52 protein-coding genes and 1 pseudogene (1 of these 53 running past the window's edge) are annotated in these 57,671 nt (G+C 42.0%); 6 read left to right on the top strand and 47 right to left on the bottom strand.

What is annotated here, in order from left to right; translation table 11 throughout:
* The 27 genes from AN389_RS10705 to AN389_RS10575 all read right to left on the bottom strand — a co-directional run.
* Positions 1 to 787, bottom strand: partial view of a flagellar motor protein MotB gene (locus AN389_RS10705; protein WP_055018070.1) — the 5' portion only. It extends 176 nt beyond the left edge of the window; only the first 787 of its 963 coding nucleotides appear in the window; the start codon lies at positions 785 to 787; its stop codon lies off the left edge, out of view.
* A gap of 5 nt (positions 788 to 792) precedes the next feature.
* Complete coding sequence (locus tag AN389_RS10700) at positions 793 to 1,557, bottom strand: flagellar motor protein (protein WP_055018069.1); 765 nt, start codon at positions 1,555 to 1,557, stop codon at positions 793 to 795.
* Positions 1,550 to 2,695 (bottom strand): chemotaxis response regulator protein-glutamate methylesterase, encoded by a 1,146-nt coding sequence (locus AN389_RS10695; RefSeq protein WP_055018068.1) that lies wholly within the window; start codon positions 2,693 to 2,695, stop codon positions 1,550 to 1,552. The genes AN389_RS10700 and AN389_RS10695 overlap by 8 nt, the downstream gene beginning before the upstream one ends.
* A 50-nt stretch (positions 2,696 to 2,745) precedes the next feature.
* Complete coding sequence (locus AN389_RS10690; RefSeq protein WP_055018067.1) at positions 2,746 to 4,959, bottom strand: chemotaxis protein CheA; 2,214 nt, start codon at positions 4,957 to 4,959, stop codon at positions 2,746 to 2,748.
* 15 nt (positions 4,960 to 4,974) lie between these two features.
* A complete protein-coding gene (locus AN389_RS10685; protein WP_055018066.1) occupies positions 4,975 to 5,742 on the bottom strand; it encodes a protein phosphatase CheZ in 768 nt (255 codons plus the stop codon).
* A gap of 15 nt (positions 5,743 to 5,757) precedes the next feature.
* Positions 5,758 to 6,141, bottom strand: coding sequence for a chemotaxis response regulator CheY (gene cheY, locus AN389_RS10680; RefSeq protein WP_008132609.1), 384 nt, complete (start codon positions 6,139 to 6,141; stop codon positions 5,758 to 5,760).
* Positions 6,142 to 6,182: 41 nt separating this feature from the next.
* The gene (locus AN389_RS10675) at positions 6,183 to 6,893 is read right to left on the bottom strand and encodes an RNA polymerase sigma factor FliA (RefSeq protein WP_055018085.1); all 711 of its coding nucleotides are present in this window, start codon (positions 6,891 to 6,893) and stop codon (positions 6,183 to 6,185) included.
* 26 nt (positions 6,894 to 6,919) lie between these two features.
* On the bottom strand, positions 6,920 to 7,780 hold the full coding sequence (locus tag AN389_RS10670; RefSeq protein ID WP_054983003.1) for a MinD/ParA family protein: 861 nt from the start codon (positions 7,778 to 7,780) through the stop codon (positions 6,920 to 6,922).
* Complete coding sequence (gene flhF / locus AN389_RS10665) at positions 7,773 to 9,248, bottom strand: flagellar biosynthesis protein FlhF (protein WP_055018065.1); 1,476 nt, start codon at positions 9,246 to 9,248, stop codon at positions 7,773 to 7,775. Before flhF ends, AN389_RS10670 begins: the two co-directional genes overlap by 8 nt.
* A 22-nt stretch (positions 9,249 to 9,270) precedes the next feature.
* A complete protein-coding gene (flhA, locus tag AN389_RS10660) occupies positions 9,271 to 11,382 on the bottom strand; it encodes a flagellar biosynthesis protein FlhA (RefSeq protein WP_055015932.1) in 2,112 nt (703 codons plus the stop codon).
* A gap of 204 nt (positions 11,383 to 11,586) precedes the next feature.
* Complete coding sequence (gene flhB, locus AN389_RS10655; protein WP_055018063.1) at positions 11,587 to 12,720, bottom strand: flagellar biosynthesis protein FlhB; 1,134 nt, start codon at positions 12,718 to 12,720, stop codon at positions 11,587 to 11,589.
* A gap of 8 nt (positions 12,721 to 12,728) precedes the next feature.
* The gene (gene fliR, locus AN389_RS10650) at positions 12,729 to 13,508 is read right to left on the bottom strand and encodes a flagellar biosynthetic protein FliR (RefSeq protein ID WP_055015930.1); all 780 of its coding nucleotides are present in this window, start codon (positions 13,506 to 13,508) and stop codon (positions 12,729 to 12,731) included.
* Positions 13,509 to 13,510: 2 nt separating this feature from the next.
* Positions 13,511 to 13,780 carry a flagellar biosynthesis protein FliQ gene (gene fliQ, locus AN389_RS10645; protein ID WP_055015929.1) on the bottom strand — a complete coding sequence of 90 codons (270 nt, stop codon included), beginning with the start codon at positions 13,778 to 13,780 and terminating at the stop codon, positions 13,511 to 13,513.
* A gap of 42 nt (positions 13,781 to 13,822) precedes the next feature.
* Positions 13,823 to 14,566: a flagellar type III secretion system pore protein FliP gene (fliP, locus tag AN389_RS10640; protein WP_055019774.1), complete on the bottom strand. Its 744-nt coding sequence runs from the start codon at positions 14,564 to 14,566 to the stop codon at positions 13,823 to 13,825.
* 4 nt (positions 14,567 to 14,570) lie between these two features.
* A complete protein-coding gene (gene fliO / locus AN389_RS10635) occupies positions 14,571 to 14,954 on the bottom strand; it encodes a flagellar biosynthetic protein FliO (protein WP_055019773.1) in 384 nt (127 codons plus the stop codon).
* The gene (gene fliN, locus AN389_RS10630) at positions 14,951 to 15,349 is read right to left on the bottom strand and encodes a flagellar motor switch protein FliN (RefSeq protein ID WP_055015926.1); all 399 of its coding nucleotides are present in this window, start codon (positions 15,347 to 15,349) and stop codon (positions 14,951 to 14,953) included. The genes fliO and fliN overlap by 4 nt, the downstream gene beginning before the upstream one ends.
* 20 nt (positions 15,350 to 15,369) lie before the next feature.
* Positions 15,370 to 16,461: a flagellar motor switch protein FliM gene (gene fliM / locus AN389_RS10625; RefSeq protein WP_055015925.1), complete on the bottom strand. Its 1,092-nt coding sequence runs from the start codon at positions 16,459 to 16,461 to the stop codon at positions 15,370 to 15,372.
* A 9-nt stretch (positions 16,462 to 16,470) separates the two neighbouring features.
* A complete protein-coding gene (fliL, locus tag AN389_RS10620; protein WP_055015924.1) occupies positions 16,471 to 17,004 on the bottom strand; it encodes a flagellar basal body-associated protein FliL in 534 nt (177 codons plus the stop codon).
* A 57-nt stretch (positions 17,005 to 17,061) separates the two neighbouring features.
* Complete coding sequence (locus AN389_RS10615; protein ID WP_055019772.1) at positions 17,062 to 19,047, bottom strand: flagellar hook-length control protein FliK; 1,986 nt, start codon at positions 19,045 to 19,047, stop codon at positions 17,062 to 17,064.
* 89 nt (positions 19,048 to 19,136) lie between these two features.
* Positions 19,137 to 19,583: a flagellar export protein FliJ gene (gene fliJ, locus AN389_RS10610; RefSeq protein WP_055019771.1), complete on the bottom strand. Its 447-nt coding sequence runs from the start codon at positions 19,581 to 19,583 to the stop codon at positions 19,137 to 19,139.
* Positions 19,583 to 20,917, bottom strand: coding sequence for a flagellar protein export ATPase FliI (fliI, locus tag AN389_RS10605; protein ID WP_054982998.1), 1,335 nt, complete (start codon positions 20,915 to 20,917; stop codon positions 19,583 to 19,585). Before fliI ends, fliJ begins: the two co-directional genes overlap by 1 nt.
* Positions 20,918 to 20,935: 18 nt before the next feature.
* Positions 20,936 to 21,745: a flagellar assembly protein FliH gene (fliH, locus tag AN389_RS10600; RefSeq protein WP_055019770.1), complete on the bottom strand. Its 810-nt coding sequence runs from the start codon at positions 21,743 to 21,745 to the stop codon at positions 20,936 to 20,938.
* Between the two features lie 3 nt (positions 21,746 to 21,748).
* The gene (gene fliG / locus AN389_RS10595) at positions 21,749 to 22,789 is read right to left on the bottom strand and encodes a flagellar motor switch protein FliG (RefSeq protein ID WP_004588291.1); all 1,041 of its coding nucleotides are present in this window, start codon (positions 22,787 to 22,789) and stop codon (positions 21,749 to 21,751) included.
* On the bottom strand, positions 22,782 to 24,497 hold the full coding sequence (gene fliF / locus AN389_RS10590; protein ID WP_055015919.1) for a flagellar basal-body MS-ring/collar protein FliF: 1,716 nt from the start codon (positions 24,495 to 24,497) through the stop codon (positions 22,782 to 22,784). The genes fliG and fliF overlap by 8 nt, the downstream gene beginning before the upstream one ends.
* 20 nt (positions 24,498 to 24,517) lie before the next feature.
* Positions 24,518 to 24,850, bottom strand: coding sequence for a flagellar hook-basal body complex protein FliE (gene fliE / locus AN389_RS10585; protein WP_004588289.1), 333 nt, complete (start codon positions 24,848 to 24,850; stop codon positions 24,518 to 24,520).
* 173 nt (positions 24,851 to 25,023) lie between these two features.
* On the bottom strand, positions 25,024 to 26,448 hold the full coding sequence (locus AN389_RS10580; protein WP_055019769.1) for a sigma-54 dependent transcriptional regulator: 1,425 nt from the start codon (positions 26,446 to 26,448) through the stop codon (positions 25,024 to 25,026).
* Positions 26,445 to 27,557 carry a PAS domain-containing sensor histidine kinase gene (locus AN389_RS10575; RefSeq protein ID WP_055019768.1) on the bottom strand — a complete coding sequence of 371 codons (1,113 nt, stop codon included), beginning with the start codon at positions 27,555 to 27,557 and terminating at the stop codon, positions 26,445 to 26,447. The genes AN389_RS10580 and AN389_RS10575 overlap by 4 nt, the downstream gene beginning before the upstream one ends.
* A gap of 132 nt (positions 27,558 to 27,689) precedes the next feature.
* Between AN389_RS10575 and AN389_RS10570 the strand changes: the two genes are divergently transcribed.
* Positions 27,690 to 28,280 carry a DNA-3-methyladenine glycosylase I gene (locus tag AN389_RS10570; RefSeq protein ID WP_055019767.1) on the top strand — a complete coding sequence of 197 codons (591 nt, stop codon included), beginning with the start codon at positions 27,690 to 27,692 and terminating at the stop codon, positions 28,278 to 28,280.
* 293 nt (positions 28,281 to 28,573) lie between these two features.
* Here the strand turns inward: AN389_RS10570 and AN389_RS10565 are convergent, their stop codons facing one another.
* Positions 28,574 to 30,010 (bottom strand): sigma-54-dependent Fis family transcriptional regulator, encoded by a 1,437-nt coding sequence (locus AN389_RS10565; RefSeq protein ID WP_055015915.1) that lies wholly within the window; start codon positions 30,008 to 30,010, stop codon positions 28,574 to 28,576.
* A gap of 355 nt (positions 30,011 to 30,365) precedes the next feature.
* Between AN389_RS10565 and fliS the strand changes: the two genes are divergently transcribed.
* Both fliS and AN389_RS10555 read left to right on the top strand, forming a co-directional pair.
* Positions 30,366 to 30,767, top strand: a complete 402-nt coding sequence (gene fliS, locus AN389_RS10560; RefSeq protein ID WP_055015914.1) for a flagellar export chaperone FliS — start codon at positions 30,366 to 30,368, stop codon at positions 30,765 to 30,767.
* Positions 30,768 to 30,771: 4 nt separating this feature from the next.
* On the top strand, positions 30,772 to 31,068 hold the full coding sequence (locus AN389_RS10555) for a hypothetical protein (RefSeq protein ID WP_055018056.1): 297 nt from the start codon (positions 30,772 to 30,774) through the stop codon (positions 31,066 to 31,068).
* A gap of 106 nt (positions 31,069 to 31,174) precedes the next feature.
* Here AN389_RS10555 and fliD read toward each other — a convergent pair whose 3' ends face one another.
* The 18 genes and pseudogenes from fliD to AN389_RS10470 form a co-directional block, all read right to left on the bottom strand.
* Positions 31,175 to 32,581: a flagellar filament capping protein FliD gene (gene fliD, locus AN389_RS10550; protein WP_055019766.1), complete on the bottom strand. Its 1,407-nt coding sequence runs from the start codon at positions 32,579 to 32,581 to the stop codon at positions 31,175 to 31,177.
* A 56-nt stretch (positions 32,582 to 32,637) separates the two neighbouring features.
* The gene (locus AN389_RS10545; protein ID WP_055018054.1) at positions 32,638 to 33,072 is read right to left on the bottom strand and encodes a flagellar protein FlaG; all 435 of its coding nucleotides are present in this window, start codon (positions 33,070 to 33,072) and stop codon (positions 32,638 to 32,640) included.
* Between the two features lie 165 nt (positions 33,073 to 33,237).
* Positions 33,238 to 33,819: a flagellin gene (locus AN389_RS20820; RefSeq protein ID WP_408003055.1), complete on the bottom strand. Its 582-nt coding sequence runs from the start codon at positions 33,817 to 33,819 to the stop codon at positions 33,238 to 33,240.
* Positions 33,799 to 34,719: pseudogene (locus AN389_RS20815) on the bottom strand (flagellin hook IN motif-containing protein); the annotation flags it as partial. The gene AN389_RS20820 and the pseudogene AN389_RS20815, both read right to left, overlap by 21 nt.
* A gap of 310 nt (positions 34,720 to 35,029) precedes the next feature.
* Positions 35,030 to 36,535, bottom strand: coding sequence for a flagellin (locus tag AN389_RS10535; protein WP_055018052.1), 1,506 nt, complete (start codon positions 36,533 to 36,535; stop codon positions 35,030 to 35,032).
* A 275-nt stretch (positions 36,536 to 36,810) separates the two neighbouring features.
* Positions 36,811 to 38,079, bottom strand: a complete 1,269-nt coding sequence (gene flgL / locus AN389_RS10530; RefSeq protein ID WP_055016793.1) for a flagellar hook-associated protein FlgL — start codon at positions 38,077 to 38,079, stop codon at positions 36,811 to 36,813.
* Between the two features lie 2 nt (positions 38,080 to 38,081).
* Positions 38,082 to 40,088: a flagellar hook-associated protein FlgK gene (gene flgK / locus AN389_RS10525; RefSeq protein WP_055016792.1), complete on the bottom strand. Its 2,007-nt coding sequence runs from the start codon at positions 40,086 to 40,088 to the stop codon at positions 38,082 to 38,084.
* A gap of 1 nt (position 40,089) precedes the next feature.
* Positions 40,090 to 41,106, bottom strand: coding sequence for a flagellar assembly peptidoglycan hydrolase FlgJ (flgJ, locus tag AN389_RS10520; RefSeq protein ID WP_055016791.1), 1,017 nt, complete (start codon positions 41,104 to 41,106; stop codon positions 40,090 to 40,092).
* A 135-nt stretch (positions 41,107 to 41,241) separates the two neighbouring features.
* Positions 41,242 to 42,336: a flagellar basal body P-ring protein FlgI gene (locus tag AN389_RS10515; RefSeq protein ID WP_055019765.1), complete on the bottom strand. Its 1,095-nt coding sequence runs from the start codon at positions 42,334 to 42,336 to the stop codon at positions 41,242 to 41,244.
* Positions 42,337 to 42,347: 11 nt separating this feature from the next.
* Complete coding sequence (gene flgH, locus AN389_RS10510; RefSeq protein WP_055016789.1) at positions 42,348 to 43,031, bottom strand: flagellar basal body L-ring protein FlgH; 684 nt, start codon at positions 43,029 to 43,031, stop codon at positions 42,348 to 42,350.
* Between the two features lie 20 nt (positions 43,032 to 43,051).
* Complete coding sequence (gene flgG, locus AN389_RS10505; protein ID WP_004588020.1) at positions 43,052 to 43,840, bottom strand: flagellar basal-body rod protein FlgG; 789 nt, start codon at positions 43,838 to 43,840, stop codon at positions 43,052 to 43,054.
* Between the two features lie 21 nt (positions 43,841 to 43,861).
* Positions 43,862 to 44,605 (bottom strand): flagellar basal body rod protein FlgF, encoded by a 744-nt coding sequence (locus AN389_RS10500; RefSeq protein WP_055019764.1) that lies wholly within the window; start codon positions 44,603 to 44,605, stop codon positions 43,862 to 43,864.
* Positions 44,606 to 44,781: 176 nt separating this feature from the next.
* Entirely contained in the window at positions 44,782 to 46,152 is a 1,371-nt protein-coding gene (gene flgE / locus AN389_RS10495; protein ID WP_055016787.1) for a flagellar hook protein FlgE, read from the bottom strand.
* Between the two features lie 58 nt (positions 46,153 to 46,210).
* Entirely contained in the window at positions 46,211 to 46,891 is a 681-nt protein-coding gene (locus AN389_RS10490) for a flagellar hook assembly protein FlgD (RefSeq protein ID WP_055016786.1), read from the bottom strand.
* A gap of 13 nt (positions 46,892 to 46,904) precedes the next feature.
* Positions 46,905 to 47,336, bottom strand: a complete 432-nt coding sequence (flgC, locus tag AN389_RS10485; protein WP_004588016.1) for a flagellar basal body rod protein FlgC — start codon at positions 47,334 to 47,336, stop codon at positions 46,905 to 46,907.
* A gap of 5 nt (positions 47,337 to 47,341) precedes the next feature.
* The gene (flgB, locus tag AN389_RS10480) at positions 47,342 to 47,749 is read right to left on the bottom strand and encodes a flagellar basal body rod protein FlgB (RefSeq protein ID WP_029773927.1); all 408 of its coding nucleotides are present in this window, start codon (positions 47,747 to 47,749) and stop codon (positions 47,342 to 47,344) included.
* A 143-nt stretch (positions 47,750 to 47,892) separates the two neighbouring features.
* On the bottom strand, positions 47,893 to 48,723 hold the full coding sequence (locus tag AN389_RS10475; protein WP_055016785.1) for a protein-glutamate O-methyltransferase CheR: 831 nt from the start codon (positions 48,721 to 48,723) through the stop codon (positions 47,893 to 47,895).
* Positions 48,724 to 48,744: 21 nt separating this feature from the next.
* Positions 48,745 to 49,677 carry a chemotaxis protein CheV gene (locus tag AN389_RS10470; protein WP_004588013.1) on the bottom strand — a complete coding sequence of 311 codons (933 nt, stop codon included), beginning with the start codon at positions 49,675 to 49,677 and terminating at the stop codon, positions 48,745 to 48,747.
* A 140-nt stretch (positions 49,678 to 49,817) separates the two neighbouring features.
* Here AN389_RS10470 and flgA point away from each other — a divergent pair, with 140 nt between their 5' ends.
* From flgA to flgN, 3 genes are all read left to right on the top strand, one after another.
* The gene (gene flgA, locus AN389_RS10465) at positions 49,818 to 50,525 is read left to right on the top strand and encodes a flagellar basal body P-ring formation chaperone FlgA (RefSeq protein WP_055019763.1); all 708 of its coding nucleotides are present in this window, start codon (positions 49,818 to 49,820) and stop codon (positions 50,523 to 50,525) included.
* A gap of 76 nt (positions 50,526 to 50,601) precedes the next feature.
* Positions 50,602 to 50,925 (top strand): flagellar biosynthesis anti-sigma factor FlgM, encoded by a 324-nt coding sequence (gene flgM / locus AN389_RS10460; protein ID WP_055016783.1) that lies wholly within the window; start codon positions 50,602 to 50,604, stop codon positions 50,923 to 50,925.
* Complete coding sequence (gene flgN / locus AN389_RS10455) at positions 50,918 to 51,349, top strand: flagellar protein FlgN (protein WP_055016782.1); 432 nt, start codon at positions 50,918 to 50,920, stop codon at positions 51,347 to 51,349. Before flgM ends, flgN begins: the two co-directional genes overlap by 8 nt.
* Before the next feature lie 397 nt (positions 51,350 to 51,746).
* Here flgN and AN389_RS10450 read toward each other — a convergent pair.
* A partial coding sequence (locus AN389_RS10450) for an Ig-like domain-containing protein (protein WP_200911304.1) occupies positions 51,747 to 57,671 on the bottom strand: 5,925 nt, incomplete at its 5' end.

Raw genomic sequence — 57,671 nt, 5'->3', positions numbered from 1 at the left:
TAACAACTTTTCGATTCTCTGCACGACCCGCTGCAGTGTCGTTATCGGCAAAAGGTGAATATTGGCCATACCCTTCTATTGCCATTCTCGCTGGGTTAATTCCTAACGTTTCTAATTCAACTAAAATAGAGGTCGCACGTGCAACAGACAACTCCCAGTTAGAGCGAAACATTTCATTACGAATACTTTCGTTATCTGTGTAGCCTCTTACTCTTATGTAGTTATCTACTGGGGCAATAATATCTTTTACAATTTTTACGACTTGTTTAGCGCGCGCGTGGGCTACGGAACTGCCACTTGAGAACAACATTCCTGAGCTTAGTTCAATAATAAGCCAATCTTGGTTGAGCTCTAAACTTGCTTCTCCATCACGAATCTCATCTATAAGTGCTGAATGTAATTTAGTTAATAAGCTATCTAGCGGCTTACCTAAATGTTTTTGTTTTATATTACTGGTATCACTTTGTCCATCGAGCAACTCTGGGCCAGACTCCTGTTTTTGAATGCTCTCGCCATATAATAATTCGTGCTCCGGGGTGACACGGTCTGTAAGTAACCCTTCACCCGTAACACCCTCGCCTTGTTGCGATTGCTGCCTTGCTGATTTGTCAAAAACCTGTTCTAAAGAGTCGGAGAGGATTTGAAAACTTTCTTCTTTATTTATGGCAATGGCATACATAACCACAAAAAAAGCAAACATAATGGTCATGTAATCGGCATAAGAGACCAACCAACGTTCTGTATGTTGATTTTTTTCTGCTGATTGACGTAGGCGCCGGCGTAACATAAAAGTTACTCTACCACGACATTAGGGCGCTCTGTGCGATAAGCTTCAAGCTTTAATTCTATGTTAATAGGACTTTCGCCAAGGCTTATCGCTATTACCCCTTCGGCCATCATTTCATGGTAAAGCATTTTTTGCTCTACGCGCTGTTTAAGTTTATTGGCCATAGGTAAAAATAATAAGTTAGCTAACCCCACCCCATATATTGTTGCAATAAAAGCGGTCGCAACCCCTGCACCTAGCTTTTGAGGGTCGGTAATAAATGACATAGCTTGAATAAGACCTAGTACGGCCCCTAAAATACCTATTGTTGGGCTATAACCCCCCATAGCTTCATACACTCTACTTGCTTCAAGTAAGCGGTCACGTTCAAGCATTAAATCTATTTCTAAGGTGTCGCGAAGCTTTTGCTCCGAACACCCATCGACAAGTAAACTAAGCCCTTTAGCTGCATAAGGATCTGGATGACTAAGTGCCTCTTTTTCTAGTGCTAAGTAGCCTTCTTGGCGAGCTTTGTGCGACCACGTTTTAATTTGTTCTATGGCTTGTTCAATATTGTCTTGTGGTGAAAAAAACACCCAATGGCTTATACTTAGCGTTTTTTTAAAGGTGCTTGTAGCCGTTTGTAACATAACGGCGCCTAAGGTGCCGCCAAGCACAATAATAAGTGCAGGGCCGTTAAATAACGCAGTGACAACGCCCCCCTCTAAAGCATAACCAATCGCTATGGCGCCCAGCGCGATGACTAATCCTAAAACAGAAAGCTTATCCACAGCCTATCTCTCTTTTGATTCTTGCTGCTACATCGCTAAGGGCTAAATGTTCTGAGGCAAGCCCTGCGTTTGCAATAGCTTGCGGCATACCGTATACAACACAGCTTTTTTCATCTTGCGCCCAAATTGTTGCGCCAGCTTGCTTAAGCATTCGAGCGCCATCGCGCCCATCGGCTCCCATGCCTGTTAAAACAATAGCAAGTGCATCGCCTTGATAGCTTTTAGCAACACTTGCAAACGTCACATCAACACTAGGTTTGTAACTTATACGCTCACTGTTATCTTCAAACACACGCAGTGTTTTATTACCACTTCGCCCCTCAACCATCATTTGCTGCCCGCCTGGTGCTAAATAAGCTGTGCCAGCTTCTAGTCTGTCACCTTGTTGTGCTTCTTTTACACGTATTTTGCAAAGGCTATTTAATCGTGCCGCAAACGCAGGCGTAAAGGCTGCAGGCATGTGTTGAATTAACAAAATAGGGTGGGCAAAATTAGCAGGTAGCTGGGTTAATATAGTTTGTAAAGCAACAGGCCCCCCGGTTGAGGTGCCAATAGCTACTATTTGATAATGTTTACCACTAGCACGCGAGGGCATACTGGCTGTAGCTGTTGCTGGCACTGGGGCCGCTCGTTGAAAGCTTCTATCGGGTTGTTTTACTGAGGAACTAGTTGTCGCTAGTTTGCTCGTTGGTGAAGCAGCAGACTTACTTGATGTTAACGGCCTTATTGGACGAGGTGCACGCCTACGACCAATTTCCTTCACTTTAGTTTGCAATAGCTTGATTGCATCTTCGTTATTTCTTGCAATGTCCTCAAACTTTTTCGGTAAAAAATCCATTGCGCCGGCATCAAGTGCATCTAACGTTGCTGTAGCACCATCGCGAGTTAAGGAAGAAAACATAAGTATTGGCGTAGGATTGCTTGCCATAATTTCTTTCACAGCGCTAATACCGTCAAGCACAGGCATCTCTACATCCATGGTGATCATATCCGGACGTAACTGTGCTGTTTTGTCTACGGCTTCTCTACCATTAACAGCAAAGCCTATCACTTCAATACCGCTATCTTGTTCAAGAATTTCGCTTACACGGCGGCGAAAAAAACTGGAATCGTCAACAACTAAAACTTTTACGGCCATTGCGCTCTCTTATTAATTTATGTGTAGGCATAAACACGTATGCCTACATTTTATCCTGCGTAATGCTTAAGCATGTTAGGTACATCTAAAATCAGTGCAATACCACCGTCAGATGTAATTGTTGCACCAGCCATTCCAGGCGTACCTTGTAATAACGCATCAAGAGGCTTGATAACAACTTCTTCTTGGCCAATTAATGAATCAACCACAAAGCCAACCTGCTGTGTACCTATTTGTACAATCACCACATGACCTTGTGCTTTTCGCTGAGAACAATCAGCACCTTTAACTAGCCAATGCTCTAAATAGAAAAGGGGTATCGCTTTTTTACGAACAATAATTGTAAGCTGACCGTCTACCACATTGGTTTTTGTTAGATCTAAGTGGAATATTTCACTCACGCCAGCAAGCGGTAACGCAAATGTTTGCTCACCAACAATTACCATAAGTGTAGGCAAAATAGCTAACGTTAAGGGGACTTTTATCTCTAAAATTGTACCTACGCCCAATTCAGACTGGATATTAACAGAGCCATTAAGCTGGGTGATTTTAGTTTTTACTACATCCATGCCTACGCCACGACCAGAAATATCAGATATTTCTTCTTTGGTCGAAAAACCAGGCGCAAAAATTAGGTTATATGCTTCAGTGTCTGATAAACGACTTGCCTGATCATGGTCAATAACGCCTTTACTAATCGCTATTTTTTTCAGCTTTTCAGCGTCCATCCCTGCACCATCATCTTTAATGGTTAACAAAATATGGTCGCCTTCTTGAGATGCAGATAAAGTAACATTACCTGTTCTAGGTTTACCCGCGGCCTCACGCGCTGCAGGCATTTCAATACCATGATCTACCGAGTTGCGCACTAAATGCACTAACGGATCGGCTAATGCCTCAACTAAGTTTTTATCTAAGTCGGTTTCTTCACCTACAAGCTGTAAGTTAATTTCTTTATTTAAGCTGCGTGCTAAATCACGCACAACGCGAGGAAAACGGCCAAATACCTTTTTGATGGGCTGCATTCGCGTTTGCATTACTGCACCTTGAATATCAGCGGTGACTACATCAAGATTTGATATCGCCTTGCCCATCGCTTCACTGTCTGTATTGGTCGCTAAACTGACTAGCCTATTTCGTACTAATACCAGCTCGCCAACCATATTCATTATTTGATCTAAACGCTTAGTATCAACACGTACCGTGGTTTCAGCAGGCGGAGGCGTCGCTTTTTTAGGAGTTGCGCTGCTTGCTGGCTTATCAACCGTTTTAGGGGCCGGTGCTGCTTTTGCCGCAGGTGCTTGCTTAGCAACTTGTGCTGGCTCTGGTTTTGCTGGCGTTTGTGCGACAGGTGCTGCCTTAGGTGGCTGCGGTGCAGGTGTCTCAGCTTCTTTTGATTCTGGTGCTCCGCCTTTGCCATGCAGTTCATCAAGCAATGCTTCAAATTCGTCATCACTGATTTCATCATCGCCAGTATCATTTGTAACAGACACTGGAGGTGGTGTAGTATCTTTAACTTCTGGCTCTTTGCTTGAAGTATTGCCAGCAACAGGGCCAAAACTACCCACACCGTGTAATTCATCCAACAGACTGTCAAACTCATCATCAGTAATGTCTGAACTTGAGTCTGGCTCTGCACTTGCACTTGGTTGCGATACCGGGCTTTGGCCTTTACCATGAAGCTCATCTAATAAGCTTTCAAATTCATCTTCTGTAATTTCATCAATCTGCGTGCTATCTGCTGAAGGGCTTGAACCTGCTACATCAAATAATTCATCAAATGCAAATGGGTCTTCTTCATCAGGTGCATTAACAGGTGCTGCGGGTTCTTGTTCAACAACTTCAGGGACTGTTTCTGTAAGCTCGTCATCCGAAGGCGGTTGACCAAGTTTATGAAGGGTTTCTAGTAATTGAGGATCTGCTGGGTCTGGCTGTTCGCGGTTTTGAATAGTAGCAAACATTTCGTTAATGGTATCTAGTGCTTGTAAAATCACATCCATCAATTCTGAATTAACGGTTCTAACCCCTTGGCGCAAGAGGTCAAATACATTTTCAGCACCATGACAAGCGTCTACAAGCTCAGTCATAGCTAAAAAGCCAGCTCCCCCTTTTACGGTATGAAAGCCCCTAAAAATAGCATTTAGTAACTCAGTATCTTCTGGGTTATTTTCTAGCTCAACTAACTGTTCAGATAAAAGCTCAAGGATTTCTCCAGCCTCTACAAGAAAGTCTTGTAAAATATCTTCATCGACTTCAAAGCTCATGCAGTTACTCTCCTCTTAGAAGCCCAAACTTGATAATAGGTCGTCGACCTCGTCTTGATCAGATACAACATCACTTCGCGACTCTTTATCAATAATAGGGCCTTCAGGACCTGCTAATGTTTGTGCGGCAACCAGTTCTTCTGTTTCTTGTTGTTCTTTACTTTCAACAGTGCTGTCATCTTGTGCGGCAAATGCTGTTAAAAGGTGAATTAAACTCTCTTCAACTTCTCTGACTAACTCTATTACTCGGCGGATAACCTGGCCGGTCAAATCTTGAAAATCCTGCGCCATGAGTACATTGGTCATTAAAGTCTGCAGCTCATCAGTTTTGTGATGAGAGCTATTCATAAAATTATCGATGCTGTGGCATAAGGTTTTAAACTCGCCCAGCTCAATTTCACGGTTCATAAGCCTATCCCAAGTAGGCTTAATATGTGCAATTTCATCTGCTAGCTGCTGTGCAATAGGGAGGCTTGCTTCTACCGCATCCATTGTTTTGTTAGCTGCATTTTCTGTCATTTCCATGACATAATTTAAGCGTTTTTTTGCATCCGGAATTGCATCAGTAGTTAAATCAGTTAAACGCGTATCAAGTTCAAAGCTTTTAAGGGCTTCGTGCAACTGACGCGTTAACTTACCTACTTCGGCAAAAAGCTGCGATTGCTCTTGAGAGGCAGTATCTAAAATTAATTGGTCAGCTTTATCTTGCTCACCGTTTTCTAAAAAAACAACGAGCTGACGAGCTTGTTCTAAAGTAATTTGAGGCGCAGCTGGTGCTGACATAAGCCTCTCCTCTCATTAACCTAAGCGTTCAAACACTTTTTCTAATTTAGTTTTCAAAGTACCTGCAGTAAATGGCTTAACAATGTAACCATTAACACCTGCTTGCGCTGCCGCTATTATTTGTTCTTTTTTAGCTTCTGCTGTCACCATTAAAACCGGAATATGTTTTAATTTATCGTCAGCTCGAATAGCTCGTAGCAAGTCAATACCCTGCATCCCTGGCATATTCCAATCGGTTACTACAAAGTCAAAAACCTGATTTTGCAACATAGGTAATGCTGTAGAGCCATCATCAGCTTCTTGAACATTCGTGAACCCTAGGTCACGCAACAGATTTTTAATAATACGTCTCATTGTAGAAAAATCATCAACAACAAGAATTTTCATGTTTTTATCCAAAACATCCTCCGGTGAGGTCTTAACCTATAATTTACTTACTACTAGTTTATCCAGTCATTGATTTTTGCTTTGAGCTTAATCATCGCCTGACCATGTATCTGACTTACACGCGATTCACTTACATCGAGTATATGCCCAATTTCTTTTAAATTCATTTCATCGTTGTAATACAAAGAAAGCACCATCGCATCACGCTCTGGTAAAGACTTTATCGCTTCTAACAATGAATTATTAAACCGTTCATTTTTAACATTATTAAATGGTTTGTCTAGCGCTAAATCTTGACCTGCAGGGCTAATAACATCTTCATCTACCCCAAGGTCATCTATACCTAGCACTTTACTGGAATTAACATCATTTAAAATATGATGGTATTCTTCTAGCGAAATATCAAGTTTTTCAGCTACTTCAGTATCTTTTGGCTCTCTATTTAAGCTATTTTCTAATTCTGTGATGGTTTCGGCGACTAATCTGCTTTTACGGTGCACCGAACGAGGAGCCCAGTCACCCCTGCGCATTTCATCGAGCATAGCGCCGCGAATGCGAATACCCGCAAACGTTTCAAAGCTTGCTCCTTTACTGGCATCAAAATTTTTTGAGGCCTCAATAAGGCCTATCATTCCTGATTGAATTAAATCATCGAGCTGAACGCTAGGAGGAAGACGAGCTATCAAATGACACGCCACTTTTTTGACAAGCGACGCATGCTTTTCAACAATCACATTTAAATTTTGTGTTGATTGATATCCCATAGCTCTTTTCACCGAAGTTGTCATAATCAGCCGTTTACTAGCTTCTCAATGAAAAATTCTAAATGCCCTGAAGGTTGATTAGGTATAGGCCACTTTACTGCTTTTGTCGCTAATGTTTTAAACGCGACTGCTGCTGGTGAGTTAGGGAAAAGATCGACAATGACTTTTTGCTTACGCGTTGATTTACGCATATTTTCATCATATGGGATGGTCGCAACAAGTTCCATTGACACATCTAAAAAACGGTCAGTTACCTTTGACAGCTTGGCAAAAAGTTCTTGGCCCTCACGCATGCTGCGCACCATGTTAGCAACAATCTTAAATTTATAAACGCCATGCTCGCGGCTAAGTACTTTAATAAGCGCGTAAGCATCAGTAATAGAGGTCGGCTCGTCGCACACAACAACCATTACATCTTGGGCTGCACGAGAAAAGCTCAGCACCATGTCAGAAATACCGGCAGCGGTATCTACAATTAAAATATCAAATTCTGTATTAAGCTCACTAAAGGCACGAATTAAGCCCGCATGCTCAGAAGGGGTTAGTTCCACCATACTTTGCGAGCCGGATGTAGCAGGCACTATTTTAATGCCGCCTGGGCCTTCTACTAAAATCTCATCAAGTTCGCACTCACCCGAAAGGACATGAGATAAGTTTTTTTCAACACGTAGTCCTAGCATTACATCACAATTAGCTAGGCCTAAATCGGCATCTAATACTAATACACGATTACCCTGCTGTCCTAAAGCAATCGCAGTATTTAATGAGACGTTGGTTTTCCCCACCCCGCCTTTACCGCCGGTGACAGCGATAACTTTTACGCCGTTGTTATTGTTTTGACTCATTTTGCGCAGGCCGCTTGCTTGATCTAATACTGTGTTAATCATACATCCCTACTGTGCTTGGCGCCACCGCTTGGTGCCTTGAATGTTGTGCTTTTGCTCTTTTTAAATACAATTGCTCAGCTTTTTTTACTAGTTTTTCAGCATTTGCAACGCGAATATCTTCTGGTACACGCTGACCATTAGTAAGATACCCTATCGGAAGACGATTTTGAATCGCTATACTAATAATCTCACCTAAACTTAATGATTCATCTAACTTAGTGAAAATACAACCGCTTAGCTGAACCTTTTTAAAATGTCTCACAGTTTCTTGTAGAACATTTATTTGTGCAGTAGCACTTAATACTAAATAACTACGTATATCTACTCGTTGGTTACGCATTAAAGTGTTTAGCTGTTCTGTTAGGCGTAAATCACGTTGACTCATACCCGCTGTATCAATTAATACTAGACGCTTATTACGTAAATGATATAAAACTTCAGCTAATTCATTGGCATCTTTTACTTGTTTAACACCACAACCAATAATACGGCCATACGTAGCAAGCTGCTCATAAGCACCTATTCTGTAAGTATCTGTCGTTATAAGGGCGACTTTGTCGGCGCCATATTTTTGTGCCCCTAATGCTGCAAGTTTAGCAACTGTGGTTGTTTTACCGACACCAGTAGGCCCTACAAGTGCGTACACACCACCTTGGCGAAGAATTTCATTATTGGTGGTCTGCATTTGATCTTCAACCATTTGTAATAATGCCTTCCAACCTTGCTGGCGGGATACGTCATCAGGAATAAAACACGCCATTTGCTCTGCAACGTCTTTATCTATCCCCATGCCAACTAACCGATCAATCATGCATGCACGTGTTGGGTCGCGACGCGCCATATCTTGCTGCATTAAACCCGATACTTGGTGCTCTAGTAACTGGCGAATTGCGTTCATTTCATCACGCATTGCGCTCATTTGAGCGCTTTCGTTATTATTAGCTTGGCTACGCGGTGCAACCGGCGTATCTAGCTCGTCAAAATCTTGATCTAGGTCATCAAAGCCTAAGCTGTCAGCTTGGGTTTGCATGCGTTTTGGCGCTTCATTTTCGCGTGCAAACATATTTGTAGTACGTGGCTGTGCTGGCTCTTGATAATGCTCAGATGTATCAATACCTGATTGCGAAAACATAGAAGCAAGCTCAGGAGAGCGAGGACGCGGCGACTGACGCTCTAATAACGCTTGTAAGCTATCGGCGACAGCTGCTTGTGGCTCAGGTTGCGCACGCTGCGGCTCTGGCTTTACAAAGTTATGAGCGTTTTGTTGAACAGCTCTTTGAGGAGCTGGCGCTGCCTGTGGTTGCGCTGCGGCTTTAGGGGCTGCTTTGTCATAATCTACTGCGGCAACAATTTCTACACCATTAGCGAGTTTTTTGTTCGACATAATAACGGCATCAACACCTAACTCATCTTTAACTTCTTTCAGTGCGGTGCGCATATCTTTAGCAAAAAAACGTTTAATCTTCATGGTTCAACCCCTGTTAAAATCTTTATTGTTGGCCTACTGAGCTGACAATCTTGATCTGTCTTTCATCTGGTACCTCTTGATAAGACATCACCCTTAAACCCGGTATGGTGTACTTAACAAAACGAGATAACACAGTGCGTAACATTCCTGACGTTAGCAATATTGAAGGTTCTCCGGCCATTTCTTGATTCTGATGCGCTTCGTTTAATGATGTTTGAAGTCGCTCAGCAAGGCTTGGTTCTATTCCGGCACCTTCGTCGCCTGCATTTTGTAATGACTGATGCAACATTTGTTCCAACTCAGGCGCCAAGGTTATGACAGGGATTTCTGATGACATGCCCACAGCGTCTTGTACGATTAAACGGCGCAGCGAAATACGCACTGCAGCGGTTAAAACATCGGCATCTTGGCTACGTGGGCCGTACTCTACAAGGGTTTGAACAATAGAGCGCATATCACGAATAGCCACACCTTCGTTTAATAAATTTTGCAGCACTTTTACAACAGTTGTCAGTGGTAGCACTTCTGGCACTAGGCCTTCGACTAAACGTGGATGACTTTTAGCTAGCATATCAAGTAGGTTTTGAACCTCCTCATGGCCTAGCAATAATGCAGCACTGTTTGTTAGTAATTGGCTAATGTGAGTGGCTACTACAGTGGCTGAGTCAACCACGGTATAACCAAGTGATTGTGCTTCGTCTTTTTGATCTGGCTTTATCCATACCGCATCTAAGCCAAACGCAGGATCTTTGGTTTCAACCCCTTTAATAGGACCAAAGACTTGTCCAGGGTTGATGGCCAGTTCATCGCCATGTTTAAGCTCGCCTTCACCACTTGAAACACCCATCATGGTGATGCGGTATGCATTAGGGTCTAATTCTAGGTTATCGCGTATATGCACAGGTGGCACCAAAAAACCAAGCTCTTGAGATAACTTTTTACGCACTCCTTTAATGCGGTTAAGCAGCTCACCACCTTGAGATTGATCAACCAGTGGAATAAGTCTGTAACCAACTTCTAAACCTATTACATCTATTTGTTGTACATCGTCCCAGCCAAGCTCTTTTTGTTCTTGTTTATTCGCTACACCAGTACCGGGTGCAGCACCACTTTGTGCTTCTTGCTCTGCTAACGCGGCGGCTTTTAGTTTTTGTTGTTGCGTAAAGTAAGCTAAGTAGCCAAGTAATGCCCCTAAACTTAAAAAGGCAATGTGAGGCATACCCGGGACTAAACCCATAATGATCAAAATGCCTGAGGCAATAAATAAAGATTTTTCGTTACCTAACTGGGTTTTAAATTGTTCACCCATGTTATGCGATTCATTTTGGCGGGTAACAACAATAGCAGTACCAATAGAGAGCAGTAATGAAGGAAGCTGCGCAACAAGGCCGTCACCTATGGTAAGTAAAGTATACACCTCCATTGCGCGGCTAAAGCTCAAGTCATGCTGTATCATGCCCACAAATAAACCGCCAACAATATTAATAATTAATATCACGATACCGGCAATGGCATCGCCTTTTACAAACTTGCTCGCCCCATCCATAGAGCCATAAAAGTCAGCTTCTCGGGTTACTTCGCTACGGCGCTCACGTGCTTGCTCTGCACTAATAAAGCCAGCGTTTAAGTCGGCATCTATCGCCATTTGTTTACCCGGCATAGCATCTAGCGTGAAACGAGCTGATACTTCCGAGATACGCCCAGCACCTTTGGTTATTACAACAAAGTTTATGATGATAAGGATTAAAAACACCACTAAACCAACCGCGTAGTTCCCGCCAATTACCACTGAGCCAAATGCTTCAATTACTTTACCAGCGGCATCCCCCCCGTTATGCCCCTCAAGAAGCACAACTCGCGTACTGGCAACGTTGAGGGCTAAACGCATTATAGTAGCGATTAACAATACCGCGGGAAACATGCCAAATTCGAGCGGTTTCATGGTGTAAACTGTCACCAGTAAAACAACCAAAGCAAGGGCAATATTAAATGAAAATAAGATATCAAGAAGAAATGGTGGCAACGGTAAAATAACCATACCCAGCGCTGCAAGTACTAATAGCGGTGTGCCTACGCCTTTGGCATACTCTTTTTTGTCTTTGTTAAGTTGTTGTAATACCGCTTTAAAATCCATAACTCTACAATTCAATAAATTGACACTGGCCTGAAATTGCAATAACTATTCCAAGTATAGAGCCATCAATAGATTCATTGATTATTGATGTAAATTTTAAAGCTGGTTAGAGACAAGAGCGTATTGGCATTTTGGTTTGAATTTGCAGTGGCGTGTTGGTGTTTACCAAGGCGCCCCCTTAAAGTGTAGTTAGCTCAACACACTCTAATCATATTTGAAGTCATCGGGTATAGGCAGTTTAGACTTAAGCGGAATAGGTCGTTTACCACGTCCTTTTTTAAAGCGTTTAAGCTGAAATACATAAGCTAAAACCTGTGCTACCGCCGTAAATAATTGATCAGGTATTTGCTGGCCCACTTCAGCGGTATGGTAAAGTGCCCGCGTAAGCATTGGGGATTCTACAATCGGTACTTCGTTACCTTTGGCTATTTTACGAATCTGCATAGCCATTTCATCTATCCCTTTGGCAAGTACAATTGGCGCACCTGCACGCTCAGTATCGTATTTTAACGCTACAGAATAGTGGGTAGGGTTGGTTACAATTACGTCGGCATCGGGGACATCTTGCATCATTCTTCGCTGCGACATTTGCCTTTGTGTTTGTCTAATGCGCGCTTTAATTTGCGGATCACCTTCTGAGTTTTTGTACTCGTCTTTGATCTCCTGCATGGTCATTTTAAGTTGTTTGTTGTGGTTATAACTTTGATAAGGAGCATCTATTGCGGCAATAATCACCAAAGTGCACGACAAGCCTAAAAACATCCATGAGAGTATTTCAAGAGCATGAATTATATTGCTCGGTGCACTTTCAATACTTAAATGTAAAATCTCATCAAAAAAAGTTTGAATTAAAAACACCGCAAAAATAGCCACCAGCGAAAACTTTAATATGGATTTTACCAGCTCTATCGCGGCTTGAGGGCCAAACATGCGTTTAAAGCCTTTCATTGGCGACATTTTACTAGGCTTAGGTGCTGCAGCTTCCCAGCTAAAATTAAAGCCGCCGAGTAAGGTATTACCAATAAAGGCCGCAATAACAATAATTAAAACAAACATCGCCATAGGAAACAGCAGCGCACTGGCCACCTCACTCCACACTGCAAACATTTTAGTGGTATCGTAAGTCTCAGTACGATTTAAAGACAGCATTCTCCCCATTATATTGTACAAACCTTTGCCTATCTCTGGGCCATACAACAATAACGAAATGGCAGAAAAAATAAGTACAAACATAGTACCTAGCTCTTTTGAACGCGCTATTTGCCCTTTCTTTTTAGCGTCTTCGAGCTTTTTGGAGGTGGGTTCTTCTGTTTTTTCTTGTCCTGAATCTTCAGCCATCGCCCCTCCTACACCGTACAGCCAACTAGGCTGCACATAAGCTCAATCATTTTTAACCATTGAAATTCAAACTGGGTAACAAAATTGCCCAAGGTAGCCCAAATAATCATCAAACCGGCAACTAATGTGAACGGGAAACCTATTGAGAAAATATTTAACTGTGGTGCTGCACGCGTCATAATACCGAATGAAATATTAATGATGAGCATGGCAGTAAGAGGCGCTAAAGCCAATACTAGTGCTGTGGTAAACATCCAGCTGCCCCAAGTTACTATGTCCCAGTAATGATCAACAGCCCACCAATCGCCGTTTATTGGAAGTACTTCAAAGCTATGTACAACCATTTGAATCATCATTAAATGACCATTAAAAACAAAAAATAACAAGGTCGCTAAAATTAAATAAAACTGGCCAACTGCGGGCACACTTGCACCATTTGAGGGGTCAATAACGGAAGCAAAGCCCAAACCGGTTTGCATTGCTAGTATTTGTCCAGCAAGCACAAAAGTATTTAGCATAAGTGTAGAGGCAAACCCTATCGCAACACCTATCAACATTTGCTGAATGACCACCAGCACCATTTCAAAAGAAAATAAGTTAGTAAATGTTGCAGGGGGCAGCGCAGGCACAACTAAAAACGTAACCACTACCGCTAACCCCATCTTAATGCGTGTAGGTACGTTTTGTGCGCCTAAGCCCGCCATAATCATGATCATTGAGCTGATGCGAACTAGAGGCAGTAAGAAATCACTTAACCATTGAATAACAACAGAAAAAGGAAATTCCACAGTTAGCCTGCAATTTCAGGAATGAGTAATACTAGGCGGTTAAAAAAGTCCATTAGCTCTTGGGTTAGCCAGTGTCCGCCAACAATAAGTGCCCCTATGGTAATTAATAAACGCGGTAAAAAGCTTAAGGTTTGTTCGTTAATGGAGGTTGCCGCCTGAAACACCGCCACCACTAACCCTACTAGCAAACCTGGTACCACAATAGCAGACACCAGCTTAATTACTAAAAACAGTGCATCACTGAGAATATCAACAAAAATTTCCGGTTCCATGTTGTACCCCTAGTGTTTAAAAGTGCGAATGTAAAACATGGTTTATGTCCCTAAACCAAAGCTTTTAGCAAGTGTGCCCATTACAAGGCTCCAGCCGTCAACCAGTACAAATAACATTATTTTAAAAGGCAAAGACACTATCATGGGCGAGAGCATCATCATACCCATGGCCATTAGTACTGAGGCCACCACTAAATCCACAATTAAAAAAGGAATAAAAAACATAAAACCAATAATAAACGCAGTTTGCAGTTCACTGGTCACAAACGCAGGTATTAACACTATTAGCGGCGTCGCTTCTGGTGAATCAAGCTGCTCATAGCCTGCTATTTTGGCAAATGTTTCTAAATCTTTTAATCGTACCTGCGAGAGCATAAAGGCTTTCATAGGCTCTTTTGCAAGCTCTAATGCTTGTACCGAAGTAACTTGCTCATTTAAGTAAGGCTCTATCGCACGCTCATTAACTTGCTGATAAATAGGCGCCATAATAAAAATACTTAAAAATAGCGACATACCCAATAAAACTTGGTTTGAAGGTGTTGATTGTAAACCAATAGCTTGGCGCAAAATGGCCAATACAACAATAATACGAGTAAATGAAGTCATCATAATGATGGCGGCAGGAATAAAGCTCAATGCCGTCATAATTGCCAGTACTTGCAAGGTTACTGAGTAATCTTGCGTCCCGTCGGCATTAGTTGTAATGGTTAGTGCGTCTATGCCCTGTGCACTGCTGGCGGCAGGCACAAATAACACAGCTAAAATAATCAGCAGCCACTTTATCATAGGGTTAATTCTTTTTACTTTGATTCGTTTGCGGGTTAAGTAGTTTGCTAAATCGCTTAGCAAGTTCTGGCAACTCTTTTTCACTTAACGGCGTTTCAAGTTTATGTAAGTAGTTAATGCTGTGTGGGGTCACCCCTAATAAATGCTGTGCATTATCTATTTCAACCACCATTAACCGCTCTCGCGAGCCAAGTGGTAAACTTCGCACTACTTTAAACTCGTCGCTATTGGCTAAGTTTGGATTAAGCTTTTTAACAAAAAATGCCAGCACCACAATCAGTACTAGCACCATTATCAACGACAGCACCATAGACAAAATATCGGCCGTAGGCGTTACGGCGTCTGCTTTGGTAAATACTGAGCTGGTTAGAGCTACAAGTGTATTCATCGTAATTTTTTGATCCGCTCTACCTGGCTAATAACGTCCGTTAAACGAATACCAAACTTATCGTTTACTACAACCACTTCGCCATGGGCAATGAGCGTACCATTTACCAGTACGTCTAATGGTTCACCGGCTACGCGGTCTAGCTCAACAACAGAGCCTTGGTTTAGCTGCAATAAATTACGGATATTTATTTTAGAACGCCCTACTTCCATAGAAATTGTTACAGGAATATCTAAAATTGTATCGAGTTTGCGTTTTTCGTCGCCGCTAAGTTCATGTTTATCATCACTTAACTCATCAAGCTCGGCAACTTGCGCCTCTGCGCCATCATCACCGCCTTCGGCTTCAGCTAGGGCTGCTGCCCATTCGTCCATTGTGTCTTGATCATCGCTCATACTTTTAACCTTTTAATCAATTACCAGTCTAAGTCTACACCGTCAGAAAGGTGTAGATCATCTTCTAGTTCTGCTAATTCTGCATCTGAATCAATTTTCTTGCCGCCTTTGGTAAATACATGCAGCTCAGATTTAACTGAATCAGGACGTTTAATTTTTTCACTAATTTGCAGCGCAACGTTATCGCGAGAGCGACCCATTTTAGCTCTAAATGTAGGTAACTCTTCAACAAATACCGTAATATGCTCTGGCATTTCTACCGGAATAATATCGCCCGCTTTAAGTTCCATTATCTGCTTGAGCGACAAGTCAACCTCAAGAAGCTGTGTTGATAAATCAACTTCAACATCCATAATTTCATCACGTAACGCTTTGCTCCAACGCAAGTCGGTATCTTCTGTATCCGATTGCACACCCGCATCAAGCAGCTCTCTAATTGGCTCAAGCATTGAGTACGGTAGTGCAATGTGAAAATCGCCACCACCGCCATCTAATTCAATATGGAAAGAGCTAATAACCACAACCTCAGTAGGGCTCACAATATTAGCCATTGCTGGGTTTACTTCAGAATCGAGGTATTCAAACGATACGTCCATAACTGGCGCCCATGCTTCTTTGTAATCTTCAAAGATAATTTTTAGTAGCATTTGCACAATTCGGCGTTCGGTAGGGGTAAATTCGCGGCCTTCAATTTTTGCATGGTAACGTCCATCACCACCAAAAAAGTTATCTACCAAAATAAACACAAGTCGTGCTTCCATGGTAATGAGGCCAGTGCCTTTTAGCGGTCTAAAACGCACCATATTTAAACTTGTTGGCACAAATAAGGTATGGATATATTCGCCAAATTTAATCATTTGTACGCCATTAATCGACACCTCTGCGGTGCGGCGCATCATGTTAAATAAGCTTATTCGCATATGACGAGCAAACCGCTCGTTAACAATTTCCAGGGTCGGCATGCGACCACGCACGATCCGATCTTGCGAAGAAAAGTCGTACTGTAGTGTACTACCTTCGCTGTCTTCACCTTCGTGTATATCTTCCTCTTCGACTTCATCAACGCCGTGTAAGAGTGCATCAATTTCGTCTTGGGATAATAAATCGCTCACGCTAGCCCCTTATTGCATCACAAAGCCGGTAAATAATACCCGCTCAATTACTTTCGTGCCTTCAACATCATTCAGTGCGGCTTGCACTTTTTCAAGCGCTGTAAAGCGCAGTGTTTCTTTACCAGCACTTGTGCTGAGCTCATCAGCGGTGGTGGTTGAAAACACGCTTAATAAGGTGCCTTCAATTAAAGGGATGTGCTTTTTAGCGGTTTCTTCATTTACATCGCCACGCACAAGTAACTGCACTTTAATTTGTACAATTCTATCTCTGCTTGACCCAGGTACATTAAATACGAAGGGTCTTGGCATAGCAACATACAAAGCACTGCCCATTTCAGCTGAAGAGCCTGAAGGAGCGGCCGAGTCGCTTTGCGCCGCGGTGGTTGTCTCTTCATCTAATGTTTCAACGGGTGCATCATCGCCCGCCATAAAAAAATAGCCAGCACCACCGCCAACAACAAGCAGCACTGCCACTATGATTATGATCAGCTTTTTTTTGCTTTTACCGGTTTCTTCTATTTCTAAACTTGTTTCTTCGGCCATTGTGATTCCTTTTTTAGCAAAGGTACTTGCTTGTTTTAGTTATTATAATAGCAGTACTTATGCATAGTAATCTATTGATGATGAAGTTTGTTGTCGAGAACTTTGTGGGTTACCCCCATCTTGCTCATCATTTTTATCGTGCTGTGTATTTTTATTAGCCGATTGACCTTGCGAGTGCCCCTCGCCTTCATCGCTTTGCTCATTACCTGATTGCCCATAAGAAATAGAGCTTTCACCTAAATCAATGCCCTGCTCGGCTAACATTTCACGTAAACGCGGCATTGATTGTTCGAGTGCTTCTTTAGCTTGCTGATTTTGCACCACAAAATTTATTTGTGCTTGCTCAGCATCACTTCTGATACGAATTTGCATACTACCCATTTCTGGTGGATCTAAGCGAATTTCAGCTTCTTTATTGCTAATACTTAACATTGAAGATACACGCTCTTGAAGCATTTTAGCTGCATCACTTTTAACAATATTAATAGCCTGCATCATACTTGCATCTATATTCACCTGCTTAATTTGCGCGTTACTACTTTGTAATTGCTGCGACTGTATAGCTTGGCTCTCTAAAATAGACTGCTCATAACGAGCGCTGTCGTACTGAGCATTTATTTGTGCCTGCGTGTTATTCATTGCATCGGTTATCAGCGTAAACACCTGGGCTACACGGGGCAAACCAGTACTTGTTTTAGCCTCTTTAAGTAAGCTTTCCTGCTCGGCTTCTAAGGTGTTTAACTCTTCTGGAGTTACAGCGTCTTGTTCAATACTAGAAGGGGGTTCAGCATTAATCATGGCTTTATTTTGCGGTGTACTCGCATTTATTGCAGCATTACTAGCTTGCTGTGCATTTAAAGCCGCATTTGCAGAGCTTGAGACACTTTGCGCTTTGCTCTCACTAAGCTGCGTATCAAGCATAGTTTGTAAGTTACTTATTGTTTCATTTACTTTTTTGAGCGTATCACCTGTCGGTTGCTCGTTACTCACATAGCTTTTTAATTGACTAAGTAGTGCCTGCTTTTCATCGCTATTTAAGCTTTTTAACTGAGATTGAATTAGCTCACTGCGCGTGCTTGTCTGTTTTTCGTTTTGTACGACAAACTCTGTAAGTAATTGTTTAATGGCGCTTGCGCGATCATCACCTTCACTTGGCGTGGTTTCAGTAAATGAGTTTTTAACTTGCTCGTTTAACTGTGCACGTTGCGCTTCGCTTAATGAGTTCAGTACTTTAGATGTCGTTGATAGCTCTGACTGCGTAGATGTACGAGTCAGTTCTTTGGCTAATTGCTCTATGTCTGCATCGCTTATAGGCAGCGCACCTTCAGCATTTGACGCAGTGCCTGGCGCTTTTGTATTTTCAGCACCTTCACCGTCACTATTTACAATAGCCGCGTTGCTATTAGTTTTATTGATTTGTGTTTGCACTGCTTCTGCTACTGGGTTTTTAGCAGCACTACTTGCTAGGCTCTCATTTTTTAACGATGGGGCTAAATTTTCTACAGCGCTTTGCTTAGTCGCTTTAGGTTCAAGCTCAGCGTTTGTAAACGCGCCTTTTTTGCCGTTGCTATCATTATCAGTTAAAAGAGTATCATCGGCTTTAGTCGTTATGGCGTCGGTTTCATTAGTTTCACCTAATTGCGAAGCTAAAAAGCTAACACTTTTATCACTCTTTTGTGCACTTAATTCGCTAAAGTCACTATCGCTACTGCCGTGTTTTTTTACACTTACGTCAATCACTTGCGAGGAGTTTATTTGTGCTAAAACGCTGTCGCCAGATAATAGCGTATCTTGTGTGTCATCACTCGATGAATCTGTCGGTTTTTTGCCATTGGCTAGCTGCTTATCATCAGATGGCAATAAAGCACCTGTTTGGTTAGGAGCCTCAGAATTAGCAGGCAACACAAAGGGTTTGTCTGCATCTTGTAGCTGGCTTAAAAAAGCAACACCAGATTCGTTACCTGCAGGTAAGTTATTGTCTTTAAATGCTAAAAAAGAGTCTTTTTCAGCTGTTGCCAACATTGAAATATCGTTTATTGCCATAATTCACCTACACAGCACTGCGGCAAGTTGCCACCGCACTTTGCCAAAATTAATTACCACCTACCAATAAAGCAATAAACGCGCCAGAGTTATAAACTTCTACGGCGCTGAAAAAATTGATTAGCAGAAAACTCGTCCAGCATTTTTTGCTCACTTTTTGCCATTAACGCCGCCGCTTTTAGGTTTTGTTTTTCAATTAGTTTTGCCACGGCTTTTGCTTTTACCTGCTGCTTTAACCACAAAGCTTTACGCTGTGATACAACTTGCTTAGCAGTATTTACCGTACTGGCTTGCTGGCGAATTGCATCTTCAATTTTTGCTATAAAGGCATGGTACTGGCCAAAGCCCGCGCTTGATAAACCGGACTTTCCTTTCACATGTAATTGCTGAGAGTATTCTAATCTAAAGTTGTTTAACCCTTGCAGCTTTTGTTGGTTAGCTTGTAAATTTTGATTGGCTTGTAAGTAGCTCATGCGCAGGTTTTCTTCTTTGTCGTTTTCGAGCTTAAGCAGTAAATCGAGCTTGTTTTTTGCCATTATGCTTGTCCTAGTAATTGAGCTAGGCCGTGTAAACCATCGTCATAGCTTATTACATCACGCATACCTTGCTGTAAAAATGCATTAACGCGCGGCATCATATTAATAGCTTGGTCAAGCATTTGATCAGCCCCTTTTTGATACGCACCTAAGGTGATCATATCTTTATTTTGCTGATACATTGAATACACTTGTTTTAATACGCGGGCCTGCTGCATGTGCGGCTCAGATACCACTTGCGGCATAACACGAGAAATTGATTTTTCGATGTCTATTGCAGGATAGTGACCGCTATCGGCTAAGTCACGCGAAAGTACAATATGCCCATCTAAAATAGCACGTGCTGCATCGGCTATAGGGTCTTGCATATCATCGCCTTCACTGAGCACAGTAAAAAACGCAGTGATAGACCCTTGCCCTTCGCCGCCATTTCCCGCTCGTTCCACCAGCGCCGGTAATTTGGCAAATACAGAAGGCGGATAGCCTTTTGTAGCAGGGGGCTCGCCCACCGCAAGCGCTATTTCACGTTGCGCCATGGCGTACCGGGTTACAGAATCAAGCAGTAACAATACATTTAAGCCTTGATCACGAAAATACTCAGCAATGGTGACTGCACTTTCACAACCTTTTAAGCGCATAAGAGGCGATGCATCAGCAGGAGCGGCTACCACAACAGAGCGTTTGCGCCCTTCTACACCTAATATTTCTTCAATAAACTCTTTTACCTCACGGCCACGCTCTCCCACTAGGCCAACCACAATAACATCGGCTTCACTGCCACGGGTCATCATACCTAAGAGTACTGACTTACCTACACCAGAGCCTGCAAATAATCCCATACGCTGGCCTTGCCCTACAGTAATCACTGAGTTTATTGCCCGTACACCTACATCCATAGGTTGGCTAATTGGTCTTCTCGCGAGGGGGTTTATAGGGTTTTGTGCAAACTTTAAATAGTGCTCTGCGTTAATTTTTCCCAGTCCGTCAAGCGGGCGGCCTAAGCCATCCACTACACGGCCCAGTAAGCTCATACCAACGGGTAAACCTGTATCATTTACTTGTGGAATAACACGTGCACCAGGTAACACACCGGAAATGTGGTCATTAGGCATTAAATATAGAGTTTGCTCACTAAAGCCTACCACCTCGGCATCCACAAAGCCCGACATAGTTTCTATTTTGCATTGGCTGCCTACAGGCGCACGTAGCCCTTTCGCTTCAAGGGTTAAACCGACTACTCGGGTTAAAATACCCGCTACAGCAGGTTTAAACGCTGCAATATGTTGTTGGTATTGATTTAAGCGTTCGCTTAGAGGTGCACGTTGAGCTGCCATAACACGCCACAAAAAAGATTAGATACCGCTATTATGCAAAAAGCTATCCAACGTTTCTTTGACGCGGGTTTTTAGGGTCATATCTAAAGATGATTGTGACGTTTTTACTTCGCAACCGCCGCGCTCAAGGGTTGGCTCTGCAATGAGCTGCCAATTATTCTCTGCTATGGTTTGTTCACCGTAGCTTTGCTTTACCAGCTCTAAATCGTCCGGATTTAAATGCACGCGAACTTTTTCTTGTTCAGTATTGAGTGCATCTATGCTTTTTTTAAGTGTATGTAATATAACATCGGGCGATGTTTTTATTTCTTGATAGGTTATAGCTTCAGCCAACAGAACCGCTAATTGCACTAAGTGCTTTTCTGCCACTTCGTCCACTTTATCAAGCGGAGCGCTGAGGTTATCGATAATACTACGCAAGCTGGTTAACTGCTCTTCTATTAAGGGCTTAACATCTTCTTGGCCTTGTGTTTTACCAAGCTCTACCCCTTCTTTGTAACCTGCTTCTTTACCTTCACCAACGCCTTTTTCAAAGCCATCTATATAGCCTTGTTCGTGCCCTTGCTTTAAGCCTTCCTCATAAGCATCTTGCCTAATGCGCTCAAGCTCCGCCATAGTTAGCGAAGGCAGCTCAGGCTCCTGCGGCTGAGTGTCTTCTACTGCTTCTTCTTCAACTTCTTTTTTATACAAATCAGAAAGCGGTGTACCAAAAGCCGTTGAACGATTGCCAAAACTGCGTTCATCAGGCGCGACATCAGGTATTGGCCAGTTTTTTAAAAGCTCATCAGCTTCATCTGCATGCAAAGGACGGCCTTTTAATTTAGACATAGCTTACAGGAACTCCTCGCCGCCACCGCCGCCTAATTGAATCTCACCCGAGTCAGATAAACGCCTTGCTGTTGAAAGCACTTCTTTTTGGGCCGCTTCTACTTCACTTATTCTAACTGGTGCCATGGCTTCTAAGTCATCGGCAAGCATTTCGGCAGCACGTTTAGACATATTACCCAAAATTTTATCTTTAAGCGCTTCGTCAGTGCCTTTAATTGCTTTCATGAGTACGTCTTGCTGTACTTCACGTAGTATGGCTTGAATACCGCGGTCATCCACATCCATAAGGTTTTCGAATACAAACATAAGATCTTGAATTTGCTGAGACATTTCTTCATCGTGTTCACGAATAGAGTCCATCAACTGCCCTTCAACATTTGTATCTAGGTAGTTCATAATATCTGCCGCAGCTTTTAAGCCACCCATTTTAGCGGCTTGTGCACCTGCTTGGCCGGCAAATTGTTTTTCCATAATCTCGTTAAGTTCTTGTAAGGCTGCAGGTTGCACTTCTTCAAGGTTTGCAATACGCATGGTTAAATCTAGGCGCACTTTTTCAGGAAATTGCGCTAGGATTTCTGCCGATTGCTCTGGCTCTAAATACGATAAAACAATGGTTTGAATTTGCGGGTGTTCATTACGAATAATATTAGCAACTTGCTTTGAGTCCATCCATTTAAGTGAATCTAACCCTTTAGCCCCCGAGCCCATTACAATTTGGTCTATTAAACTAGCTGCTTTATCTTCACCTAATGCGGCGGTAAGCGCCTTTTTAATAAAATCTTCTGACTGGAAGCCAATAGTACTAAAGCTTTGTATTTGCTCTATAAATAAATTATGAACTGCGCTAATTTTAGATTGCGATAAGTCATCTAACGCAGCCATAGCCATACCTACCTTTTGCACTTGCTTAGGCTCTAAGTGCTTTAGGATTTGCGCTGCGTCTTCTTCAGATAAGCTCAATAAAAGAATCGCGGCTTTATCTACGCCATCTAACTTGTCAACATCAAATGCTGGCGGGAGTTGTTTTTGTTCTTGATCAGTCATCTTCTGTTAACCACGCTTTCACTACTTGTGATGAGAGTTCCGGTTCGTTCGCTACAAGTGCTCTTACCGCTTTAAGCAAATCTTCGTCGCCATGTAAGTCTGGCAGCTGCAGTGTACCATCACTTGAGAAACCAACAGCAGCAGAATCAAAGTCTTTATTTAGCATATCTAGCGTGCTATCGCCAATATCAACCCCTGAGCTTAATGCATCTTCGTCGTACTCTTCAAGCGTATCATCTGGGTAGATCAAGCGCTTAAGCATAGGCTTAACAACCGCCATAATTAATACAATAATAACTAAGGCGCCAAGCACAAGGCGGATGATTTTCATAAACCAATCTTGTTCCCACAGCGGTACTTCTAAGTCTAAATCAACTGCTTCACGCACAAATGGTACGGTTACCACTTCTAATGCATCGCCACGTTGCATATCAAAACCCACCCCACCTTGTAATAGGCGACGTATATTTGACAAAGCTTCTACTGAGCGCGGTGCCATGGTTGTTTCGCCGTTTTCACCTACTTTGGGCACATAATCAACAGCTACCGATACGCTAATTCTGCGAATAACCCCTGTTTGTTGACGCTTATGCGAAATGGTGGTGTCTAGCTCAAAATTACGCGTAGCCTCTTTATGCACACGGCTTGGATTGGTTGCCGTACCCGCATTACCTTGGCCTGCCACTTCTGGAATAGTTGAATTCATAGGGGGCTGATTAGTCAGTGCCCCAGGAATACCTACTGCTAAGCCACCTATGTTGTTTTCTTCAAATGTGGTTTCGCTTCTGACTGCTGGTAAATCTGGGTTGTAGCGTTTTTGTGTTTCCTCTACTGAGCTAAAGTCCATATTTAAATCAACTTGCGCCGTGTAGTTACCCAAGCCAACCACAGGAATAAGAATACTGTCTATTTTTTCTAAATACTCTTGCTCACGCTTTCTTTCAATGTCGTACTCTTTACGAGAGCGTGCTGCCAATGAGTCTTGTGAGCCAGAATTAAGTAGACGGCCGTTTTGATCTGTTACTGTCACACGTGCTGGCTCGAGACCTTGTACTGCAGAGGCAATCATATCAACGACTGAATCAATCTCTTCACCATCAAGCGTACGGCCACGTTTAAGAGTCAATACCACTGTGGCTGATGGCTTTTTCTCTCTGCGTGCGAATACGTTTTCTTTTGGGATGGCTAATAAAACTTTAGCGCGAGTAACGTTGTTTAATTCTTCTATGGTGCGGGCAAGTTGTTGCTCGCGGCCATGTTTTAAGCGCTCACGCTCGAGCCGTTGGCTCACACCAAAACCCATATCTTGCATTATGATATCGGTGCCTGAGGTAGGACCTTGCTCTAAGCCTTCACGCGCCATTAATAATTTAATGTTTTGATACTCGCTTTCATCAACCGAAATAACGTTGCCGTCTAGCTCGTAGTCAATTTTTTGTGCATCTAAAAAATCAAGTGTTTGGATCAGCTCTTCTGTAGGCATTTTGCCAAGCGGACGCATATCGGGTTGGCGCGCCCAAATAATCACAAATATGGCAATAGCTAAACAAATAGCCAGCGCAATAATTAGGGTGACTTGGCGAAGCACATCAACCCCATTTAAGGCGCTTAAGTAGCCCGACTTTTGTTCTTGTTGCTCGTTGTCTTCACTTTGGTCAATACCGCCGCCAGCAAGAGCAAGATCTGTTGATTGATTAGATTGCGCCACAATAATTCTCCACTACCTACTTAAACAGGCATGTTCATAATTTCTTGGTATGACTCAACAAGTTTATTTCTTACTTGTACTGTAGCCTCAAATGCCACTGATGATTTTTGCGAAGCAATCATTGCCTCAGCAAGCGATACACTTCTGTCACCCATTTCAACAGCCACGACTTTTTGTTTCGCATCTTGTTGTAGGCCATTAACCGTATTTAATGCATCGCTTAGTAAGTCACCAAATTGAGCCGATGACGTTGGCTGAGCTTGCGTGGGTAGCTTATTAATTTGATTTGTATGGCCTGCTTCTAAGGCCATTGATTGCATTTCTTGGAATAACGCGCTGTTTTGAATTTTCATAATTTTCTCTGGCAAATGCAGTTAACGTTCATAAAGGGATTAAAGCACAAATCGTGCCATAAAAATAAACCTTTAATAACATACAGTTAACTATTATTTTTAAGAGTCAGAGATTTGACAACCCTAAACTAAGCGTGGTTAGTTTAGGGTTATGTACAGAAGGGAGAGTTAGTTTATGCGGGTAGTGAAATACCTAAATCGCGCATTTGTGCGAGTTTATAACGTAAAGTACGCGGGCTGATGCCAAGTGTTTGTGCAACATCTTTACGTTTGCCTTGGCAACGGGCGAGGGTTTCTAAAATTATTTTATGCTCTTTATCTTTTAGCTCATCTTTATAGCTGCCAGTATCTACGCTCGGCAGTGAGCTACTCGCCTCTACAGGCGTTATTTTGTCATCATAATATGCGTCACTGGGAGTACTCTCTTGCTCAGGCGCTATAACCTGAGTAGGCGCAGTGGTGCTTGACGCTTGCATTAAATTTTCAATAAAAATAGCCTGCTCGCCAATTACACTGCCCGTTCGCAAAATAAGCGCACGTTGAATTACATTATCAAGTTCGCGCACATTACCTGGCCAGGTATGGCTCAATAGTTTTTGCTCGGCATCGCTATCAAGCGTTGCTAACGGCTCTTTATTTTTAACTAAATGGCGCTCTATTAAATGCTTAGCCAATACAATTATATCGCCTGGGCGCTCACTAAGTGGTCGCCACATTAATGGGAATACATTTAAGCGATAATATAAGTCTTCTCTAAACTTATTATCTGCAACAGCTTCTTTAAGATCGCGGTTACTGGTTGCGAGCACTCTCACATCGAGTGAAATTGTTTTGCGCGCACCTAAACGCTCAACTTCACGCTCTTGTAATACTCTTAATAGTTTAGCTTGCAGCCCTAAGTCCATTTCTGTTATTTCATCAAGCAATATAGTACCACCTTGGGCTTGCTCAAATTTACCTGGGCACGCTTGTATTGCACCAGTAAAGGCGCCTTTTTCATAGCCAAACAAGGTGGCCTCAAGCATATTTTCGGGAATAGCCGCGCAATTAATTGCCACAAAAGGCGCATCGCATCGGTTTGATTTATCGTGAATATATCGCGCTAATACCTCTTTACCTGAGCCACTAGGGCCAAGCACCATTACACTTGCATCTGAGCGAGCCACTTTACTTGCAAGCTCTAATAGTTGAATACTGCTGGGGTCGGCTACAATTGGGCCATCAGTGTCTTTTGGTTTTTCGGGTAAATAGCGGCTAACCATATTTAAAAGCACCTCAGGGGCAAATGGTTTAGCCATATAATCAATTGCACCTAAGCGCATTGCCTCTACGGCATCATCAATCGTTGCGTAAGCTGTCATCATTAATACGGGGAGTTCTGGGTAGTTAAGCTTAATGCTCCTGAGCAAATCTAGGCCGCTCATCGCGCCCATTTGCACATCACTTACAACCAATGAAAACTCAGATTTCTTTAATTGGATCATGGCTTGCTCAGCACTTTGCGCTGCAACGCAGGCAATACCTGACATTTCTAACGTGTCTATGAGTGCTTCTCTTAAGCCTGCATCATCTTCAACTACCAGTATTGTATTGCTCATGCTGTTTTCTCCTGCGTTGAGGCCGTGCATATGGGCAGCAATAAACTAAAACATGCACCACCATTGGCATTATTAACCACTTCAACACGTCCTTGATGCGCATTTGCCACAGAACTTACAACAGCAAGCCCAAGCCCTGTACCTTGGCTTTTAGTGGTATAAAACGGTTCAAAAATTTTCTCTATTTGGCTCAGCTCTACCCCAGGGCCGTTATCGCATACGCTAATACGTACGGTGTCAGGTTCGCTACTATCTCGCTGTGCTTTTAAGGTCACTTTTGCCTGGCTGCCAATAATTTGAATACTATTGTGAATAAGATTTTGAATAGCGCTGGCCAGCGCAGTTTTATTACCGGTGATTTCTATATCTGGCTCTGGTAACTCAACAGCAAGTTCGCTGTTATTTAAAGCCACCATTGCATCAGCACCTAGTTTTACTTCGTTTAAAAGCTGCTGCATAGACACTTGCTCAACCACTTGCTGCTCACCACTTTTAGCAAAAAGCAGCATATCGTTAACTTGGGTTTCTAAATCTTTTAAACGCGACATAAGCTTGGTTTGAAAGTTATCACGCGATGACTCAGGCAGCTTTTTTGAGCCTAAATTTGCAGCATATAACATAGCTGCAGAAAGCGGTGTACGCACTTGGTGCGCAAGCGATGCCACCATTTTACCAAGCGCACTCAAACGTTGCATATGTGCAACACGCTTTTGCAAACGACGGGTTTCTGTTAAATCGGTCATTAATATAAGCTGGCCAGGCTCTGGCGCAAGTGCAGTAATATCAAGTTTTATAAGTCGGCCATCTTTGAGCGACACTTCATGTCCATCATCTTGGTGGGGACGAAAAGAGCGTTGAATAATGTTAAACCATTTCTCTCCTTCGAGCGGCTCGCCTAACATATCAATCGCGATTTGATTGGCTTTTGCAATAAGGCCTTTGCCATCAAGTACAACAACACCTGCTGGCATGGTATCAACTAAGTGCGACAGCCAACTTGCTTGTTGTCTTAAATCACTTAATTCACCAATGTACTCTTCTTGAAGTAAACATGGGTTATACTGATTTGCAGTAATAAACTGTGGTTTAAGTACACTCGCAAGGGCCATAATCAAATCTCTTAATGATGTAGATACAGGGCTTAATGCAGAATTTATACCAAAATTATTTTATATATTTTTCATTTAGTTAGCTTACAATAACGCGTAACAAAAAAATGACGCACAAAAAAAGGAATAATAATGAGTGAGCAAAATAAATGCCGTTGTGCGTGGCTCGACACCACAAAACCAGACTATGTGAAATACCATGATGAAGAATGGGGGGTGCCCCTTTATGACGACACACTATTATTTGAATTTATTACGCTAGAATCAGCACAAGCGGGACTCAGTTGGTACACTATTTTAAAAAAGCGTGCAGGGTATAAAAAAGCATTTGCCAACTTTGATGTGCAAAAAGTGGCTAACCTTACAGCCGGTGATATAGAGCGGTTAATGCAAGATAAGAACATAGTACGTAACCGATTAAAAATAGCTGCCACGATTAATAATGCTCAACGGTTTATCGAAATTCAAAAAGAGTTTGGCAGCTTTAGTCATTATCAATGGCGATTTGTGGGCAATAAACCAATTATTAATAATGTAAATAGTGATGAAGACGCTCCTGCAATGAGCGAAGAATCAAAAGCATTTGCAAAAGATTTAAAAAAACGAGGCTTCAAGTTTTTAGGGCCTACAACGGTGTACGCACATATGCAGGCCTGTGGCATGGTAAACGATCATAGTAATGATTGTTTTAGAAAAGAAGAAATTATAAAGGCTTTTGGTTAATAAGTGATTTATTACCATAAAAGTGATCTGTTCACAAAGAGGATAAGAGACGCTTCGCTTTAGAGCAGTAACGTGTAAGCTAACTGTGGTTTCTCATTTAACCTCGTTTTTTTGGGTCTAAGTAATTAAAAGCTGCGCTTTTTACGCGAGCAAGCTCAGCGTCTACCGTCAAAGTTTAAGTTTGCGTTTATCTTATAGACGCCAAGCTTGCTTGCGTGACGGGCAAAGCCCGTAAATTAATTCCTCAAAAATGAGTAATAAATAACGAAAAACCTATCAGCATTTGCATACTACTAATCTCGTGACAGATTGTACTTTTTCATTTTTTCGACAAGTGTTGTACGCCTTACACCTAGTATTTCTGCAGCGCGCGCAACAACGTAATCAAAACGCTCTAACGCTTGGGTAATTAAGCTTATTTCAAGCTCGGCTAAATACTCTTTAAGTTCAATGCCCTCTTCGGGTAATACGCCAGATCCCTGTTGGCTAAATTCAGGCTCTGGTTCATTATCATAATCGCTAAAACCTGAGCTAAAAATATCGTTAAAGGCATCTTTTTCAAGTAGCTCTTCAGGGTATTCAGGCTCGTAGGCATCTACCTCGATGTAGCGGTATTTATTAGGTAAATCGGGTACATCCACTACTTTTTCAGGGAACATAATCACCATGCGTTCCACTAAATTAGCAAGCTCACGGATATTACCAGGCCAAGCATGTTCTTTGAGACTCTCAACTGCGCGCTCTGTAAATTTAGCCGACGTACCACTTTGCTCATTAACACGGCGCATTAGCTCTTTAAGTAATAAAGGTATGTCGTCAGCACGCTCATTAAGTGACGGGTTTTCAATAGGAAACACGTTTAAACGGTAATATAAATCTTCCCTAAAGCTGCCCTTTTCAATCATTTCCTCAAGGTTGCGGTGGGTAGCGGCAATAACACGTACATCTGCTTGAATCGCTTTTGTGCCACCTACACGCTCGTAGCTACGCTCTTGTAATACGCGAAGTAGCTTAACTTGCATTTGCAGTGGCATGTCGCCAATTTCATCTAAAAACAGCGTACCGCCTTGCGCTAATTCAAACCGCCCTTTACGTGCAGAAATAGCGCCGGTAAACGCCCCTTTTTCATGGCCGAATAACTCACTTTCAAGAAGCTCTCCTGGAATGGCACCACAGTTTACTGGTACAAATGGCCCCGTATTGCGTTTAGATAATAAATGTACATTACGCGCAACCACCTCTTTACCCGTACCCGACTCGCCTAAAATAAGCACGTTTGCATCGGTTTTAGCCACTTGCTCTATCAAAAAGCGTACGTTTTTAACCGCGTCAGTTTCCCCTACTAAACCATCAAATGTTTTATGTGGCTTATGATGCTTGTGACTTCCAGGAAGCATACGTTGGTACTGTTGGCAGTCGTGTAATAACTGTGTGGTTACTTCGTGATTAAACGGCTCACAAATTAGTCCCACTACATTAGCAATGCTTAATAATGGCTTGAGTGTTTCACCAATGAGTAAAAAAGGCAGGGTTGGGTAGCGTTTAATTAAGCCTTCATGATCTAAGCTTTGTAATGCGCCTAAAATAACAATGCATTCTTGCTGTTGATACTTACTACATACTTCTTCAAAGTCATTTTCATCAAGCAACTGCACAGCTTCCCCAATAAAGGTAAGTGATGCATGTAATCCTATTGCACGGTTATTATTATTATCTAAAATCAAGATCATAGTTAGCGAGCCATAATTTCACTAATTCATTTTATTAGCTAAATTGTAAGCGAGATCTGTATGGATGCAAGTAATAGCGGCGGTTTTTTGACATAAACGCCAAAAAATAGACATCGCTATAAAACAATAATACTTAATAATTAAAACTTAAGTATTGTTTTGTTGTTTAATACTTAAAGCTAATGCCATGTCTTGTTTTTTCTTAGTGTATGAATCTACGTAGGTCAAAAATATAAACTATAATTAACTTAAGTTGAAAGCAACAATGCCGATAACTAAATAAATGCAATATGCTTGGCATTAATATTGCTTTTGTTACGTACAGACGATTTTACATATTTATTTAGGATTTTCCATGGCTCATGTTTCATTAAAAAAATATTCTCAAGTGCGCGCCAGCAACATCGCAGAAATGGCGCCCTATGAGCAAATTAACCTTATTTTTAGTAACATAATTGGCCGCTTGGCCGCTACTAAAGGGTTTATTGAGCGCAAAGAAATAGAAAAAAAAGGCGAAAACATCTCTGCCTGTATTTTACTCTTAGGTGCATTACAAGACGCGCTTAATTTAGAAGTGGAACAAGATCCGAGTATTTCAAATAATTTATTAGCACTTTATGACTACTGCCAAAGACGCCTTGTGCAAGCAAATGTTGACAATGATATTGAGATTATTTCTGAAGTAGCTGGCATTATTAAAGAAATTAAAGAAGGGTGGGATAGCATTCCTGTCGATCAGCGTAATCCTGCGGTATAAGCTAATGGCTTTAGAGGAAACAAGCAAAGCTGAGCATATTAATCAATTGCTCAGCAAAATCGAATTATTAGTGCAAAGCAATAACGCTGATGAAGCTCCCCCTATTATGGATACTTTAAATAGTGAGCTTAAGCGCTGGTGCGAAAGCGATAACCCGCCTACCGCCGAGCAACTTGTGGCTGTGCAAACCAATATCAACAACATTAGCAAGCAGGCAAATGCTGTAAAAAATGAATCATCTAAAGCCATAATTAAGCAAAAAAAAACAGGTAAAGCAATCTCGGCTTATAAATCGGTATAGCTACTTCTAGCAGTTTTAAAACTTACTAGGCATCTTAAAGGCAATATTTAGACATAAAAAAACCGTTTTTAAACGGTTTTTTTATGTTCATAATTGATATGGAAAATTAAGAATTATTACTCACCACACCAGGCATATTTTCAAGCTGCGCTTGCACGTAACTACTTGTCGAGTTTAAGCTCGCTACCAATAAATCCATGGCGTTGTATTGAGCGTATAGCCTGTCAGATAACGATTCCATTTTACTTGTCAGGCTTTCACGCTGTTCATCAATATCTTCTAATTGATTTGTTTTACTGTCGATACGGTTTTGGATAATGCCGTCAGAGTCAGTATAAAAACTCATTAACTCATCAAACGATTGGGCAAAGCCGCCTTCGTCTTCATCAGTGCCTACAAAAAACTGCTGCACTAAGTCGACATCTTCATCAATTTTTTCATTTAAAGTCTCGGTATTAAGCGTCAATACTCCATAACGATCGGCTTCAACACCTAATTGCGAAAGTGATAATGAGTTGCCATTACCTAAATCTACAGAGTCGGTAATCTGCTCTCGCAATTTAGACATTACACCGCGTAGTAACGAATCACCGGCCATTACACCAGCACCATCTTCGCTTGATGCCCCTAAGTTATTACTAAGTTCAAGTAATTCATTGTAACTAGAAATAAAATTGTTTAAGCCCGATTGGATATTGTTATTATTTTCGGTTACCGATATATCACTTAAATCATCGTCAGTACCCTGAGCTTTTTTAGCGGTGATTGTTATACCGTCTATAACATCAGTAAACGTATTTGAAGAACTACTAACTGTGAGGGAGCCATCGATAGTAATTGATGCATCGGTTGCAGCAATAATTTCAGAGGCGTTTTGAACACCAGCAGAATCAAATGCTAAACGAGACAATCCATTAGTGTCGGTGTTATTACCATCAATATCGGTTACCTCGACTTTAATCTCGTTCTCAAGTCCGCTATTTTTAGCTGCCAGCACTAAATGCTGACCGGTATCATCCGTTATTATTGTTGCGTTTATGCTGTCGTTATCGCTGCTATCGTTAATTGCATCTCTTATTTCACTTAAGGTAGCGGTATCTGATACTTCAATATCAAAGCTATTCTCGCCGGAGCTGAATGTCATAGTACCTTCACCCACTGCAGCGTCAGCATCGAATGCTTCTGATAGTATTTTATGCTCTGTAGCAAGGTTATTAACCTTTACAGAATAGCCACCTGGCTGGGCGTCTTCATCAGCACTGATAGAGATAAAATCATCATTGCCTGATGCACTACGTTTTTGATAGTTATCAGCGTCACCTAGCGCTTCCATTGCTGTTTGTACTTGCTGTAGCGCAGACTTTAAAGCACCTACAGCAGAAATATCAGTAGTTAGTGTACTTTCTTGAGTGTTTAAACGAGCCTCAGCTGGAGCCTGCTCAGCATTAACTAGCGCATCAACTATATCTGATACCGCTAAACCAGAGCCTAAACCATTAAACGAAATAGACATACTTCACCTCTTTAAACCCAAAAAACTTAACTAATAATATATCAACACTACGGCGATTATACTGTTTGGTCGATTAAAATACCTGCAGACTCAGATAGTTTAGACACTAAACTTAATACTTCTTCCGAAGGGTATTGCTTAATTACATCACCACTTGTTTTATCAAGTATCTTAATTACATCACGCCCAGAGTCTTCATCAACTTGAAATTGCAGAGTACGGTTCATCTCCCCCATAAACTCCTGCAATTGCTGCGCCACTTTTTCAAGCTGCTCACGTTCAAGCTGTTGGTTTTTCGGACTATTGTCCTCCGAGCTTTGTTGTGTATATTGTTTATTTAGCTGGTTTTGTGAGCCTTGTTCATCCATTTTATTTACGTCATCAACAGCGCGCTGAGTCAATGTTGATCCACTCTGCCCTACTTGTTTATCTTCACCAGTTAAAGATGTTGATGCTATCGTAACTTCTGCGTTTGAAGTAATGGTGTTCATAACGCCTCCTAGAGCTGCCGAACTTGTATAATTATTAGACTAACAATAGCTTAATTTATACCCTTAAACCACAAAAGGAGGTAGCTAAAGCCACCTCCTTGTTTTAAAACTAATACTGACTTTATGTACTAGCTAGCTATTCATTAAGCTATAACGTTTAACTTATTAACCTAATAAGCTAAGTGCTGTTTGTGGTAACTGATTTGCTTGAGATAAGATTGACGTACCTGCTTGTTGCAAGATTTGGTTTTTAGTCATCTCTGCTGTTTCAGTTGCAAAGTCTGTATCTTGAATACGGCTACGTGATGCAGATACGTTTTCTTCAATGTTAGCAAGGTTACTGATAGTGTGGTCAAAACGATTTTGAACCGCACCTAAACCAGCTCGTTGAGCATCGATGTTAGCAATTGCGTTATCGATAATTGCTAGTGCATCTTGTGAATCTTTTTGTGATAAAATATCAATTGAATCAACATCAACTAGTTTACTTGTAGTTTCTGCAGCTGGAGCATAAGACGCATCACCTGGTGTTACAGTAAATACTTCAGATGAATTCACTTGAACACCGCCAGTAATTCGCGTAGCACCAGTTGCATCAGTCAAGTTTGTTGCTATTCCATCAGTACCATCATAACCTTGAGGTGTCACTGCAATGTCAACAGTTGGAGTACCTGCAGTATCTGTAACATTCTCAATAGTAATGTCATCACCATCGTTGTTTGAAATAGACAGCACACCGTTATCGATAGAAGCTGAAACACCGTGTTCGTCTGTTTTAGCATTTATTGCCTCAGCCAAAGCTTGATTATCACCATCAGCATTACCCGTTGCTACAAAAGAAAGTTTTTCTCCGTTTAAATCTAAACTTACTGTTTCATCAGCCGCAGCAGCTACAGCAAAACTTAAATTAGCTTCTGTTCTTGCTTGCGCTGTAACACCTGTTGTACTTGTCGCACTATTGATTGCCGCAGCCGCTTCTTTTGCGGTTGCGCCAGCTGCAATATTTACTGTTGAATCTTCACGGCCAGAAATAGCAATTGTACTACCTGCTACAGCACTAGTTGCTGGTAGCGTTGCAGCTGCTGTAGTCGCTTGACCAAAGCCTCCAGCTGCTGCTGATTGAAGGTTTATTTGGTTTGTGCCAATTTTATCAGCAGCAACACTTGAAAGTGAAACATTAATTGTTTCGTTAGAATTAGCACCAATTTGAAAAGACTTAGAACCAAAACTACCATCTAAAAGCTGTTGACCTCCGAATGATGTTGTTTCTGCAATACGTGTTAATTCAACTTGTAATGCAGACACTTCTTTTTGTAGTGCTTCACGGTCTTCTGAAGAGTTTGAGCCGTTAGCAGATTGTAGTGCTAGCTCACGCATACGTTGTAAAATACTTGTAGACTCGCTCATTGCACCTTCAGCGGTTTGTGCCATTGAGATACCATCGTTAGCGTTACGTTGTGCTACTGCTAAACCATTTACTTGCGATGTTAAACGGTTTGAAATTTGTAGACCTGCCGCATCATCTTTTGCGCTGTTAATGCGCATACCTGATGATAAACGCTCCATTGACGTTGCAAGGTCAGAGCCTGAAGTAGAAAGGTTACGCTGAGCGTTTAATGAAGATACATTTGTATTTACTGAAATCATAATAAAACTCCTGATTACTTTCGTAATGTGACTGTTTAGATTTAACCAAGAGCTGTCACAATTGTATGTTCAAGCTCTGTACTGGTTAAGTTAACGGCAGGAGAAAATTTATCTTTAGCGTTATTTTGATTTATTTTTAAAGTTATTAATAAAATAAACCTAAACAACTAATTTTAAAGGAAATAATAAATTCACCTTCCCCCTAAAAAAGTTTTTAATTCACGTACAGCGTGCTATTTTTGGACAAAAAACAAAAAAGCACACCTATCAAGGTGTGCTTTTTTATCAGTTTTATTAATAGCGTTTATTACTAACCACCTAACAAGCTAATCGCAGCCTGTGGTACTTGGTTTGCCTGCGAAAGGATTGATGTACCTGCCTGCTGCAGTATTTGGTTTTTAGTCATCTCTGCTGTTTCCGTTGCAAAATCGGTGTCTTGAATACGGCTACGCGATGCGGTTACATTTTCTTCAATGTTTGCAAGGTTGTTAATTGTAAAGCTAAAGCGGTTTTGTACCGCACCTAATCCCGCACGCTGCTCATCAATATTGGCAATGGCATTATCAATTATTGAAAGCGCATCTTGAGAGCCTTTTTGAGTAGTCACATCAATATCAGCTGCATTTTCAAGTTTACTGGTGGTCTCATTAGTAGTCGCAGCTAAAGATGTATCATCTGCAGTAGCAGTAAACACTTCTGCAGAATTAAGCTGAATACTTCCCATTACTCGTGTTGAGTCTGTACCAGTACCACTGGTAAGTGTTACTGCGGTATCTGGGTTACCATCATATGAAGCTGCGGTAACAGCTAAAGTAGCAGCAACCGGCGTACCTGTAGCATCCGTCGTTTCAAAATCTTCGATTACGACGTCTTCACCTTGATTATTAGAGATAGTTAGCACGCCATTTTCAATTACAGCTGTAACGCCGTGCTCATCTGTACGCGCATTTATCGCTTCAGCCATTGCTTGCTCATCGCTGTCTACATTAGCAGTGGCCACAAACGATACTTTTTCGCCATTTAGCTCAAAGCTTACTATTTCATCAGCAACGGTAGCTGCACCACCAATATCAAGAACAGCCTCAGTACGCGCTTGCGCAGTAACGCCGGTAGTCCCCGTCATTTGGTTAATTTTAGCTGCGGCATCTTTTGCTGTGGTACCTGCTTCAATATTAATTATTGAATCATCACGTCCTGAAATCGTATATGTACCCGCAGCGACTGAGTTTGCAGGTGCAGTAGCGCCAGCCGCTACGGCAGTACCAAAGCCTGTATTTGCAACACCTTGTAAATTTAATTGGTTTGAGCCAATTTTTTCAGCTGCAACGCTTGAAAGTGATACATTAATGGTTTCGTTAGCATTAGCGCCTACTTGGAAAGTTTTACTACCGTAACTACCATCTAGTAACTGTTGACCACCGAATGAGGTGGTTTCTGCAATACGGGTTAGCTCAACCTGAAGTGCTGATACTTCTTTTTGCAGTGCTTCTCTATCTTCTGCTGAGTTTGAACCATTAGCCGCTTGCAGCGCAAGTTCACGCATTCGCTGAAGTATGTTGGTCGACTCACTCATCGCACCTTCAGCGGTTTGCGCCATTGAAATACCATCATTGGCATTACGTTGAGCCACTGACAAACCATTTATTTGAGAGGTTAAGCGGTTTGAAATTTGTAAGCCCGCCGCATCATCTTTTGCGCTATTAATACGCATACCTGATGATAAACGCTCCATTGAAGTTGCTAGGCCTTCGCCAGATTTTGTTAAGTTACGTTGTGCGTTTAGTGACGACACATTAGTATTTACTGTTAATGCCATTTGACCATCTCCTAGGTTTAAACAGAGTGTGGTTCAACACGTTTTAACAGGAACCACTATTCGATAATTTCTTATCATTAGAAAAGCATTTACTGTGCCAACTTTAAAAAACATTTAAGCGGTTGTTTTTAAGTGGCTTTTTTAAAAGTGTTGGAGAGCTAACCAAGCGTTAAATGTTTAGGTATTAAAGTGACAAATTATTGCCACGCTAATGAGGGAGGTTTTTGCCGCTTTATGCTAACTAAAGCGGCAAGGTATTTCTGCTTATAATTTATTTACAAGTAATCAAATAATGAAAGGTTAGTTAAACGGCCAAATGTGGCTTGCGAGGCTTGCAGTGCGGTTTCTTGTTTAGTGAGGTCACTAATAGCTTCTGCCATATCTACTTCTACTAGATCAGAAAGGTTGCTTTTGTTTTGAATATCTTGCGCAAGGTTTGAGTCGCTTACACTTTCAACCGCATTCATACGCCCGCCTAAGCTCGCTTGCGTATACACGACTTGCTCACTTGCATTTTGAAGCTGTACTACACCATCAGCTAGCACTTGCTGAAAATCATTGTTATCCAGTGTGCCATCATTAAGCCCTGTAATGAGTGATTGTAATGTATTAAGCACATTTTCTTTGTGCGGCTTTTCGAGGGTAAAATCAAGCTGGCCTGGTGCTTCGCCTTCAAATTCGATTTTCATTCCAGCAAAATCGATTGGCTCATCCGTTATCTCGCCAACTTGTGCAGGGCTTAGCGACACACCGTCACGCAATATTTCATAAGTATCGGGGTCATTAGCGGTAGCGCCTGGCGTTATTATAACATTATACGTGTTCGCTGTTGCCGCAGCGGTTGGGTCAGCATTGTAATTATCTTGATGGAAACGGTCGAACTCTGTTTGACCATCTACATAAACCGTGCCCGCTGTAATATTATTTGCAGGGGTAGTTACCGGGATAGCAGCTTGATTATCTGTAACATCTAACCTTGCATCGCTTTTTTCAAATGTATCAAAACCGTTATCGCTTGATTTAATACTCACCCCTTCAGCAATGGTTATAACATGCTGGCCTTGATCCCCATTATAAGTGTACTCACCTGTTGTAGAGTCAAACTGATAGGGTTGAGTGCTGTCTTGGTAGCCTGAAAATATAAACTTACCGTCTTCTGAGCGGGTATTCATCAAATTGACGAGTGTTTTTTGTATTTCACTCAGCTCAGCCGCGATTGACTCTAAATCATCTTGAGTATAAACACCATTACCTGCTTGAATCGCTAGCTCTTGCGCTTGTTGGATATTGGTATTTATACTTTGTAAAATGGTTTCTTCAGTCTCAAGTCGGCCAGTTAATTGGTCAATATTTTTAGTATATTGCTCATTTGTTTGTATTTTATTTGAATACAGCATTCCTTGCGAGATAGCGGCAGGTGCTTCTGAGGTAGTTAAGTATTTTTTACCTGTTGTTACTTGCTCTTGTGCATTAGCAACACTTTGTTGGTTATCGAGTATTTTATTAATGTTGTTTTGATACATTAAGTTATTTGATAAACGCATAATTACCTCGCCGCACTTAATAAGGTATCAAAAACTTCTTGGGCAGCAGCCAATACTTGAGCTGATGCCGAATATGATTGTTGAAAACGTAGTAAATTGGCAGCTTCTTCATCAAGGTTTACACCCGAGAGCGATTCATACCAGGCTTCAGATTGCTGGGCTAATGCATCAAATGCACTGGCACTGGTAATGGCTTGACCAGTGACTACGCCAATATCACTCACTAACCCCGAATAGGCTTGATTAAATGTGTCGTGATTATCAGCTGCTGCTGTTGTCACTACATTTTTACGCACTAATTCGCCATTTTGTAAATCAGCGAGCTTTAAACCATTGCGGTTATCATCAAAGCCGCCTTCGTTAAATTCAAGGGTGAAAGTGTCTCCAGTGGCTGGCGTGCCTTCAATGTCAAAGTCAAAGCCATAGTTGCTATAAGGTGCACCAGCCTGAGCCAGTATACCCTCTGCCGGTGGCGTTATAGTAAAGGTTGTGGTGCCATTTGCATCTGTAATTTGGTATTCATTTGCAGCGCCCGTTTTAACAAGAGTGATATCACCATTGGCTAAACTAGGGGCGGTGGTAAAGCCACCCGATGTAACGCTTGTTACTTCTCCAGCTGAAATAGTGGCAGTGCCTACATTATCTATACTGTTAGCTGTACGAATAGGCGATGCCAGAGCTAAGTCTTCACCGCGGCTTGTCGCAAGGGAAATACTGTTTGCCGCTTCAGAGTTAAGTTTAATTTGAAACTGATCACCGGTATTACCTGTACCTGCTACATTAATTTGTAAACCAAACGACTCCCCACTTGTAATGTCGTCTGAGTCGATGACACCAGATGGCGGTATCGTTGCTAAAGAAGCGCTGCCTATCGGCTCCCCTTTATTATCAACGGGCTGAATGCTCACTTCATTTGCATTAGCGGTATAAGTAACAATAAAGTCGCTGGCAGGCAGTTCACTGCCCTTACCGGCCTCAAGCGTGGCAGTTAAACTGGCACCGCCGGTATTATCTTGGTATGCATAAGCGCCCACGGTAGGTATAGTAAAAATATCACCGCCTAGCTCACCGTTAGCATCCATACCCAATTTATTTTGCTCGTTGAACGCATCTGCAATTGCCAATCCCATTTGGCCAATCTGGTTTTGTGCAGGCACAAGTATGTCGTCTCTAAAAGCCAGCAAGCCGCCAATTTTGCCTTTTAATTTGCTTGCATCTATTTCTAGCGGCACGGCTTTGCCGCCATTAACATCAAGCGTCAATTCTTTAAAATTAGGATCGGGGTCGCCCGACAAAGAAAACAAGTTAAATGTACCGTTTTCCATAACTAAAGACTCACCGCTGCCCATAAATACGAGTTTTTCGCCATTAGGGCCATCGAGTGTTTCTATATCTACGAGCTCTGATAATTCACGAATAGCTAAGTCGCGCTGGTTATAAATAGAACTCGCGTCTGATGCGTTATTAGTACCATTTACGACTGCAATTTCTTGGTTTAACGTATTTATATTTTGGATGAGTGAGTTGGCTTCTTCAGAAAAAATCTCAAGCTGCTCATTCACTATACCTTGTTGCTCAAGCACAATACCTGAGAGCCTGTCCATTTGATCAACTAAACTTTGCGCATCGGTCATTACGAGTGAACGAGCAACTGATGAAGACGGCTGATTTAGCGCCTCTTGCACGTTATTAAATAATGAATTTATGCCGGTTGATAAGTTGTTAGACTCTTCCGAAAAAATAGTATCAACACGGTTGGCTTCTGTTACGAATTGATCAAAAAACGATTTATTTGACGTATCGCGGTTTAACTGCGACTGGGCAAATTCGTTCAATAACCGATATGTTTCGCCGCGCCCTACTTGGTTATCTACCATAGTGGTAAATTCAGTGCGCTCACGTACGTAGCCTTCGGTATTTACATTGGTGATGTTTTTACTGGTCGTTTGCAACAGTTCAGAGCTTGAACGCACCCCTGAACTGGCAATATTTAATAAACTAAACGACATATTACTTCACTCCTTGGGTAAACGCGCTTGTTGCAATATTTTTAAGCTCACTACTATTTAGCACTTTTTTTATTTTGCTCGCGTAATTAGGGTCCGTTGCATAGCCTGCTTTTTGTAGCGAATCTAAAAATTCGTTTGGCTGTGCTGTTTTTTGTAATGCTTCTTCGTAACGTGGGTTTTGCGTTAAAAAATCGACAAAGTCGTTTACGCTTTCTTTTATAGAATCATAAGCTCTAAAACTTGCTTGCTTTTTAACAGGCGTGCCTTGCTCAAATTCAAGCGTTACTTTACTTGCTTTGTCGCCTTCCCAGCTTTTATCTGATTTAATATTAAACAGGTTATTTGAGCTATTACCGTCACTTTTATTAATAATATGCTTGCCCCAACCAGTCTCAAGGGCCGCCTGAGCGACCATCACTGCAGGGTTTAAACCTATTTTTTCGGCCGCTGTTTTGGCATGCTCCCACACTGCACTCACAAATTCTCCAGCATTATTAAATGTCGGTTGCTGTACAGGCTGTGTTGGGGTTTTAGTGTCTGTTGCTTCGCTGCTGAGGGCTAAGTCGTCTTTATTTACTTGCTCAACATTATTCAGTTCTTCGTGGGGTAGTTCAGAGCCTGCGCGTTTATCACTGATAAAGTCGTTGGTTGTTCTTAACACTGAGCCAGGCATAAAGTTTTCAGCCTCTGGAGAGAGCTGCTGCACAATTAAATCAGCCAAGCCTAAAGACCCATTTGATGAAAGCTCAGAAGAGAGCTGCTGATCGTGCATTTCTTCAAAAAACTTTACGCCGCTAGAGTTAAACGGGCTGTCTTCATCTTCAAATGCTTCGTTAGCTTTACGCATGCCTTTTAGAAGCATCTGCGTAAAAATAGCTTCAAATTGTGCCGCTGCTTTTTTTAGCGCCGCTTTAGAGGCATCAGTAGATGCATCACCGCTGTTTAAAGCGTCTTGACGTAAAGTATTAAGATTACTTAAATCAAAAAAGTTTTGCTTATCGAGGTGATTTGTTTCCATCAGCTTTTTGACACAAAAATGAATAATGCTTTAAGAAATGCAAAAATTGAGCCAAAGAAAGGTAAACAGTAAAAAGCTTAAGTACCTTTTGAGTACTTAAGCTTTATTTGGAAGGGTAAACATTCTAAAAAATAATTAAATAACAACAAGCTGTCCGTTAATTGCACCCGCTTCTTTAAGCGCTTCTAAAATAGCCATTAGGTCTCCAGGTGCTGCGCCTACTTCATTTATAGCACGCACTAAGTCATCTAAGCTAACGCCGGGGTTAAAAACAAACGCACGAGAATCATCTTGATTAACGTCAATAATACTTTGCTGTGTAACAACGGTTTCGCCTTCTGCTAAAGGATTAGGCTGCGTTACATTTTGCTGTTCAGCAATTGTGACTGTTAGACCGCCATGGGTTATTGCCGCAGGCTGTAGCTTCACATTTTTGCCAATGACAATCGTTCCCGTACGTGAATTAACAATAATTTTGGCTGAAGTGTCAGCAGGCTTAAACTCTAGGTTTTCAAGCGTTGATAAATAAGACACTCGTTGCGATGCATCACGTGGCGCAATAACGCGTACTGAGGCAGCGTCAATAGCTTGTGCACTATTAGGGCCTACCAAATTGTTAATTGTTGCTTCTAAACGTTTTGCCGTTGTAAAGTCAGGGCGGTTTAAGTTAAAAGTAATGTAGTCGCCTTGCATAAAAGGACTTTTAACTTCGCGCTCAACAGTAGCTCCGTTTGGTACGCGGCCGACGGTTGGGGTATTAATAACCACTTTACTGCCATCAAGCCCTTGTGCACCTAAACCCCCTACTATTAAGCTGCCTTGTGCTATGGCGTATACGTTACCATCAACCCCTTTCAAGAAAGTTTGTAGTAATGTGCCGCCACGTAAACTCCCTGCACTGCCAATAGAAGAAACCGTAATATCAATTGTTTGCCCTGGCTTTCTGAACGGCGGCAGCTCAGCATGAACTGCCACTGCAGCTACATTTTTAATTTTAGGGCTTTGCGTTGAAGGTAAGGTAATTCCAAAACTGTTTAGCATGCCCCTAAAACTTTGTTGCGTGTAAGAGTTTTGCTCCCCTGTGCCAGGTAGCCCCACCACTAAACCATAGCCAACCAATTGGTTGGCACGGACCCCTTCAACCATAGAAACATCTTTTATTCGTTCCGCGCTGGCAGAAAATTGCCAGCCTAGCAGTATGATCAAAATAAACGCTTTAATGTTTTTCATACTACTATCCTTTAAAATGGAAATAACGAGCTACTGAAGAAACGTGTTAACCACCCTGGGCTTTGCGCCTCTTGTGTTTGCCCTTTACCTGAATACTGGATGCGGGCATTCGCAATTCTATTCGACTCAACCGTGTTATCGGCACTTACATCTTGCGGGCGAACTAGCCCTTCGAGCCTAATAAACTCTTCGCCAGTGTTAAGTGTTAGCCATTTTTCACCACGGATAACTAAGTTACCATTGGGTAAAACACGCATAACATTTACAGAAATATCACCCACTAAACTGTTTGACTGATTTGATTTAGAGTCACCGGTAAATGATGAATCACTACCAATACCAAACTGAATACTGTCGCCACCTATATTTACAGGTAAGCCACCTAATCCAATAATGGGGTCCAAACTGGCGTCGGTTTCTTTGTCAGTTTCAGTTTTTGCGGCTTTTGTAGCTTGTGTTGACTCTTCAAGCTTAACGGTAATTATATCGCCTGTTCTAAGCGCTTTTTTATCTGAATACAGGTCATTAAATGTGTTGGTATTAAATAGCGAACCTGTTGCAACAACAGGCTCTGCTACAGGCTCTGGGTACATGGGTGCGTAGTATGGGTCGTCTTGAACCACTTCACTATTTTGCGTAGAAACACAGCCACTTAAAAATAAGGTGCCTGCGGCAAATAAAATAACTTTACGCATAACTATCCCCTTGTGCACGATTATAACTGTTGATTGATGTAGCTCATCATTTCGTCAACGGCTGAGATTACTTTTGAATTCATTTCGTAAACACGTTGTGTTTCGATAAGGTTTACCAGTTCTTCTGTTACATTAACGTTTGATGTTTCAAGCGAGCCCTGAATAATAGTACCCAACCCTTCTACGCCTGGATTACCTTGCACAGGCGCACCACTAACAGCCGTTTCGGTGTAAAGGTTTTGACCAATTGGCTCAAGACCAGATGGATTAATAAAGTCGCTAATTGTTAGCTGACCAATCACCACATTATCGGCTTGCCCTGCAACACGTACAGATACTTCACCATCTTGAGAAACCGTAATTGATTGCGCATCATCCGGTACGTTCATTTCGGGCTGAACAACAAAGCCAGCGCCTGAAGTAACAATGCGGCCGTCTTCATCGGTAGTAAATTGTCCATTACGCGAATAGGCAATATTGCCATCAGGTTGCAACACTTCAAAAAAGCCTTCGCCTGAGATCATCCAATCAAGTGAATTTTCAGTGGTGAGCATATTGCCCTGCGTAAACTCTTTTTGGTTAGCAACCACTTTTGCACCGGCACCAAGCATTAGGCCAGATGGTAACTCAGTATCTTGTGATGATCGCCCGCCAGGTTGGTTGATGTTTTGATACAGTAAATCTTCAAAAATAGCGCGGCTCTTTTTGTAACCTACGGTACTGGCATTCGCCAAATTATTTGAAATAACTGAAATATCAGTTTGTTGAGCGTCTAGCCCTGTTTTACTTATCCACAATGCAGGATTCATAAGTATGCCCTCATTTTAAAGTTAAACTATGCGCATCAACTGTTCTTGACGTTCGTCAATCTCTTCAGCTGTTTTCATTAGTTTTACTTGTAACTCAAATTGACGTTGGTGGTTGATCATATCGACCATTTCGTGAACTGGATTAACGTTAGACATTTCCAGTGCACCACTTAATACTTTTACATTTTCAGAGGTATCAACGGTTTGCCCAGGTACTGGTCTAAATAAACCATCGTTACCTTTTTCAAGCTGCCTGCTGTTTCCTTCAACAACACGTAGCGTGTCTACTTCTTCTAAAAAATTGGCTGGTGCGCCTTGCGGGCGAACCTGAATGGCGCCATCTGCACTAAAGCTTATTTTTTCAATAGGGACAGGTAGAATTACGGGGCCACCTTCGCCAATAACTTGACGACCATGGCTCGTTACTAACATGCCTTGTGCAGTAATGTTCAGCGTACCAACTTTAGTGTAGGCTTCATTCCCTGACTCATCTTGAACAGCGAGCCAGGCGTTATCGCTCATGGCAATGTCTAAATCTCGCCCTGTTTCTATTATGCCGCCAGAGGTCATGTTAGAACCAGGTCGCTCTTGCATAGAAAACACTCGGGTCGGCAAGCCCTCGCCAAATGCTTGCATAGAACGCGCTTGCGCGAAGTCAGCTTTAAAACCTGTGGTATTTGCGTTTGCCAAATTATTGGCTTTAAGTGCAAGCCCCTGTAGGCTTTGCTTAGCGCCAGAGGCCGCAATGTAGACCATTTTGTCCATAACATCGACTCACATAAAAAATCTCTGAGTTGATAAATGCAAAATAGGTGCCAGATTAAATTTGACGCAATATAAGGAAGGTATTGAACGGTTCAGCTAGGCTATTTTTGTGGTATTAGGTATAAAAAAGGCTGCAAAAATGCAGCCTTAAAATCTTAACCAAAAATAGTGTTAACTTATCGAATCTGCAAAATACTTTGCTGAATTGTTGAGTTAACTTCAAGCGCTCGAGAGTTTGCTTGGTAGTTACGTTGAGCGGTAATCAAATCAACTAATTCGTTTGTTAAGTTGGTATTTGATTGCTCAAGTGCAGATGAATTAATACTACCAAAAGTACCCGAACCTGCTTCACCGGCTACCGGCTCGCCAGAGTCAATACTTTGCTTCCAGCTGGTATCGCCTACTTGCGATAAACCTTGTGAGTTTGGAAAGCGTACCATAGCCACTTGCCCTAAGTAGGTTGAATCACCATTACTGTACGAGGCCACAATTTTGCCGTCTGTGCCAATATCAATACCCGCTAAACGACCGACTGTAGAGCCATCTTGGTCAAGGGCTTTTACTTCAAAACCACTTGAGTACTGAGTGGGAATACGTCCTGCTGTGTTATTTTCATCGCGCCAATTTAACTCAATACCCGTGCTTGGAAATGTCGCGCCGTTATCAAGCATTGACGATAAACCAGTGCCTGCACCTGCCGGCAAATTAATTTCGTCAAATGTTGTGGCGTTAGTATTTGCTATACCGTTGGTTGTCGCAGGTAAACCACTAGAGTCGAAGCCAAGTGTAGCAATCGGTGTATAAGGTGTAGTAGTTTGCTCTGCACCTGATGTACCATCTACAACTTTCCCATCTAAGGTTGCGTATACCTCCCAGCTGTTATCAGTACCACCCGAGGCGGCATCCTCTTCTTTTACAAAAAAGTATTGCAGAATATGTGGTTCACCTAATGAGTCATAAACTGTTGTAGACGTTGACGAGTTATACGTACCATTTGATGTAGGGTCAAAAGCAAGGCCTGTAGCATCTGCTGTTGCATCTAAATTAAATGACAAAAATACGTTTTCTGTAGCGCGAGGCGAACCAGATGAATCAGGAATTTGAATTGGGTTAGTTGTACTTAGACTTACCGATGTGGTGTCCCCACTTGATGCATCAACCGGAAAAGCTTGTAAATAATTACCTTTGGCGTCAACCATAAAATTGTCTTGATTAAGCTTAAATGCACCTGCACGAGTATAGGTTAAATCTTGCGATGAAATATCATCGGTCATTGCAAAGTAACCTTCGCCGGTAATCGCTAAGTCTAACGAGTTGTTAGTAAATTGCAGTGAGCCTTGATGAAATTGCTGTGCAACCATGGTAGTTTGCACACCATCACCATTTTTGGTTTTACCTGCGCTAAACACAGATGCAGCATATACATCAGCAAATTCAGCCCGCGATTCTTTAAAACCAGTGGTATTTACGTTAGCAATATTATTTGCTGTTACGTCTAAGTCTTTTTGAGCGGCAGCTAGGCCTGTAAGTGCGATATTAAAGCTCATAATTCACCTCTAACTTTTAATCTAATAGCCTGCTAGCAGGCGAAATACTTTTAAATGGTTATGCGATCTCTGCGACATCTGTCAACCTAACCGCACCCTCTTTGGTGTTAATAATAATGCCACTAGAGCCGTTGATATTAACGCTTTCAATGTTTTTGAATGTGGCTACCGGTAAGCTTGAAAACTCGCCGTTGGTACTGCCCTCTGCAGTAATCGTGTATTCGCCCTCTGGTAGGCGTTCGCCAGATTCGTTATTCCCATCCCAACTAAAGCGCACAGCACCCGCTGCTTGCGAACCCATATCGATAGTTCTAACCAGTTGCCCAGAGGCATCTGTGACTTTAATTTTTAAATTATCAACGGCTTCTTCAGCAACTGCCGATCCTTTTGCCTCGCCGCTTTCGCCAAGTTCAAGCGTATTAGATTCTAAAAGCGCTTGTTTACCAACCAGGGTTGATGCTTGTAAAGCAGAGTTTGAAGTCATTGAAGAGGCAAGCGACTCAAAATTTGTGTTTAAATCTGTGATACCTTGCGCCATGGTAAAATTAGTCATTTGCGCAATCATCTGATCGTTATCAGCCGGATTACTCGGATCCTGATACGATAGCTGCTGAGTTAGCAACGAGAAAAAATCTTCCTGTGTTAACGCATCGCTCTCTTCAGTGGAAGTCGCTACTTGAGTCTCTTGCCAAGTAATCGAGTCCATAAAAGATGAACTAGTACTAATATCGTTACTCATAACCTACCCTCGGTTATCGCTGCCCAAGTAACAGCGTTTTGCTTAACATTTGCTTAGCTGCATCGGCAACTTGCACGTTTGTTTGATATGAGCGAGATGCAGAGATCATATTTGCCATCTCCTCAACAACATTAACGTTGGGTTTATAGATATAGCCATTTTCATCCGCACTTGGGTGATTAGGGTTATATTCAATTTGTAGTGGTTTGTTACTCTCAACAATCCCCAACACTTTAACACCAACAGCGGAGCCCTGAGGGTTACTGGCTGAGGCAGACGCTTTAGTCAGCTCGGCAGCAAATACAGGTTGGCGAGCTCGGTATGTTTTGTCTTGGGATGAACTTATTGTATTAGCATTCGAAATATTACTCGCGGTAGTATTTAGGCGCACATTTTGCGCACTCATACCACTGCCTGAAATATCAAAAACATTATATAAACTCATAATTATTACCCTTGACTACCGAGCGCTTTATTCAGGCCCTTAAATTTACTACTTAAAAATTGCAGGCTTGCCTGATACTCCATCGCATTCTGTGTATACAAGTTTCGTTCCACCTGTATATCAACTGAGTTACCATCGCCTGTATCTCCTTGATTTGGAGTGCGAAATAATTCAGAACCACCTACGCTGCGAGTACCGCCAGCAATGTGTTTTTCATTGGTTGTGACCATGCTATTGCCGCTTTGCTGAGTTGACCTTGCCGCTTTTAATGCAGAGGCAAAGTCAATATCTTTTGCTTTATAGCCAGGCGTATCAGCATTCGCTATATTTGTGGCAAGCACTTCTGCCCGCTGTGAGCGGATCAACATCGCATGCGGATGGACACCTAATGCTTTATCAAAACTGATAGCCATAACATTCTCCAAAAAATTGACTTAACTAAGTTAAAGCAATTAATAAGCCAGTAGTTTTGAATAAGGTTACTTTTTTATAGGAGGTTGTTATTAAAGAAAAAACGACGCACAAAGCGTCGTTTTTTAATGGGAAGGAAGAGGCGTTATTTTTTTTGGTAGATGATTCCGGGGTTACAACGAACCATGTCGAACTCGTTACTTAAGCCAGTCATTGACTCTGATGCACCTAAAAACAAATACCCTTTTGGGTTTAGTGCTTGGGCAAACTGGCTAATAATTTTTGCTTTAACCTCTGGTGAAAAATAAATAAGTACGTTGCGGCAAAAAATAATATCGAACTTGCCCATTAAGGCATAAGAGTCGAGCAAGTTTAAATGTCTAAAGCTCACCTGCTTTCTGACTGAATCGACAACTTTTGCCATTCCATTGCCGCTATCCATAAAGTACTTTTTACGGCGTTCTGCTGAGAGCCCTCGCGCTAATGCCAGCGCATCATATTCTGCATTTTTACACATATCGAGCATTGTATTAGAAATATCAGTACCAATAATTTGTGCGCCCATACGTAGCACACCCGGCTGCTGCGCTTGAAACTCAGCAACCGACATGGCAATAGAGTATGGCTCTTGACCTGAAGAGCTGGCCGCTGACCAAATTTTTACTGGCCGGCGAGTGTCTTTGAACTCAGGGAACAATTTATTTTTTAACAGCTCAAATGGGTATTGATCCCTAAACCACAATGTTTCATTTGTGGTCATGGCGTCAACCACTGCGGCTCTAAGTTGCCGCTCATGGGGGGCAAGCGTTTTACTCACTAACTGTGATAAAGATTCAACATTAAAACGAGCCATAAGCGGAGCAAGCCGACTTTTTACTAAATATTGCTTGTTTTCGCCTAGCACAATACCACATTGCTGCTCTAAAAAAGAGCGGAACTGATCGTAGTCACTTTGCTGCAAATCTTTATTATTCAAATTATTAACACCTATTGTTGCTTAATCACAATGAACCCATTTTTTAACTGCTGTTGCCAATTCATCTGGGTTAAATTTTGCTATAAAGTCATCCGCGCCGACTTTTTCGATCATCGCCTGATTAAATACACCACTCAAAGAAGTGTGTAAAATAACATGTAGAGGCGCTAATTTAGGGTCAGCTTTAATTTCTGCTGTTAATGTATAGCCGTCCATTTCAGGCATTTCAACATCAGAGATAAGTAAACCTACACGCTCAGTAATATCATTTTTACAATCAAGCTCGGCGATTTCTTTAAGCCTAACTAAAGCTTCTTTACCATTTTTTGCAAGCTCGGTTTGCACGCCAAGCGGCTCGAGTGCTCTTTTTACTTGGTTACGAGCCACGGCTGAATCGTCGGCAATAAATACAATACGCTCGCCTAAGTCTTTTTGTATAGCACTATCGGCCGCCAGATCTGCACTAACCTCTGTATTTACCGGGCAAATTTCGTTTAAGATTTTTTCTACATCGAGAATTTCGACTAATTCGTTTTCAATTTCGGTAACAGCCGTTAGATAAGAATAACGCCCTGCACCCGATGGGGGCGGCATTATTTTTTCCCAGTTCATATTAACAATTCGCTCAACGCCGCCGACTAAAAAGCCCTGCACAGAACGATTGTATTCTGCAATTATAATGAAGCTATCTTTTACATTTTCAATCGGGCGGCCGCCTACGGCCATAGATAAGTCGATAACTGAAATAGTTTGACCACGAATATGCGCAACCCCCCGAATGTATGCATTTGATTTTGGCATACTCGTTAAAGGAGGACATTGCAGTACTTCTCTTACTTTAAATACATTGATCCCAAAACGCTGACGCCCTCTGAGCTTAAATAATAGTAATTCTAGGCGGTTCTGCCCAACCAACTGGGTGCGCTGGTTTACTGAGTCTAAAATGCCTGCCATTCAAATCTCCTAAAGAAAACAAGTAATGCGGAACGATAATTGCTTTCTGTTTATAAAGCTACATAACATCGCGGGAGCGTCTAAAGTTTGACGCAAAATATTTATACCCTGTTTGAAACCATAAGCATAGTCGAAACATTATGAGTTTGTTAAAAAAAGTCAGAAGATACAGTGTTTTTTATTTTCTTGCTAGCCTCTGCTTAGCAACACCTTTGCATGCAAAAGTGTTTAGTAAAGATTTATTACAACAAATTGCAATTTCTCATATTGCTGAACAAGTTACCGTACCTCTTGAGAAAAATGTGGAGATCACCGCGCTTGCGCTTGATAGCCGTATTCCTGATAGAGTGTGCGAAAATGACCCAGAGTTGGTTGTGCCAAATGAGCCGCCATTTACACGTCAGGTGACTGTACAAATAAAGTGTAACGATGCGCAAAGCTGGACTCAGTATGTTCATGTAAGAATAGTAAAAATGGCACCCGTTGTGGTTGCCACGGAAAACCTGGCCCGTGGGGAGGTTATTACTGAGTCTCATTTAAGTGTACAAATGAAGCCTTCACAATTTGTTAGAGTGCAATATTTAGATGACCCTTTAATGCTTATTGGCAGCCGCAGTAAACGAAATATACGCAGCGGTATGCCCGTTTTACTTAATCAAATTTGCATGGTTTGTAAGGGCGATGCCGTAAATATTTATGCGAGTATTAAAGGACTTAGGATAAAAACAACAGGTATAGCACTTGAAGATGGCACTTTAGGTGAACAAGTGCAGATTAAGAATAAAAATTCCGGTAAAATTTTGAATGCACGCGTAGATGGTGTAGAGTCTGTGCAAGTTAATATTTAATTTCGATTTATACTAAAGTATCCTATGTATATGCCGATAACTTGGCATAAGTTGGGTAATATACAGGTTTATTATTATGGTTAATCAAGTTAATGGCAGTAATCAACAAGCTAATGCGCTCACTAACGCTAAACAGCAACAAGTTGATATTAAAAAAGATAATGCTGCAAGTACACAGACAGCACCTACCCCTTCGCCGAAAGCTGCGAGTGACTCAGTGAGTCTAACACCACAAGCACAGCAGTTAAAAACACTGCAAGATAAAGCGCAGCAGTCATCTGGCTTTGACAGTGAAAAAGTTGCTGAGCTTAAAAAAGCGATTACCGAAGGTAAATACCAAATCGATGCTGAAAAGCTGACTAAAAACTTGGCTGATTTTGAGTTTAACGTATATGGCTGATCACAATAGTTTAATTAGCGTTAAGTTAAATGAACAAGTAAATTGCTTAGATTCGTTGCATGCGCTGTTAAACGAAGAGCTTAGTATTATTGCCTCTCGTAGAGGTGAAGGTTTAAAAGAACTTGCCCAACAAAAAATGTCTTTTTTAACTAAGCTTACGCAGCTTGATAAAGAGTTGAATAAACTTTTTGCTGCAAATGATGAAAATGCCCCTGAAGTAACTGAGCGAGTAGCGCAAGTTAAGGCGCAGTTAGCGCAGTGCCAAAAACAAAATAAAGTAAACTCGCACGCTGCCCGCCAAGCGCACTTAAGTGTAAAACAGCTTAAAGATATTTTAATAGGCGCCCCAACTAGTATGACCTACGATCAAGGCGGTAGCGTGGTTAATACCGACAGTAAGCTGGTACGTAATCTAAAAGCTTAACTGTTTTTACTTTTTCCAAATTTATTGAAAAAGCCCTTATTGAAGTCTCAATAAGGGCTTTTTTAGGTTTACTATTTAACCCAAACAATACCAGTTGTCTTAAATATTTAGCCTTTATAACGTGCTAAATAAAACGCTAACAGCTTTATAAGTTTCTCAGGTAAAACAAACCACCTTTTAATAAAATGAGTATAGTGCCCCACTTCAGTTATTTAACTGAAGTGGTTACTCCATTTATACCAATCCGCGTAATTAAGTGATCTATTTTGAGGCTGGAAAAACGTGTTGTTAGCTAGGCAAAAAATTCGCTATTTAGTTGTTCTAAATGAGAATTTTTTAACGCTGATAACGACACGTTTAGCCCCACAAAATGATTAAGTATTATTGCGGGTTGGTATTATATATCCGTTTGATTGTTACCATTTTCAATTAAGTGTTTAATCATTTCCTCTGATTGGTTTTGAACATCAACGGCTGGCGCTGCCTCATCAACACGTCCTCCACTTTGTGCAGGGCTATAAGCAATTGCAGAGCCTTCTTCGTCAAGTAAGTTATTTAATGCAAGCAATTGCTCTGTTTCAGAGTCAATAATTACATCGTTTAAATTAAGTGGCTCTGTTTCGCTTACTTGTACAACTTGCTCAGATGAACTTGTCATGGCCCCTGCGTTTGCTAAGTTGATGGTTTCGGTGCTCAACAGACCTTCACCTTGCGTATCACCCAATGCTGACTCTTCGCTAAATGACGCAGGCATAGTGTCACCAGCACCTGATTCAGAGGTATATATATTGCCGGACTCTATAAACACATCATTACCATTTTTAACTTGGTAATTACCAGCTTCGTCCACAGTGTAGAAATACGTGTTTTCAAGACCTGTACCTAATAACCCTAAAGCACCTAAGTCTAAGTTTCCTGAATCCCAATTACCCTGTGCATCTACTACTGCATGTGGTGCTGAAGTTAACGCTAAATCAATGCCTAAAACTAATGAGTCAACAATATAGACTTTACTTCCTTCTCCACCATCAGATGTACCTTCGTAACCAACTAATACGCTTATACCAAGTAGATTAAGTAAGTACTCAGGCTCAACAGTAAAGTTAATTGGTGTGGTATCTATAACCAACCCAGATACGCTACCGCTTGAAGTTGTATTGCCAGATGTATCCGTTGCTACCGCTGTTACAGTGTATGCGCCATCAATTAAATCTGTATCTGGTGAAGCACTCCATGCCCCGGATGCATCAGCGTTTACTTGCTTAGTGACCTCAATGGGGCCGCTAAAGGTGACTAATATCGTTTCTCCAGCACCAGCGGTTCCTGTAACAAGTGGACTTTGATCCGCGGTTAGAGCGAGCCCTGAGTCAATTGTAATACCTGAGTCAATTGCGCTACTTGTGGATTGCGTACCTGTATTACCTGCGCTATCAGCAATGCTTACATCTACGCTGTAGTTACCCTCAGGAAGTACTTCTTCAGAGGTCACGCTCCAAGTTCCATCAGGACCAACTGTTGTTTGAACATTGTGAGTGGCACCCGCTGAATCAGTAAACATAACGACTACTAACGCGCCTGCGAAGCTTCCCGTTACTGAGCCTGTAACAGTAGGCGTAGTATCTTGCCCTACCGATATTGGGTCTATGACGACAGTTGGCGCTGTGTAGTCTGTACTTGACACCATAGTATCGCTAGCGGAGTTACCCGCAGTATCACTTATGGATGCTGTAGCACTAAAGCTACCTTCACTTAATGGAGTAGTCGCTGTTACTGACCATGTGCCATTGCCTGCAACTTGGGCAGTAAGTGTTTGTGAATCATTATTAGCATCTGTAATAACCACGCTCAGTGTTGTACCTGCTGGTGCATCACTTGTACCTGTAATGGTTGGTAGCGGATTATTAGTAACGGATAACTGGTCAACCTCAATTGTTGGCGGTGTTAAATCAACAGTGCCACTTAGGCTTGTAGAACTTGTAAGGTTTAAGTTTTCGACTGTCGCATCAACCGTAAACGCACCTTCAGCTAATGGAGTGGTCGGTATTAATGTCCATACACCAGCAATAGCTTGAGTGTTATAGGTTGTTGCATTACCACTACTATCTGTAATAACAACCTCTACATTACCGTTTATTACATCGGTAGTACCACTAATAGTAGGAGTTGTATCGCTTGTATCTATTATTGGGTTAATTAATAGACTCGGTAAAGTGGTGCTCACAACGCCCGTTTGCGTCACCGTTGCTATATTACCTGCATCATCAATACTAATGGCTTCTATGGTTAATTCGCCCTCAGCAAGTGCAGGTGCAACAATAAGCCACGTGCCATCGCCTAATACTGTTGTAGTAACTTCATAAAGTGTGTTTGTAGAGTCGGTAATATTAACCGTAATTAAGCTACCAGCCTCTTCGTCACTGGTGCCAGTAATAGTTGGCGTTAGCGTGTTAAGTACACCAAAGGCATCTATTTCTAACGATGGCGGTATGGTATCAATCGTCACTTGCTCAGTAGCAGATTGGCCTACATTACCCGCAGCATCAGTAATACTTGCAAATACACTATATATACCATCAGGTAGACTCGTGGTTAATAACGACCACGTGCCATCACTCCCAACAAGGGCATCAAATACTGTTGCGTTGCCGTTACTATCTACCACAGTTACATCAATGTCCGTACCCGGAGCTTCCTCTGAAGTACCCGAAATAGTTAGTATGTCAGTATTGCTAATGCTCAACGGTAAAATATCTACCACAGGTACTAACGTATCAACAACAAACTCAAGCGTTTGCGTTACTACATTGCCAGCATCATCAGTGATACTCACGTTGGCAACATGCTGCCCTTCAGTCAGCGCATCGACTTCTAGTGAAAATAGACCTGCTGCATTCACTGTTGTGGTTAGTACTGAGCCGCCGTCTAACTGAATCTCTACCACACCATTAATTAAATCACTGGTTCCTTGAATGATTGGAGTAGAATCTGACGTTGTACCAATTACTTGTAAATCAAGTGTTGGCGAGATGGTATCTACTACACTACTAATTAGCTGTGTCGCTGTGATCCCAACTTCACTTAATACATTTACAGTTACAGTAAACACGCCCTCAGCAAGTGATTGAGGAACTTGTACTGCCCATGAGTTATCTGCCTGTACTATTGCAACGAGTTCTTGCACAACGTTATCACTATCAATGACTTCAACAAGTACTTCGGTGCCTGGTGCTTGATCGGTTGTACCGCTAATGATCGGTAAATCCCCTTGCCCTGTAACAAAGTCAACCACTGCATTAAGTAATGGCGTTGACGCATCAACATCAGCCGTAGTTATAGTGGTTGTGTTACCTGCATCATCAGTTGCAGAGGCTTCTACAACTGATAGGCCAATAACATTAACCGCCAGGCCTAGTAGTTCCCAATCACCATTGGCATCGGTGGTAACATCGTATGTTAAGTCAAGTAAATCACCTGCAAGCTCTAGAGTTACCGTAACGGTTTTGCCTTCACCTAAATCAGATGTACCAGATAAAGAAACGAGCTGCCCTAGCAAGAACGAAGGCACAATAGTAAGCTCTGGCCCTACTGTATCTACTTCGCCACCCGTTTTACTATCTACCGAGGTATTTCCTGCACTATCAGTAATCGTAGCCGTAACACTGTAGACACCGTCAGCTAAAATGTTATCGGCAGCGGCTTGCCAGTCTCCATTTGCACCCGTTTGTACAGTAATTTGGTGCGATGCACCAACTGAATCCGTAAACGTAACGATAACGTTTGTATTTGGCTCGTTTGATGTGCCGCTAATTAATGGCGTGCTGTCTTGGGTAAGTATTAATGAACTTTGATCAATACTAATTTCTGGCGCAATTGTATCTATATCAGCGTTAGTGGTATTGCTACCTGTATTTCCGGCATTATCAGTAATAAATACTTCAACTGAATATGCTCCCTGTGAAAGAGTATTACTTGCCTCTACTGACCAAGTCCCACCGGCTTGCACCGTTGTATTTACAGTATGCGCATTACCTTGGAAGTCTGTAAATACCACAGCAACCACATCTCCTAAGGCTGCACCTGTTACGCTGCCAGACACGCTAGGTGTTAAATCAGTACTGCCTACAATATCGTTAATGCTAACCACTGGCGCGGTTATATCAACCACACCGGTAGTGCTAGTATTTACAGGGTTGCCTGCGGTATCTGTTGTTGATGCATTTACACTGAATTCCCCTTCACTAAGTGCAGTAGGTACAGCTACTGACCAAGTGCCATTGGCTCCCACTGTGGCATTAACTGTTTGCTCAGCACCTAAACTATCAGTAATTAAGATCACAATTATTGCACCTTGTGGTGCCGTTGTTGTGCCCGAAATCGTAGGGGTTGTATCATTGGCTGTAATTAGCGTGTTAATACTTAGTGCTGGTGCAGTTAAGTCTATAACACCACTAGTTGTAGCATTGCTTGTTAAGCCATTTTCGGTAACGCTTACAGTAACAGTAAACTCTCCCTCTGGAAGTATATCTGTCGCATCTACACTCCAAACACCGCTTAGCACAGTTGCAGTTAATGTGTGTGAAACATTATTAAAATCCGTTATAACTATTGTAATTTCAGTGCCATCAGCCGCACTACTTGTACCCGAAAGTGTTGGAGTTTGATCGTTTGTATCAACAATGGTGTTTATATTGATAGTAGGCGCATTAGTGTTAAGCGTAGCAGTTGTATCTACTTGCGTACTGTTCCCTGCAGTATCGGTAATGCTTGCTGTGACTGTCACCTGTCCATCAATTAGCGGCGTAGTTACATCAACACTCCATAGTCCGCCACTCCCCACAGTTGTTGTATAGGTATCAACGCTATCACCATCAGTAATTGTTACCGTAACTAAAGTACCCTCACCCTCGTTAGAGGTACCTGTTATTGTTGGTGTACTGTTATTAATTGTACCTAATGCATCAATGGTAATAGTAGGTGCTTGTGTATCAACAAGGCCTGTTCCAGTCGCAGAGCCAGTATTACCAGCATTATCAGTAATGCTAGCAGTAACACTGTAGCTTCCTTGCGGTAAATTAGGCGCTGTTGTTTGCCAATTACCATCTACATCAACCGTAGCTGCTAACGTGTGTGTATCACCATTACTATCAGTAATAACAATATCTACATTTGTGCCAGTAGGTTCAGTTGATGTGCCACTAATAACTGGCGTATCTGTGTTAAACACAGTTATGTCGTCCAAAGTGACTATCGGTATCTGGGTATCAATTGTTAAGTCAATTGTTGTGTTAGTAATATTATTAGCATCGTCTGCAACATTAATTTGCGCCGTATAATTACCGTCGGTAAGTGCAACTGGTACCGCTACCTGCCAGTTGCCATCAACACCAACTACCGCAACAAAAGTTTGACCGTCAATGCTGACTATTACATCAGCTCCAATGGCATCACTGGAGCCTGATAGGGTTGGCGTTGTATCTGCAGTTGTGTCAATAGGGTTAACACTAAGCGTGGGTGCAATACTGTCTATTTCACCTTGTGTTTGCTCAGAGGTTAAATTACCAACATCGTCTCTTACCTCAGCGGTAACTGTGTACTGCCCTTGCGCTAACTCGGCTGGTACTTCAACAGACCAACTTCCATTAGCCTGCACAATGGCCGTAAACTGCTGGCTTTGACCTTCACTATCTACAACGGTTAGTTGTATCTCGGTTCCTTGCTCCATATCTGTAGTACCAGAAACCACTGGCGTTGTATCATTCGATAATGCATCTACAGTAACGCTAAGCGCTGGTGCTTCATTATCAAAGTCAAGTGAGTTGACAGTAACAACATTACCGGCTGCATCACTTGCAGTTGCAGTAACATACGCAAGACTAAGCAGAGGTACTGTTATGTTGGCAAGTCCCCATGTGCCATCGGCATTCGTTGTTGCTGTGTAGGTAGCGCCTACAGCACCGCCAACAAGGTACTCGGTAATGGTGACCACTGACCCTTCGGGTAAATCAGAATCACCAGAAAGAGAAACTAGGTTGCCAAGTAAGAACGAAGGAATGATCTCTAAAGTCGGTGGCGTCACATCCACTTCGCCGTTGACTGTGCCTGTACCGGTATTACCAGCGGCATCAGTGATGCTGGCGCTAACACTGTAGTTGCCTTCTGCTAAGTCGCTGGTTGGTGTTGCACTCCAATTGCCGTTGACATCGGTTTGTACATCTAGGGTTTGTACGTTGTTCGCTGCATCAGTAAAGGTTACCGTGACGGTGCTGTTGGGTGCATCGCTGGTGCCCGTTACAGTTGGCGTGCTGTCGTTGGTGAGCGCTGG

It is taken from the genome of Pseudoalteromonas sp. P1-7a (assembly GCF_001401855.1).
GTDB lineage: Bacteria > Pseudomonadota > Gammaproteobacteria > Enterobacterales > Alteromonadaceae > Pseudoalteromonas.
The sequence above is the reverse complement of the archived record's forward strand: the minus strand, read 5'-3'. Positions and strand labels throughout refer to the sequence as shown.

What these genes read in the sequence shown, in the direction of transcription:
- flgC (WP_004588016.1), bottom strand. Translation starts at nt 47,336, where the DNA reads ATGAGTTTATATAATGTTTTTGATATTTCAGGCAGTGGTATGAGTGCG.
- fliO (WP_055019773.1), bottom strand. Translation starts at nt 14,954, where the DNA reads ATGAATACACTTGTAGCTCTAACCAGCTCAGTATTTACCAAAGCAGAC.
- AN389_RS10470 (WP_004588013.1), bottom strand. Translation starts at nt 49,677, where the DNA reads ATGGCAGGCATTTTAGACTCAGTAAACCAGCGCACCCAGTTGGTTGGG.
- fliS (WP_055015914.1), top strand. Translation starts at nt 30,366, where the DNA reads ATGGCTCATGTTTCATTAAAAAAATATTCTCAAGTGCGCGCCAGCAAC.
- fliD (WP_055019766.1), bottom strand. Translation starts at nt 32,581, where the DNA reads ATGTCTATTTCGTTTAATGGTTTAGGCTCTGGTTTAGCGGTATCAGAT.
- flgB (WP_029773927.1), bottom strand. Translation starts at nt 47,749, where the DNA reads ATGGCTATCAGTTTTGATAAAGCATTAGGTGTCCATCCGCATGCGATG.
- flhA (WP_055015932.1), bottom strand. Translation starts at nt 11,382, where the DNA reads ATGGATTTTAAAGCGGTATTACAACAACTTAACAAAGACAAAAAAGAG.
- flgJ (WP_055016791.1), bottom strand. Translation starts at nt 41,106, where the DNA reads ATGGAAACAAATCACCTCGATAAGCAAAACTTTTTTGATTTAAGTAAT.
- AN389_RS10690 (WP_055018067.1), bottom strand. Translation starts at nt 4,959, where the DNA reads ATGAGCTTTGAAGTCGATGAAGATATTTTACAAGACTTTCTTGTAGAG.
- AN389_RS10575 (WP_055019768.1), bottom strand. Translation starts at nt 27,557, where the DNA reads ATGGCCCTTGCGAGTGTACTTAAACCACAGTTTATTACTGCAAATCAG.
- fliN (WP_055015926.1), bottom strand. Translation starts at nt 15,349, where the DNA reads ATGAGCGATGATCAAGACACAATGGACGAATGGGCAGCAGCCCTAGCT.
- flgL (WP_055016793.1), bottom strand. Translation starts at nt 38,079, where the DNA reads ATGCGTTTATCAAATAACTTAATGTATCAAAACAACATTAATAAAATA.
- AN389_RS10515 (WP_055019765.1), bottom strand. Translation starts at nt 42,336, where the DNA reads ATGAAAAACATTAAAGCGTTTATTTTGATCATACTGCTAGGCTGGCAA.
- fliL (WP_055015924.1), bottom strand. Translation starts at nt 17,004, where the DNA reads ATGGCCGAAGAAACAAGTTTAGAAATAGAAGAAACCGGTAAAAGCAAA.
- AN389_RS10695 (WP_055018068.1), bottom strand. Translation starts at nt 2,695, where the DNA reads ATGGCCGTAAAAGTTTTAGTTGTTGACGATTCCAGTTTTTTTCGCCGC.
- AN389_RS10670 (WP_054983003.1), bottom strand. Translation starts at nt 7,780, where the DNA reads ATGATTAACACAGTATTAGATCAAGCAAGCGGCCTGCGCAAAATGAGT.
- flgK (WP_055016792.1), bottom strand. Translation starts at nt 40,088, where the DNA reads ATGTCGTTTAGTTTATTAAATATTGCCAGTTCAGGGGTGCGTTCAAGC.
- flgE (WP_055016787.1), bottom strand. Translation starts at nt 46,152, where the DNA reads ATGAGCTTTAATATCGCACTTACAGGCCTAGCTGCCGCTCAAAAAGAC.
- flhF (WP_055018065.1), bottom strand. Translation starts at nt 9,248, where the DNA reads ATGAAGATTAAACGTTTTTTTGCTAAAGATATGCGCACCGCACTGAAA.
- flgN (WP_055016782.1), top strand. Translation starts at nt 50,918, where the DNA reads ATGGCTGATCACAATAGTTTAATTAGCGTTAAGTTAAATGAACAAGTA.
- fliH (WP_055019770.1), bottom strand. Translation starts at nt 21,745, where the DNA reads ATGTCTAAATTAAAAGGCCGTCCTTTGCATGCAGATGAAGCTGATGAG.
- flgG (WP_004588020.1), bottom strand. Translation starts at nt 43,840, where the DNA reads ATGAATCCTGCATTGTGGATAAGTAAAACAGGGCTAGACGCTCAACAA.
- AN389_RS10580 (WP_055019769.1), bottom strand. Translation starts at nt 26,448, where the DNA reads ATGAGCAATACAATACTGGTAGTTGAAGATGATGCAGGCTTAAGAGAA.
- flhB (WP_055018063.1), bottom strand. Translation starts at nt 12,720, where the DNA reads ATGGCTGAAGATTCAGGACAAGAAAAAACAGAAGAACCCACCTCCAAA.
- flgM (WP_055016783.1), top strand. Translation starts at nt 50,602, where the DNA reads ATGGTTAATCAAGTTAATGGCAGTAATCAACAAGCTAATGCGCTCACT.
- fliJ (WP_055019771.1), bottom strand. Translation starts at nt 19,583, where the DNA reads ATGGCAAAAAACAAGCTCGATTTACTGCTTAAGCTCGAAAACGACAAA.
- flgA (WP_055019763.1), top strand. Translation starts at nt 49,818, where the DNA reads ATGAGTTTGTTAAAAAAAGTCAGAAGATACAGTGTTTTTTATTTTCTT.
- AN389_RS10535 (WP_055018052.1), bottom strand. Translation starts at nt 36,535, where the DNA reads ATGGCATTAACAGTAAATACTAATGTGTCGTCACTAAACGCACAACGT.
- AN389_RS10685 (WP_055018066.1), bottom strand. Translation starts at nt 5,742, where the DNA reads ATGTCAGCACCAGCTGCGCCTCAAATTACTTTAGAACAAGCTCGTCAG.
- fliE (WP_004588289.1), bottom strand. Translation starts at nt 24,850, where the DNA reads ATGAAAATTCAAAACAGCGCGTTATTCCAAGAAATGCAATCAATGGCC.
- AN389_RS10555 (WP_055018056.1), top strand. Translation starts at nt 30,772, where the DNA reads ATGGCTTTAGAGGAAACAAGCAAAGCTGAGCATATTAATCAATTGCTC.
- AN389_RS10545 (WP_055018054.1), bottom strand. Translation starts at nt 33,072, where the DNA reads ATGAACACCATTACTTCAAACGCAGAAGTTACGATAGCATCAACATCT.
- fliQ (WP_055015929.1), bottom strand. Translation starts at nt 13,780, where the DNA reads ATGGAACCGGAAATTTTTGTTGATATTCTCAGTGATGCACTGTTTTTA.
- AN389_RS10500 (WP_055019764.1), bottom strand. Translation starts at nt 44,605, where the DNA reads ATGGACAAAATGGTCTACATTGCGGCCTCTGGCGCTAAGCAAAGCCTA.
- flgH (WP_055016789.1), bottom strand. Translation starts at nt 43,031, where the DNA reads ATGCGTAAAGTTATTTTATTTGCCGCAGGCACCTTATTTTTAAGTGGC.
- AN389_RS10490 (WP_055016786.1), bottom strand. Translation starts at nt 46,891, where the DNA reads ATGAGTAACGATATTAGTACTAGTTCATCTTTTATGGACTCGATTACT.
- AN389_RS10675 (WP_055018085.1), bottom strand. Translation starts at nt 6,893, where the DNA reads ATGGGATATCAATCAACACAAAATTTAAATGTGATTGTTGAAAAGCAT.
- fliI (WP_054982998.1), bottom strand. Translation starts at nt 20,917, where the DNA reads ATGGCAGCTCAACGTGCACCTCTAAGCGAACGCTTAAATCAATACCAA.
- AN389_RS10570 (WP_055019767.1), top strand. Translation starts at nt 27,690, where the DNA reads ATGAGTGAGCAAAATAAATGCCGTTGTGCGTGGCTCGACACCACAAAA.
- fliG (WP_004588291.1), bottom strand. Translation starts at nt 22,789, where the DNA reads ATGACTGATCAAGAACAAAAACAACTCCCGCCAGCATTTGATGTTGAC.
- AN389_RS10565 (WP_055015915.1), bottom strand. Translation starts at nt 30,010, where the DNA reads ATGATCTTGATTTTAGATAATAATAATAACCGTGCAATAGGATTACAT.
- fliP (WP_055019774.1), bottom strand. Translation starts at nt 14,566, where the DNA reads ATGATAAAGTGGCTGCTGATTATTTTAGCTGTGTTATTTGTGCCTGCC.
- AN389_RS10615 (WP_055019772.1), bottom strand. Translation starts at nt 19,047, where the DNA reads ATGGCAATAAACGATATTTCAATGTTGGCAACAGCTGAAAAAGACTCT.